This window comes from Chitinophaga rupis (assembly GCF_900109685.1).
GTDB lineage: Bacteria > Bacteroidota > Bacteroidia > Chitinophagales > Chitinophagaceae > Chitinophaga > Chitinophaga rupis.
The window spans coordinates 576,714-634,384 of record NZ_FOBB01000001.1 but is presented as its reverse complement, the minus strand read 5'-3'; the positions used below and the strand labels follow the sequence as shown (position 1 = coordinate 634,384).

40 protein-coding genes (2 of these 40 cut by a window edge) are annotated in these 57,671 nt (G+C 47.2%); 14 read left to right on the top strand and 26 right to left on the bottom strand.

What is annotated here, in order from left to right; genetic code table 11:
• From BMZ54_RS02450 to BMZ54_RS02440, 3 genes are all read left to right on the top strand, one after another.
• Positions 1-521, top strand: partial view of a tetratricopeptide repeat protein gene (locus BMZ54_RS02450; protein WP_089906556.1) — the end only. The gene continues 598 nt to the left of window position 1, outside the view; only the last 521 of its 1,119 coding nucleotides appear in the window; its start codon lies off the left edge, out of view; the stop codon is at positions 519-521.
• Between the two features lie 360 nt (positions 522-881).
• A complete protein-coding gene (locus BMZ54_RS02445) occupies positions 882-1,685 on the top strand; it encodes an SDR family NAD(P)-dependent oxidoreductase (RefSeq protein ID WP_089906555.1) in 804 nt (267 codons plus the stop codon).
• 64 nt (positions 1,686-1,749) lie between these two features.
• Entirely contained in the window at positions 1,750-2,586 is an 837-nt protein-coding gene (locus BMZ54_RS02440; protein WP_089906554.1) for an RNA polymerase sigma factor, read from the top strand.
• A 20-nt stretch (positions 2,587-2,606) separates the two neighbouring features.
• Here BMZ54_RS02440 and BMZ54_RS02435 read toward each other — a convergent pair whose 3' ends face one another.
• The 3 genes from BMZ54_RS02435 to BMZ54_RS02425 all read right to left on the bottom strand — a co-directional run bounded on the left by BMZ54_RS02435 (position 2,607) and on the right by BMZ54_RS02425 (position 5,910).
• Positions 2,607-3,320 (bottom strand): helix-turn-helix domain-containing protein, encoded by a 714-nt coding sequence (locus BMZ54_RS02435; RefSeq protein WP_238386465.1) that lies wholly within the window; start codon positions 3,318-3,320, stop codon positions 2,607-2,609.
• Positions 3,321-3,426: 106 nt separating this feature from the next.
• Positions 3,427-4,389 (bottom strand): SDR family oxidoreductase, encoded by a 963-nt coding sequence (locus BMZ54_RS02430; protein WP_089906552.1) that lies wholly within the window; start codon positions 4,387-4,389, stop codon positions 3,427-3,429.
• Between the two features lie 105 nt (positions 4,390-4,494).
• Complete coding sequence (locus tag BMZ54_RS02425) at positions 4,495-5,910, bottom strand: aminotransferase-like domain-containing protein (RefSeq protein ID WP_089906551.1); 1,416 nt, start codon at positions 5,908-5,910, stop codon at positions 4,495-4,497.
• A 95-nt stretch (positions 5,911-6,005) separates the two neighbouring features.
• Here BMZ54_RS02425 and BMZ54_RS02420 point away from each other — a divergent pair, with 95 nt between their 5' ends.
• The 4 genes from BMZ54_RS02420 (at position 6,006) to BMZ54_RS02405 (ending at position 8,299) form a co-directional block, all read left to right on the top strand.
• Positions 6,006-6,446, top strand: a complete 441-nt coding sequence (locus BMZ54_RS02420) for a GNAT family N-acetyltransferase (RefSeq protein ID WP_089906550.1) — start codon at positions 6,006-6,008, stop codon at positions 6,444-6,446.
• A gap of 76 nt (positions 6,447-6,522) precedes the next feature.
• A complete protein-coding gene (locus BMZ54_RS02415; protein ID WP_089906549.1) occupies positions 6,523-7,221 on the top strand; it encodes a helix-turn-helix transcriptional regulator in 699 nt (232 codons plus the stop codon).
• Between the two features lie 69 nt (positions 7,222-7,290).
• A complete protein-coding gene (locus BMZ54_RS02410) occupies positions 7,291-7,707 on the top strand; it encodes a DUF1761 domain-containing protein (RefSeq protein WP_089906548.1) in 417 nt (138 codons plus the stop codon).
• Positions 7,708-7,717: 10 nt separating this feature from the next.
• Positions 7,718-8,299 (top strand): YdeI/OmpD-associated family protein, encoded by a 582-nt coding sequence (locus tag BMZ54_RS02405; RefSeq protein WP_089906547.1) that lies wholly within the window; start codon positions 7,718-7,720, stop codon positions 8,297-8,299.
• A 183-nt stretch (positions 8,300-8,482) separates the two neighbouring features.
• On the opposite strand, the gene BMZ54_RS02400 is transcribed toward BMZ54_RS02405, so the two are convergent.
• The 5 genes from BMZ54_RS02400 to BMZ54_RS02380 form a co-directional block, all read right to left on the bottom strand.
• Positions 8,483-9,319, bottom strand: coding sequence for an oxidoreductase (locus BMZ54_RS02400; RefSeq protein ID WP_089906546.1), 837 nt, complete (start codon positions 9,317-9,319; stop codon positions 8,483-8,485).
• Between the two features lie 191 nt (positions 9,320-9,510).
• On the bottom strand, positions 9,511-9,861 hold the full coding sequence (locus BMZ54_RS02395; protein WP_089906545.1) for a hypothetical protein: 351 nt from the start codon (positions 9,859-9,861) through the stop codon (positions 9,511-9,513).
• A gap of 127 nt (positions 9,862-9,988) precedes the next feature.
• The gene (locus BMZ54_RS02390; RefSeq protein ID WP_089906544.1) at positions 9,989-10,450 is read right to left on the bottom strand and encodes a hypothetical protein; all 462 of its coding nucleotides are present in this window, start codon (positions 10,448-10,450) and stop codon (positions 9,989-9,991) included.
• Between the two features lie 25 nt (positions 10,451-10,475).
• On the bottom strand, positions 10,476-14,588 hold the full coding sequence (locus BMZ54_RS02385; RefSeq protein WP_089906543.1) for a DUF6531 domain-containing protein: 4,113 nt from the start codon (positions 14,586-14,588) through the stop codon (positions 10,476-10,478).
• Positions 14,589-14,719: 131 nt separating this feature from the next.
• Positions 14,720-15,454, bottom strand: a complete 735-nt coding sequence (locus BMZ54_RS02380) for a GNAT family N-acetyltransferase (protein WP_089906542.1) — start codon at positions 15,452-15,454, stop codon at positions 14,720-14,722.
• 335 nt (positions 15,455-15,789) lie between these two features.
• On the opposite strand from BMZ54_RS02380, the gene BMZ54_RS02375 reads away from it, so the two are divergent.
• Positions 15,790-16,233, top strand: coding sequence for a MauE/DoxX family redox-associated membrane protein (locus BMZ54_RS02375; protein WP_089906541.1), 444 nt, complete (start codon positions 15,790-15,792; stop codon positions 16,231-16,233).
• Positions 16,234-16,402: 169 nt separating this feature from the next.
• Here BMZ54_RS02375 and BMZ54_RS02370 read toward each other — a convergent pair whose 3' ends face one another.
• The 4 genes from BMZ54_RS02370 to BMZ54_RS02355 all read right to left on the bottom strand — a co-directional run bounded on the left by BMZ54_RS02370 (position 16,403) and on the right by BMZ54_RS02355 (position 18,750).
• Positions 16,403-17,008 carry a ClpP family protease gene (locus BMZ54_RS02370; RefSeq protein WP_089906540.1) on the bottom strand — a complete coding sequence of 202 codons (606 nt, stop codon included), beginning with the start codon at positions 17,006-17,008 and terminating at the stop codon, positions 16,403-16,405.
• 11 nt (positions 17,009-17,019) lie between these two features.
• The gene (locus BMZ54_RS02365) at positions 17,020-17,280 is read right to left on the bottom strand and encodes a hypothetical protein (RefSeq protein WP_143080882.1); all 261 of its coding nucleotides are present in this window, start codon (positions 17,278-17,280) and stop codon (positions 17,020-17,022) included.
• On the bottom strand, positions 17,261-17,791 hold the full coding sequence (locus BMZ54_RS02360; protein ID WP_089906538.1) for an RNA polymerase sigma factor: 531 nt from the start codon (positions 17,789-17,791) through the stop codon (positions 17,261-17,263). Before BMZ54_RS02360 ends, BMZ54_RS02365 begins: the two co-directional genes overlap by 20 nt.
• Positions 17,792-17,922: 131 nt before the next feature.
• A complete protein-coding gene (locus BMZ54_RS02355) occupies positions 17,923-18,750 on the bottom strand; it encodes a class I SAM-dependent methyltransferase (protein ID WP_089906537.1) in 828 nt (275 codons plus the stop codon).
• A gap of 768 nt (positions 18,751-19,518) precedes the next feature.
• Between BMZ54_RS02355 and BMZ54_RS02350 the strand changes: the two genes are divergently transcribed.
• The 4 genes from BMZ54_RS02350 (at position 19,519) to BMZ54_RS02335 (ending at position 29,010) form a co-directional block, all read left to right on the top strand.
• A complete protein-coding gene (locus BMZ54_RS02350; protein WP_238386464.1) occupies positions 19,519-22,653 on the top strand; it encodes a SusC/RagA family TonB-linked outer membrane protein in 3,135 nt (1,044 codons plus the stop codon).
• Positions 22,654-22,662: 9 nt separating this feature from the next.
• The gene (locus BMZ54_RS02345) at positions 22,663-24,279 is read left to right on the top strand and encodes a SusD/RagB family nutrient-binding outer membrane lipoprotein (RefSeq protein ID WP_089906535.1); all 1,617 of its coding nucleotides are present in this window, start codon (positions 22,663-22,665) and stop codon (positions 24,277-24,279) included.
• A gap of 130 nt (positions 24,280-24,409) precedes the next feature.
• Complete coding sequence (locus BMZ54_RS02340) at positions 24,410-27,685, top strand: VCBS repeat-containing protein (RefSeq protein WP_089906534.1); 3,276 nt, start codon at positions 24,410-24,412, stop codon at positions 27,683-27,685.
• 2 nt (positions 27,686-27,687) lie between these two features.
• Positions 27,688-29,010: a vanadium-dependent haloperoxidase gene (locus BMZ54_RS02335; RefSeq protein WP_089906533.1), complete on the top strand. Its 1,323-nt coding sequence runs from the start codon at positions 27,688-27,690 to the stop codon at positions 29,008-29,010.
• 112 nt (positions 29,011-29,122) lie between these two features.
• On the opposite strand, the gene preA is transcribed toward BMZ54_RS02335, so the two are convergent.
• The 12 genes from preA to BMZ54_RS02275 form a co-directional block, all read right to left on the bottom strand.
• On the bottom strand, positions 29,123-30,391 hold the full coding sequence (gene preA / locus BMZ54_RS02330) for an NAD-dependent dihydropyrimidine dehydrogenase subunit PreA (protein WP_089906532.1): 1,269 nt from the start codon (positions 30,389-30,391) through the stop codon (positions 29,123-29,125).
• Positions 30,392-30,483: 92 nt separating this feature from the next.
• Positions 30,484-31,857 (bottom strand): NAD(P)-dependent oxidoreductase, encoded by a 1,374-nt coding sequence (locus tag BMZ54_RS02325; RefSeq protein WP_089906531.1) that lies wholly within the window; start codon positions 31,855-31,857, stop codon positions 30,484-30,486.
• A 30-nt stretch (positions 31,858-31,887) separates the two neighbouring features.
• Positions 31,888-32,754 carry a nitrilase-related carbon-nitrogen hydrolase gene (locus BMZ54_RS02320; RefSeq protein WP_202909120.1) on the bottom strand — a complete coding sequence of 289 codons (867 nt, stop codon included), beginning with the start codon at positions 32,752-32,754 and terminating at the stop codon, positions 31,888-31,890.
• Between the two features lie 135 nt (positions 32,755-32,889).
• Positions 32,890-34,272: a dihydropyrimidinase gene (gene hydA / locus BMZ54_RS02315; protein ID WP_089906529.1), complete on the bottom strand. Its 1,383-nt coding sequence runs from the start codon at positions 34,270-34,272 to the stop codon at positions 32,890-32,892.
• Positions 34,256-35,743 (bottom strand): NCS1 family nucleobase:cation symporter-1, encoded by a 1,488-nt coding sequence (locus tag BMZ54_RS02310; RefSeq protein ID WP_089906528.1) that lies wholly within the window; start codon positions 35,741-35,743, stop codon positions 34,256-34,258. Before BMZ54_RS02310 ends, hydA begins: the two co-directional genes overlap by 17 nt.
• 46 nt (positions 35,744-35,789) lie before the next feature.
• The gene (locus BMZ54_RS02305; RefSeq protein WP_089908248.1) at positions 35,790-37,145 is read right to left on the bottom strand and encodes an aminotransferase class III-fold pyridoxal phosphate-dependent enzyme; all 1,356 of its coding nucleotides are present in this window, start codon (positions 37,143-37,145) and stop codon (positions 35,790-35,792) included.
• A gap of 234 nt (positions 37,146-37,379) precedes the next feature.
• Complete coding sequence (locus tag BMZ54_RS02300) at positions 37,380-38,822, bottom strand: CoA-acylating methylmalonate-semialdehyde dehydrogenase (RefSeq protein ID WP_238386463.1); 1,443 nt, start codon at positions 38,820-38,822, stop codon at positions 37,380-37,382.
• Positions 38,823-39,015: 193 nt separating this feature from the next.
• Complete coding sequence (locus BMZ54_RS02295) at positions 39,016-39,552, bottom strand: RNA polymerase sigma-70 factor (RefSeq protein WP_089906526.1); 537 nt, start codon at positions 39,550-39,552, stop codon at positions 39,016-39,018.
• Positions 39,553-39,695: 143 nt separating this feature from the next.
• On the bottom strand, positions 39,696-41,783 hold the full coding sequence (locus tag BMZ54_RS02290) for a T9SS type A sorting domain-containing protein (protein WP_162277451.1): 2,088 nt from the start codon (positions 41,781-41,783) through the stop codon (positions 39,696-39,698).
• Positions 41,784-41,802: 19 nt separating this feature from the next.
• A complete protein-coding gene (locus BMZ54_RS02285) occupies positions 41,803-42,963 on the bottom strand; it encodes a carbohydrate-binding protein (protein WP_089906524.1) in 1,161 nt (386 codons plus the stop codon).
• Between the two features lie 469 nt (positions 42,964-43,432).
• Entirely contained in the window at positions 43,433-47,545 is a 4,113-nt protein-coding gene (locus tag BMZ54_RS02280; RefSeq protein WP_089906523.1) for a glycosyl hydrolase family 18 protein, read from the bottom strand.
• Between the two features lie 485 nt (positions 47,546-48,030).
• The gene (locus tag BMZ54_RS02275) at positions 48,031-50,418 is read right to left on the bottom strand and encodes a glycoside hydrolase family 127 protein (protein ID WP_089906522.1); all 2,388 of its coding nucleotides are present in this window, start codon (positions 50,416-50,418) and stop codon (positions 48,031-48,033) included.
• Positions 50,419-51,796: 1,378 nt separating this feature from the next.
• Here BMZ54_RS02275 and BMZ54_RS02270 point away from each other — a divergent pair.
• The gene (locus BMZ54_RS02270; protein WP_089906521.1) at positions 51,797-52,705 is read left to right on the top strand and encodes a bestrophin family protein; all 909 of its coding nucleotides are present in this window, start codon (positions 51,797-51,799) and stop codon (positions 52,703-52,705) included.
• A 23-nt stretch (positions 52,706-52,728) separates the two neighbouring features.
• Entirely contained in the window at positions 52,729-55,335 is a 2,607-nt protein-coding gene (locus BMZ54_RS02265; RefSeq protein WP_089906520.1) for an MGH1-like glycoside hydrolase domain-containing protein, read from the top strand.
• Position 55,336: 1 nt separating this feature from the next.
• Here the strand turns inward: BMZ54_RS02265 and BMZ54_RS02260 are convergent, their stop codons facing one another.
• Together BMZ54_RS02260 and BMZ54_RS02250 are read right to left on the bottom strand one after the other, a co-directional pair.
• Complete coding sequence (locus tag BMZ54_RS02260; RefSeq protein ID WP_089906519.1) at positions 55,337-56,350, bottom strand: AraC family transcriptional regulator; 1,014 nt, start codon at positions 56,348-56,350, stop codon at positions 55,337-55,339.
• 713 nt (positions 56,351-57,063) lie between these two features.
• Positions 57,064-57,671, bottom strand: partial view of a helix-turn-helix domain-containing protein gene (locus BMZ54_RS02250; RefSeq protein ID WP_089906517.1) — the 3' portion only. Its footprint extends 370 nt past the window's final position; only the last 608 of its 978 coding nucleotides appear in the window; its start codon lies off the right edge, out of view — the gene reads right to left on this strand; it ends in the stop codon at positions 57,064-57,066.

The following is a 57,671-nucleotide window of genomic DNA, read 5'->3' as shown; positions in this document are numbered from 1 at the left end:
GCCAGGTTTTTGAAACACTTCCTGCTGTGCTGAAAGAACAGAAGCTCATTAAAATGATATATGTTCAAATTGCCAGTGGCCTGGGAAATGATAAATATCTCGCTGCATTAAACAAGTTTCAACAAGAGTACCCGGACGCACCTAATATGTACCTGCTCATGGTTGACGCTTATTTCCTGAAGAAAGACTTTCCAGCTGCCCTGAAATGCATTAACCGCCTGGATTCACTTATTAACAAGGATCCTTTTTTAGATTATTACCGTGCATTGATCTGCAAAGAAAGTGATGATAATGTCAACAAGCTGGTTTATCTGAAAAGGCTGCATCAAAATATGCCCGGTTTTGGATCCGGCACGCTGGAATTAATCAATACCTATGTGGATGACAAACAATGGGACCAGGCGGTGCCACTTACCCAACAATACAGGAAGAGCAAAAATGCCGACACCACAACGCTTAAAATGTTGTACCTGCTGAATCCTGACTTCAAAAAGAAAATGAAGGCGGCAGATTATAATTAATTATACAGGCTTATCGGCCTGCCCAACCTATTGAGGTGGGATAAAAATAATATCGGGTATGGTATTTGAGTTTTTAACCAGATAAAAGCGCTGATCTTTCAGCGCTTTTTGTTTAGAATGAGATCATGGATCTGAACTCATTTTCAGAACAGCACTTTATACAGTGTGACTAACTTCTTTTTGCTCAATTTCAGAACCAACCTGCACTTACTTGCCGTTTAGCGGTAATACACAAACGCATACTTCTAAAAAATGCCGGAAACTTATTTACAATCAATTCGTTATGGGGTAGTATTTATTTTTTGAAAAAATCCCGACTGTTTTGCGTGGCTGAATCGTCAAAAGATAAAACCAAACAAAATGCAAAATCTAAAAGACAAAGTAGCCGTTGTATTTGCCGCATCCGGCGATATTGCAGGAGCAGTTGCGCGGTCATTTTCCGAACATGGGGCAAAGGTGTACGTTACCGCCCGTAACTCCGATGCCGTAAATGTATTAGCCCGGGAGATCAAGGCCAATGGCGGACGTGCGGAAGCCGCCAAAGTAGATGCGTTGAATGAAACGGACATTGACAACTTTTTAAAAAAGGTTGTCGCGGAGAATGGTAAGCTAGATGTTGTATTCAATGGCATTGGGCTTGGCTATGACGAGATGGGTGGACGCCCGCCTACAACGGTGGCGACTTTCGAACAATTTATGACCCCGATGGAAAAGATCTGCGGGTCGCAATTCCTTACTTCAAGGGCAGCGGCAAAGTATATGATACAAACCCAATCCGAAGGAACTATCCTATTGCTCACAGCTGCATTATCCAGGTCTAAGCTTTCCAATCTGGCAGGCATCACGGCTGCCAGTGCGGCCATCGAAGGATTAACGCGGGTGATGGCTGCTGAATGGGGAAGAGATGGAATAAAGGTGATCTGTATTTGTGCCGGCGCTTTAATGGAGACGAAGAGGATCTCAGGATGGATCGATGCTGCTGCGCAACAATACGGAATACCTGCGGAACAGCTGGTTGCACAATACAAGGCATTCGACATATTAAAGACAGGCCCGACATTGAAGCAAGTAGGTGAAACGGCCGCCTTCCTTGCTTCTGAAACGGGTGTAGCTTTCAACAGTCACATTGTTGATGTGGATTGCGGTAAGCTAAACATTTTATAATACATTAGCGGTTGCGGCCCTCCGGCGGAAGACTGCAACCGCATTTTATTTATTAATGAATTGAATGGAAAGAGAAGAGCTCCTCAAATCGGCGATATCCGGCGATATCAATGCATTCCAAACACTATTTGCAGAATTTCAAAACCAATTGAAATCCTATCTGTATCGTTTGCTTACAGACCGGGATGAGGTTGATGACCTAACGCATGATACCTTTATCAAGGCATTTACTAAGATATCAACCTTCAGGCAGGATTCTTCTCTGAAAACCTGGGTGTTTAAGATAGGGACCAACCTTGCCTACGATCATTTACGGAAATTAAAAAGATGGCGCCCTGATGCCCAGGACCGGGCAGCAGACCTGGCCATAAGTTCAGAGGAGATCAGGCAGGTTTTTTGGATGGTTCACGATACGTCGCCTGCCGGGGCTTACGAAATGAAAGAACATATCGATTACTGTTTCACATGTATTTCAAAAACATTACCCATAGAAAACCAGGTGGCACTGATCTTAAAGAACATCTATGATTTTCAGGTAAAGGAAATTTGTCTTATCCTCGAAAAGACGGAAGGCGTGATCAAACACCTGCTGAATGATGCCAGGAATACAATGACAGATATTTTCGAGCACAGGTGCGCCTTGATCAACCAGAATGGCGTTTGCCATCAATGTAGTCATATAAATGAAATTTTCAATCCTAAACAGGATCAGCAGGAGGAGCTGATGAAGCTGGAATTGGTAAAAGCTTCAAAGAAATATAACAGAGAGCAGCTTTTTGCCCTGCGCACATTATTGGTAAAGGCTATTGATCCCCTTCATGCTGCAGGTACTGATTTTCATGAGGAGATCATGAAGTGTCTCAGAACGGCCATTGGCGAGAAAAACGATTTTTTTGAGTGAAGCGGAATGAGGTCAATCTATTATATCTCTGCCGCTACTTCCGACGGCGTTTTTCCAAATTCTTTTTTAAATACAAAAGAAAAATGTGAAAGGTCTTCAAAGCCTACTTCAAGGTATACATCGCTTGGTTTTTGATTTTGTTTGCTGATCTGAAAATAAGCTTCGTCAAGCCGTTTCTTTTTAAGCCAGTTCCCGGGTGTTGTGCCAAAGGTCTTTTGAAAATCACGCTTGAAAGATGACAGGCTTCTTCCCGTGAGAAATGCAAAACGTTCCAGACTGACATTGAAACGGAAATTCCTGTTCATATAATCTTCTAAATCGATCTTGCCGGGAATACCGAAGTTGAACAGGATATTGGATAGATCCGGTTCAGACTTTAGCAGGATCAATAGCAGCTCTTCACGTTTAATATCAGAAAAGGTTTCGTCAAGCTCCAGGTCGCCTGCATAGTAAGGTTCCAGTGATTTGATGTAGCTCCTGATCCATTTATTCTCTTTTACAAACACAAATGAATCTCCATAATCCGGGACCTTTACATTGTAAGGATGCCGTTCCAGGAACTTTTTTAAAAACGGTTCATCCAGTGTAATGATGATCTTTTCAAACTGGTCTTTTTCCTTAAACTTTGTGTAGCGGATCAGGTGGTTTTTCCGGGCGATAAAGTAATCGCCCGGACCCATCGTATATCTTTTGTTGCCATCATAAGCTTTCATGGAACCTTTCAGCAGACACATAAAGAAATGTTCAGGTATGAACTGCTCAGGCGAGATCTCCGGGCCTAAATGACAGGAATGTATATGATTAAGCTTCAATTTTATGCATGCTAATTAAGTTACTAATTTACTCATTTACGCGACTGTCCACACTTGCCAAAATTGCCTCCTCCTTACTTTTTGGATGCCAGTCTAAAATTTCTCTTGCTTTCCTGTTCGACATTTCAATGTAAAATTCTTTTGCAGTAGGCTTCATGTCATTAATTTTAGCAGCTTTTTCAGGACGTTCTTTTTTGATCAGCTGAGCCACATCATAAAAGCTAACCGCACCTTCTGCTGTTGCCAAAAAGCGTTGCCCTTTCGCTTCAGGATGTAACATTGCTTTGATGTGGATGTCTGCCACATCCCGCACATCCGCCACACCAAAGGTAAATGCAGGGCTTTCCGTAACAGTGCCGTTAATGATCGCTTTGACTACTCCCTCAAAAGAGGCCGGATAAATATCTCCTATGATGGGGCCAAAAATTCCAACGGGATTAATAATGGCCAGCTCCAGAGCACCACCCTCGTTCTTAATAAAATCCCAGGCTGCTTTCTCTGCTATGGTTTTGGATTTGATGTAAGGTTGAAGCGGTGCATTTTCATCCGTCCAGTCTTCTTCTGTAAAAATATGTCGTTTAACGCGATTACTATAACCGATTGCCGCAAACGAAGAAGTTAACACCACCCGCTTTACCCCTGCATTTCTGGCGGCTTTCAAAACTCTCAGAGAACCGTCACGGGCAGGAATAATAAGTTCGTTCTCGTCCTGTGGTTGAACCAGCGGAAAAGGGGAAGCTACATGCAATACATAATCACAATCCTGTACAGCTTCGTCCCAACCTGCGTCTGCTAACAGATCGGCTTCAATAAAATGCAGGCGCTGCAGATCCGTTAGCCCGCCGTCTTTCAGCGCATTAACAATGCTTTCCTTTTTGGATAAGGAACGAAGGGTGGTTTTAACGGTGTATCCCTGTTGCAATAACTGTAAAATAGTGTGAATGCCCACAAATCCGGTTCCTCCTGTTACTAATACTGTTTGATTATTCATGATCTTACACATTTAATTATTGCTGCAAAGTTCAGTATTAAGTTGGGGGAGAGCTTTGTTGTGGAGTCCAATTTTGTTTTGTTGTGAAGGTCGGGTTCACTTCACTCACAGCATCATCTTCGCCAGCCTGCCAATTTGTATGAGCTTACTCCGCAGCTCTTCCGACCAGGTTAAACCAATGCCAAGCCTCATACAGTTTTCATATTGGTTTTGTAGCGTAAACATTCTGCCGGGAGCAATGCTGATCTTATGCTTGATCGCAAGATTGTACAGCGCTGTTGTATCAATTTTTTTAGGTAGCTCAACCCATAAGGTAAGCCCGCCCTGTGGCCTGCTTGTTTTGGTGCCTTCAGGAAAATGTTGGGAGATCGTATGCGCGTAATGCTGGTAATTGCTATATAACGTCTTGCGTAATTTCCGGAGATGGTTCTCATACCGGCCGCTTTTCAGATAGTTGGCTACTGCTTCCTGTGTAAGGGTAGGTGAAGATATTGCATGCGCCAGCTTTAATTTCAGGATCTGCTCCTTGTACCTGCCCGGCGCCACCCAGCCTACGCGATAGCCCGGGGCTAAGGTTTTAGAAACGGAGCTGCATAAGAGCACTGTGCCGTTTTTATCAAATGACTTACAACATTTTGGCCGGTGGCTGCCAAAATAAAGATCGCCATACAGGTCATCTTCTATGAGTGGAATATTATGTTTTGCCAGCAATGCCACCACCTCCTTTTTATTTTCATCCGGCATACAGCTTCCCAAAGGGGTACTGAAGTTTGTAACTAAAAGACAAAGATCGATCTTATGGATTGCTTTTTTCAGCGCTTCAATTTTTATACCTGTACTGGGATGAGTGGGCAGTTCAAGCACCTTCAGGCCAATGCTTCCTGCCAGCTGTAAAATGCCGGGGTAAACAGGGCTTTCTATGGCGATGGTATCGCCCGGCTTTGCTACCGCCATCATACAGAATGCCAGCGCATTCATGCCTCCCGCAGTGGTAACCAGGTCGTTTTCGTGCAGGCTGCCTCCCCAGGAAATAGAACGGGCTGCAATGATCTTTCGCAGTTTTTCATTTCCCTGCAATGCTTCATACCCGGCACCACTGTCCCGGAGCTGCCGTGTAGCGTGCATGATCTCTTTATTCAAGCCTGCCAGGGGCAATAATTCATCTGAAGGAACGCCAATGGAAAACAGCGTAAGGTCTTTCCGGCCCATATTCAGATAGACTTTACTGATCATTTCATCCGGCTCTTTATTGCTGCTTATCTGTGAAGGTTTGCTTGTTTCCGGAAGCGGAAGTCTTTTATGCGGTAACTGGCTTACAAAATATCCGGACTGGGGTATTGATTCTATCAGTGACTGTCCTTCCAGTTCCAGGTAAACCTTTTTTGCTGTGTTCATGCTAATGTTATGCTCATGACACAACTTTCTGACAGAGGGTAAGCGGTCGCCGGCTTTTAATACTTCCTTTCTGATCAGCTGCGCAAGGTTGTTTGATATTTGCAGATATAGAAAATCCTGCTTCATGCGGTAAAGATAACTGTGTCCATTTTAATATTAAAAACTGTGGCTGTATTCATTTAGGGCGCTTGCATAGCTTTGTACAAAAATTATAAAGAAACATGTCAGCAGTAAGCATTAAAACAGGTATTGAAAATATGGATGTTAAGGTAATTCATCGTTTCCTGAACGAGGATTCTTACTGGGCTAAGAACATTTCTTTTGAGCTGGTGCAGCATTCGCTGGAGCATTCCTTTTGTGTAGGTGCTTTTATTGATGGGCAGCAGGTCGGATTTGGAAGAGTGATCACTGATTATTACACTTTCGGCTGGTTCGCTGATTTCTTTGTATTACCAGCACATCGTGGGAAAGGGATCTCTAAGAAGATGTTATCTTTTATATTTGAACAGCCATGGTCAAAACGCTTGAGAAGGATCATGCTGAACACAAGTGATGCGCACGGGCTATATCGTCAGTTTCAGTTTAAAGATCTTTCAGGTCCTACCAAGCTCCTGGAAATTTACAGACCAGATGTTCATCTACAGTATGCAGAATGGCTGTAACTTTCTGCTGTAAGGGTTTCCGGGTGCCATTTTGTAATGTTGTCAAAATATCCTTTCTTCATTCCAACATTGCATAATGGATAATACCGATACAAAAAGGCTTTCCCGGCTAACTGCAATCCTTACACAGCTGCAGACCAAGCGTATTTTGACCGCTCCTGAACTTGCTGCTAAATTTTCGGTAAGCATCCGGACAATTTACAGGGACATCCGGGCACTGGAACAGGCTGGGGTTCCAATTCTGACCGAAGAAGGCAAGGGATATTCGCTGATGGAACATTACAGACTTCCGCCCGTAACGTTTACCGAAAGCCAGGCCAATGCTTTAATTATTGCCGAACAATTGGTACTGAAAAACAAAGACGCATCCTTCATTAAAGATTACTCAGAAGCTATTGACAAAATTAAAGCAGTATTAAATCATAGTGTAAAGGATAAAGCCAATTTACTTTCAGAAAGAACGAGGTTCGATCAAAACCTTAACCGCGAAAGGAGCAGTAATAATTTATCTGAGCTGCAGTTTGCACTTACAAACTTTAACCTGGTTAAAATTGAATATACCAACGAAACCAAAAAAACAAGTTCCAGGTTCATTGAACCGTTTGCATTATTAAGCACCCAGGAAAACTGGTTGTTGGTGGCCTGGTGCCGATTGCGGAAAGAGTTCCGGTATTTTCGTCTTGACAGGATCAAAAGGCTGGAGCTGCTTTCTGAAAAATTCACCCCGCACAAAATGACATTACAGGAATATTTTGACAAATTTTATAGTTCCTGAAATACCCCTGACATAGGGCTGTCATCTGACCCATTTAGATTTGCATTCTAAACAGTAAAAGTCAATTTTATGATTAGTCAATTAGCAAATTTAAACTGGATCAGCGTTTCACTTGCATTTGTTGTGTATTTTTTGCTTGGTGCCTTATGGTTCACATTGCTTTTTAGTAAGCAGTATAAAATTTCGCTGGGTCGTGAAAACGAAACTCTCCAAAACAATGCGCCGATTTTTATTGTAGGTCCTGCGATTTGCTCACTGGTGATCACCATTGTGAGCGCAGTTTTAATTTATGCGCTGAACATTCATCATTTGGCAGATGCTTTGGAGTTTGCATTAGTTATTGGTATTGGGTACTTGTTTGCCAATACGGTTAATATTGCTATCAACCCTAATATTCCCCGCCCCATTCTTTACGGAATTATAACCGGTACCTATCATTTACTGGGCATATTGATCGTAAGCATCATTTTAATTACAATGAAATAATGTGAACGTAATGCAAAAAAAGCAGGTAGCAACTTTTTGCCCGGCAAGCCGGGAAGACTGGCGGCAATGGTTAAAAGAAAACCATCGTTCAAAGCAATCCGTGCTGCTTGTTTATTATAAGAAGAAGTCTAATATTCCATCAGTAATTTACAGTGAAGCTGTTGACGAAGCACTTTGCTTTGGCTGGATAGACAGCACACGAACGTCCCTGGGCGATGATAAGTTCATGCAGTTTTTCTGCAAACGTAAACCGAAAAGCGTTTGGTCAAAGATCAACAAGGAAAAGGTACAGCGGCTAATTGAAGAAGGGCTTATGACAGCGGCAGGTTACGAGTGTATTGAAGCTGCAAAGGAAAATGGTTCGTGGACAATTTTAGACGATGTTGAAAAATTGAAAATACCGAAAGATCTGGCTAACGGATTTAAAAGCAATCCAGGGTCAAAGGACTATTTTATGAGCTTAAGCAGATCTGTTAAAAAAAGCATTTTACAATGGCTGGTGCTTGCCAAACGGCCTGAAACGAGGCAAAAAAGGATCAATGAAATAGCGGAACTTGCAAGTCAGCGGCTGAAACCTAAACAATTCAGATGAAGGGAAACTATGTAAGGCAAGTAACGTTGAGACCATCGCCCGCATTTTACAACACCTGTGCAGATGTTGATGTATTTGTTTCAACGTTGTACCGCCTGGCGGCTAACAGACGGCGCGGATAATTAATAATTAATATGAGCAACCGGCATTTAAAACGGTTGCTCATATTATATGTTTGAGGGATTAAACGTTGGTGCTTAGTTTAGTATCAACAGCTACTGATTGCCAGGCTGCGAGATCTTGCAAAAGTTGTTCGCTATGCTTTTTAATTGCATTTACTGCATCTTCTCCCAGCTGTAATCTTAAAGGTGTTTTTTCTGCGGCCAGCGCTTTATCAATAGCAGCTGCAGCTTTTGCAGGATCGCCTTCCTGCGTGCCATTCATTCCCCTGGCAAAATTTCTTGTTGCTCCAACGGTTTCCTTGTAAGCATCCAGCTCTGGCATATGTTTCATTGCGGCGCCTGCTAATTCGGTCCTGAAATTACCTGGTTCTACGATCAGCACTTTTATTCCCAGGGGTGCCAACTCATCGGCTAAAGCCTCTGAATAGCCTTCCAGCGCACATTTTGAAGCGGAGTATGCGCTGAATCCTGCAAAAGAGAGCTGTCCGCCTAAGCTGCTGATGTTAACAATGGCTCCCGATCTTTGCTGTCTGAATATTGGGAGGAAAGCCTGTGTTACGCTTGCAGCGCCAAAAAAATTTGTGTCCATCAGGGCCCGTAACTCGCTTTCCGGCGTTTCTTCAACAGCGCCCACTATGCCATACCCGGCATTATTGATCAGCACATCAACCCGGCCAAAGCGATCGATGGCTTTTTTAACTGCATCGGAGATTTCAGCGTTGTTATTTACATCCATTTTTATGGCCTCTATCTGGTCAGGTGCAAGCGCTTTTATGCTTTCCAATTTATCCAGACGGCGTGCGGTAATTACTACTTTATAACCTTGTGTGATAGCATATTCGGCAAATGCCTTTCCAAAACCTGATGAGGCGCCGGTGATAAACCATACTTTTTCCATGACTACTTTTTTTTAGAATTATAAGGTTACTTGATAATTATATATGGGTTGTTTGTAACAATGATACAAAATTGACGAGAACAGCGCAAGGGTGCTATTTCCCTATCGAAGTAACCGGGACTCCTGCTGAATTTACATTTGAGATCAGATGTCCTGCAATTCGCGAGTTACTGAGCGTAGTAGAAACCAGTTCAATCATCATCATCCATAAACCGGAATGATTCACAATCGTTTAATAGCATACGAATGCGCAGAGAAATATCCTGGTTTTCAGTCGGTTCTTCATAGCCCGCATACTGATGTATCCTATCGAGGACTTCTACGGCAAATTGATCTGTTTCATCGGGGTTCTGCATTACAATTATCCGTAACCCTAAAAGATCATCGGTATAAACAGTAGGTACTTCATCCCGGATGTAGTTCTCAAATCCGCCAAAGCTATCATTTTTGGAAGTTAACCTTTCTGATATAATTTCGGCAACTGCTGTAAGGTCTCTTTTTTCGCAAGTGAAGAACACACTTCCGTATATACCAAAAGTCATATATAATGGAGCTTAAACTTTTATAGCAGTTATGCATTCAGAATAGCCTGCGAGAACCTTTCAAAATTCATGCTTGTACATTTGCACAACTGTTAATTCCATAAGGCTGCAAATTTTGAATACTATACTACCGGATATTGGAGATCTTTATATTCTCCGGGGAAAGCAGATTAATATCATAGTACCGCTCGTAAGTGGAATGGGCGCGGATGGTATCATTCATCAGATCTATTCCCACAAATGGATTAGACTGTGTGCTGAAAAAAGCCCATTTGAGATTGCCATTTTTATCTTCCAACGCCACAAATCCCTCATTGCCCATACCGCCTTCTCCACAGTAAATGGTGTCGCCGTTTTCTAGTTTTATGTGTTGGGGGTGTAGCTCTATTTCTGTCCATGGATCATCGTTGTATTTTTCAATACTTTCTACAGTGGTGTCACAAATAGCATTGATGAAATATGATTTTTCTGTGCCGTCAGTAACGGAGTAACCGCTCATAATAATAACTTCTCCACTACCCAGCAATATACTATCATAGCCAAGTAATTCTTTATTTTTCCAGTGTTCCTGAACAATCTGCTGAGACATACTCTACTCGTATTTTTATTGTTTGTTAATCACATTTCGCGGCTACGATCTGAGGACGTTCCTTTCTGCCTTCTGCAGGTAATGCAATTTTCGGCAGGTCCTTTCTATGCTTAGGTCTTGAATTTAATTTTTTCTTCAGGTTGCTGCCGTAAGTACCACCGCCTGGTCTTGCATCATCCAAATTAACAAGCTTTATCGGTACGCTTTCCACACCTGCTCTTTGCGCGGCTACCAATCTTCTGTTATCAAGGCTCACCCGTTGACCATTAACTTCTGCAACCTCTAGTGGACTTCTTTCCCATTCCCACTGGCCAGCTCTCATAGCTTCTTCATATTCAGCTACCGGTTCTGTTACATAGCCTTGGGAGAAGTTAAGTGTGTTCGGATCAACCCATTCCAAACCGGTTCCGCCGTTAAGGCCCATAATGTCTACAAGCACATTCGTATCCTTCACATAACCATACAACCTGCTCCCCCCATCCAATCTTATCGGATCCTGGCTAATATACCCTCCCTCATCCGGGCTATAATACCTGAACCTGTTATAATACAACCCTGTCTCCACATCCTCATACTGCCCCTGGTATCTGAAAGGCACCAGCTCCCGCTCACCTGCTAACTTACGCACCTGGCCATAAATATCCAATTCGCAGGCCCATACTTTTTCACCGGTAGCATCATAAGCCTCACAAGGGGTGCCGAGGTGATCGTTGATAATAGAATACTGCTGCCCGTTAATAATCTTAGCAGCCGGCGCAAAGGTGCCATCTTCAAACACCCAGGTAGCCAGGGTTTCAGCTGGTACCGGTTCAGGATGGTTCAAGGCTACGTTGCCCAGTTCATCTATAGTAGTAACAGGGCGTTCAGTGCTGGTATAATTCCATTCATGCAATGGCACATTGCCATCCCATACAAAACGGGTGATCGTTCCATTGAACTGTTTTTCTATACGCCGGCCTAAAGGATCATAGCGGAACTCAACCGGCCTGCCATCCGGGCGAACTACCTTTTTCAGCATGCCATTGCCATACCACTCGTATTCCCAGGTAGCGCCACCCACTGGTGCAGCGGTAACTATTTTTTTAACAAGGTTACCTTCATCGTCATAAATGAAACGGGCGTCATTGGTTTCCTGCAGCTTGCCACCGGGTCCATATTTGCGGTCCTTACGTTCAGGTGTTTTATATAAGTTACCGGTTTTGTCAGGCAGGCGGTAGTCATAAGTGCCGTCTTCATACTGGGCCCAGGCCAGGTTTTCAAGATCATCATGACCAAAAGTAACATGGGTGTTGCTAATGCCATTAATGATCTGTTTCAGCCGCTGGTTGGGATCCCAGCGATAGTGCCGGCGGCGGAAAGCACGTTGCTCGCTGCTTACGGTGTGGCTTTCGGGCATACCGGAACGGTCATAGGTCCAGCTGCTTTTAATGCCGCCGGGTAAGGTACGTTCTATTTCAAGACCTAAAAGATTACGTTCAATATGCGCGGTCCAGGGGCTCTGGTCACCGGCCGCTTGTGCAAGCATACCGGTTACATCACCGGCTGCATTGTGTTGTAATTGTATGAACGCACCTAAGCTGCTCTGCAGCTTATTACGCCGTCCGTTGTGGTTGTAAGAGCTGTTTACGGTGTAGCCATTCTGCCATTCCTGCGTTATGCGGCCCATTATATCGCGCTGGAATTTCACGGTGCTGTGCTCATTCATGGCTTCTATGAGATGACCGCTGCGGTTGTAGCTATAGGTTTCCCAGCTGCCATCGCTATACTCTGCACGGGTCAGGCGGCCATTATAGTCATATTCATACCCGGTCCAGCGTTCGCCGGGGCGCTGTACTTTAAGTACTTTGCCGGCAGCATCTCTTTCATAATTACGTTGCAGGCCATCAAAGCCGGTTTCCCGGATAATATCGCCACGGTCGTTACGGGAAAAATGATAAGTTTCTCCATGCTCATTCACCAAACCTGTCAGCTGTTCTTCCTTATTATATATGAAGTGCAGCTTTACGCCGTTCTCTTCCCGCATTTTCAGGCTGCCCAGGGGCGTGTAGGCAAAACGTACGTTATGGTATTTATCGCGGGCCTGCAGCACTTCGTCATATGCGTTGTATTGCAGCTGTACCTGGTTGCCATCTGCTAAATTAATTTCCGTAGCACGGCCCAGCGCATCATAACGGATATATTGTTCCTGCTGCAGCGGATTGCTTGATTTTATACAGCGTCCCCAGGCATCATAGGTCCAGGTGGAGTGGCCGCCATCCGGCAGCGTTAATGCAATGAGGTTATGATCGGCATCGTATTCCAGCAAGGATTGTTTGTCCTGCTCATCTTCTATTTTGCTCAGCAGGTTCTGGCTGTTATACCGGTAGATAGAAATGCGGCCGTCTGCTTCTGTAATGGTATGCAGCAGCCCTTTGCAGGATCCTTTTTTGTAATAAATGTAAGTGCGGCTGGCGCCCTGCGGATCACTCACTAATGTTAAGCGCTGCTCCTCATCATAATTAAACGTATAGGCGCTGCCATCCGGCTGGGTGACACGGGTAATGTTGCCCCATTCATCATAGCTATAGCCGGTTACATTGGCTTCTTCATCTATCTCACGGTAGATCTCAAAATCTTCTGTGTATTCAAGGAAGCGGGAATTACCCAATGGATCTTTGATCTGTGTAACTACAAAATCAGGTGTATAATAATAAGCCGTGCTTTTGCCCAATGAATTGGTGATAAGATTATAACCTTTTTCCGGATGATATTCCAGCCATCCTTCCAGGATCCCATCATCGCCCCAGGTATGTACGCAACGGCCCTTATGATCGTATTCCCAATAGAAACTCTGTCCGTTACGGTCTGTTTTGGCTACCATTAAATGGTTGCGGTATTGGATGCGGGTGGTTTGATCCAACGCATCTGTGATGGCTGCCAGGTCGCCGGCTTCATTGTAGCCGTAACGGATCATCACCTGTTCTGCACCGCGGTGCCGGGCAGTTACACTGGTCATGCGGCCTGCATCATCGTTGGTAATGTGCAGGTGCCGCCCGGCGCTGTCAATCACCCGTACCAGCTCTCCTTTGCTATTGTAGTGAAAGCTGATGAGGAAACCGGCTTCATTGCAGATGGAATATAAACGATACTGTTTATCCGTCGGGTGAACTTTGCGGAAGTTATAATACAACCGCTCACTATGATCCTGCAATTGAAATTCATCTATATCTGTGCGGGTAAGCGTTAGCTTTTCATGCCGGTTATAATCCATGTTGCCTGCATAAGGCAGGGCTTCAAATACTGCGCTGCGGCCATCGCCCAGCAATACAACGGTTGCATGGTCCTGCTCAAAAGATTGTACGCGCAGGTCATAGCTGAAATGTGTGCCATGGCCTAATACCCCATTATGCTTACTGTCACTGTTCCAGGAACGTTCCCAGCGCAGTGGAATAGGGCCGGCCAGCTCAAAATCCGTTCCATCATAGATCACAATGCCCTGCACCAGGTCTACTGGTTCAAAGCCTTTTTTACACAGGAACTTGCTAAGCTTATTACTGCCCAGCTTCCCTTTAAGTGCATGATTGAATTTAGTGAGCGCTTTTTTACCCAGCTTTCCAACACCTTTCATTAAAGCACCAAATCCAAAGCTCATGACCAGGTTCAGTAAAGCGCCCGCCCAATCCGGCACATAGGGGCCGCCTACCATTACCGGTTTGCCAAAAGAAAGTGGTATGGAAAAGGAAGTAGGCAGGTACATGCTGGGAATGGGCTTCATTTTTTTGCCGGGCTGCAAAGAAAGCGGAATGCCAATATCGTTACAGGTCATTAGCATATGACCGGAGGGGCTCATTAAGTTGCCTTCCACTTTAGTGGTCTGGCTGCCAAAGAAGTTCACAGAATCATGCCCTATCATAGGCGCCAGCAGAAAAGGCCCGCCCATGGGAATATGAAAGAGGATTATAAAAATACCGGAGGTATCGCTCTTACCGCGGGGTACATGATTAATTTTAGTAGTAGCGCCAATGAATGGAATATAATCCATCGGATCTACTACAAAACCGATGTATGGATGCGGCAGGGGAATAGGAAAGCCTAACAGGATCACGATATGGATGTCCAGGCCTATTACGGGTGTAAAATGTTTGTTGGTTAACAGCATTGTTTAAGTTTTAACTCACAATGACATTTCGTAGATATTGGGAACAAGACAAAGATATGGTTACTATACAATAAGCATATTCAGGGTTGCAATATAGGTTTTTTGTAAAAAACGTACGTATTAATAAAAAATCAGGAGAGGGACCCTTTTAATACAAAACCACAACACTTTAAACCGGCTTTCAGCAAGGTGGCTTTGGAGGCCTGGTTCTTAATGTTACAACGGGCAGCCGGTACCCGGCCCAGTAGGTAGGCTTCTTTTTTTAGCTCCTGTACAATTAAGCTGCCCAATCCTTTTTGCCGCATGCCTTCTTTCACGCTCATGTAAATGTCTGCATAAGGCAGGTTGTAGTTCAGCATTAGCCCGCCTTCGGCCACTTCTTCACCATCCATTTCTAAAGTATAATTGCCGACGTTGTACCTGTTAGGATCTTCAAGCCGTTTTTTGCCGAAGATCACCCCAGGTACCTGCAGGTGCGTGGTGTAATGTTCTTCAAATAAAATAGCTTCTGCATTAATGTTCTGCGCATACTCATAAAGCATGGCTGTTATCAGCGTATCATTACTCTGGCATTCAATAAAAGTAGCGCCGCAAGCGGCCCGGAGCTCCGGGAAAATATAATTGGCTTTTTCACGGAAAGGCGGCAGGATGTAAAATTCAAAAATGGCATCCCGGTCCTCTCTCCTGCTTTGGCCCCACACGGCGCCGTAACCTACCTTTTGCCCATTTACCAGGAACAGGTAAGTATCTGCCCAGTCATACAGGTGGCACTTATCATAAATAAACTGGAAGTTACTTTCATGCAAAAATAAGCTGCGCAGCGGCTGTATATCAGCCAGCGCAACCGGGATTACTTTTATGTCCATATGCCGCAGGCGTAAAATATGAATGGTTTAGATATTCCATCACGTAAAGTACAAAATGTGCAGGAAAGTGAGGGGGCGATGGTATAAATGGAAAAACCGGACAAGAAAATCCGGTTTTTGTCCGCGTGATGCGAAACATGCATATATAATTCCTCACTATAAATTTCGTGCTTTTAAAAACTTAGCAGGATAATGATTCGTTAATGCAATTGTTAATCCGATACTAACAGCAATGGGCGTACTCAGCTACAGTATTTAACGCCAGATTAACCAGAGAATAAATTATTATTTTTACATTTATTGGCTATAGCCAAAAGATTGTCAACAGATCCCCTATGAAAAGAAAAACAGTCGTAGATATTATTGCTTACCTGTTTATTGTGCTCTTCATTTATGCAAGTGTCAATAAACTCATAGACTATGAGAACTTCAGCGCGGAGCTGGGGAAATCGCCCCTGCTTACTGCTTTTGCCCGTTGGGTAGCCTGGGGTATCCCCGCAATTGAGCTGGTAGTAGTGGTGTTACTAACCGTTCCTAAATGGGCCCTGGTAGGGTTTTATGCGGCTTTCAGCCTCATGACCATGTTCACCGCGTATATTATTGCCATCCTGAAGTTCAGTGATTTTATTCCCTGCTCCTGCGGGGGCGTGCTGCAAAGCATGAACTGGGATCAGCACCTGGTGTTTAATATCTTTTTTATTGTGCTGGGCTTTATAGGCATCCTGCTATACGAGGCTGATGATCATAAAACGGTAAAAGTGCAGCCGGTAGCTGCATGATATCATATAACAAATGCAGGGCAAACCGAAACCTGTAAGTAAAAAGTAGGTATTGATCACGAAAACGTATGTTATGTGAACAATTGTCATTAACCAAGATCAATATTTTTCACCTTATAAGCCGGGGCCCCCTCCGGCTTATGTTTTTCCCTTAATGGCGGAAGGAGCATCAGGTAGCTGCCAGTTTAGCTGGTAGCTGCAGCTCAGCAGCATTGCCCAGCACTTCATCTACCAGCCCAAAATCTTTGGCTTCGATTGCATTCATAAACTTATCCCTTCTGAAAGTTTCTTCAATCTCATCCCGGGTATGACCGGAATGCTGTCCGATGATTTGGAACAAACGGTTCTGCAGGCGTTCCTGTTCCCGGTAGGCAATACTCACATCTTCCGTATAACCTTTAGCGCCTCCACTGGTGGGGTGCATATGAATAGTGGCATTGGGCAGGGCATAGCGCTGGCCCGCTGCGCCGGCAGTAAGTATTACGGTGCCCATGCTGCCGGTAAAACCTACTGCTACTGTGGAAACGGGCGATTTCATACTTTTCATGGTATCATAAATAGCCAGGCCGGCATACACGCTGCCACCGGGGCAGTGAACGTATAAGCGCACGGGATAATGGTTCTCACTATCCAGGAATAGCAGCTGCGCCACTACCAGGTTGGCTACCTGGTCATCAATGCCGGCGCCTAAAAAAATGATCCGTTCCTTTAAGAGCAGGCTATAGATATCATAGGCGCCACGGGTGGCGCTATCCAATACGGTTGGTATTAGCATGGCAATAAATTTTATTTAAAAATAGAGTTGAGTGCTGCCTGGAAGGCAGGATCTGTGGCGCACAGGTTATCGAAGATGGTTTGCAGCTGCTGCCGTTTTGCGGCCCGGCCCAGTGAGCGTATGAGCTGATGCGCCTGTGACTGCGCCTGCACATTTTCCTGCAAAGCGCTATTGGTAAGCATTTGCGCCTGAAACAGCAGTTTGTCTTCTGTGCTCATGGCCTGCAGCAGGTACTGGTCAATATACTGTGCTTCATCCAATAACTTCCTCATAAGCGGCGCTGCTTTTAATGTGATCGCGAACTTTTTCCAGGCACTTGTATTTCTGCACGGTGGCAGAGTGGATGGTTTTGTAATGGAACTTTTCTGCAATCTCCTGCATGGAGTGCTGCTCATAATAGAATGCCTGTAACAGCTGCATACATTTCCTGCCGGCTGTTTGCAGGTATTGCATCAGAGAGCGGCCTTTTTCCGGTACCGGCGTATAAAAATCTTCCGGTATGCTGTAGGCGTCTGTTATATGATCATCCAGCGGCTGCCGGCGGCTATCGGTTTTAAATTTGCGCAGCCATAATATTTTGGTGATGCCCACCAGGTAAGCTTTGGCAGATACCTGGATGTGCAGCTTTTGCTGCTGCTGTTTTTCCATGTAAATAACCAGGGCATCATGAAAGAGGTCTTTGGCGGTTTCCAGGTCGCCACCCAGCTGCTGTACAACGCGGGCTACCTGGGGAAAGGTGTCCCGGTAAAGATCTGTTAATGCTTGCGCTGCTTGTTCCTGCATAACTATTGGTTTTATATAATAGTGTCAGCAAAAGGGGAGATATCACCCTTAATTTAAGAAAAAATTTTTGCAGCATGCCGGGCTACTGGTGTCCGGCACAACCATGCTGTAGCTGCTGTCCGGCAGCAAGGCTACACCACTGCATGTACAATAGAGGCCCGCCGCGGTGGCTGCAAACCATCTGTACGGCCGGCAAAGTACTTAGCCGCCTGTTCCGGTGTAAAAAAGGATACCGTTGTAAATCCGTGCTGCCGCAGCTTCTGTTCCAGCGCTTCCGGCGTAAAATGCGTGATCCAGGGCTCGCCCAGGTCAGCGGCCCTTTGGCTAAGGTTAGAAAAATAATCAGCGTTTTTCTGCTGGGAAAAGGTAAGCACCAGCTCTGTACCTGTTGCCAAAGCGCCTATAAAGCTCAGCGTAGCATCAATAGCCTCCATGGTAAGATAAGTGAGCACACCCAGCCAGGCAATAAATACCGGTGCATTAAGATCGAACAATGTTTGTTGTAAAACGTTTTTAATAGAAGAGGTTTCAAAATCAACCGGTACAAAGCTAAGATTAGGAGGGAGGCTAATGCCGGTTTGTGCCAGCCTGTTGCGTTTTTGCGCCTGGCTATCAGGATGGTCTATTTCAAAAATATGCAGGTCCTTAGCCCATACCGGCTGCCGGTAAGCAAACGTATCAAATCCGGCACCTAATATTATATATTGCCGTATTCCTTTATCAAATGCCTGTTGCAGGACATCTTCCGTATAACGGCTGCGTAACACCACGTGTGTGCGCATCCTGGCGGCTTCCGGCATTTGATAAATGGCAGGGTTGTGCTGAATGTGCTGTATTACTGCCGGCTCCAGTAATTTTAATATTACCTCATCCTGCAGCAGTTTGGGAGTGCCGTCTAACAATTGGTGGGCGGCCCGCAGGGCAGCTGCGCCAATGGCGGTTGCGCTGGCTGTTTTCATAATCTTAAATTAACATAGTTAAATATAAAATTAACATAGTTGCATAAATACAATCAAAATGTTACAAACATTCCCAGCTTAATGTATGATCTTTAATAGAGTATAGAAAGTATGTCTTAATTTTTAGTTAAAATAATGTTTGCTTTTAAAAGAAATTAATACTAACTATGTGGCAGATCCGGTAGAGAGTACGCCGGACGCTAAGCACTAAGTGATACCTGAACAATGAAGCAGCAGCAATCTTAAGCACCACGATGAATTTTCCATGAATCCCCCGATGGGGACGTATGTAGACTAACTTGATTATTTCAACCAAATTAACGAAACATGTAAAGAACAATGGAACGATGATCGATGTATTGTTGTTATTCTATTAGAAAATCAATTTAGATTATTGTAGTGAACAATGAATTGACTTGACTTAAGAAAGGGTCAGTATTAACGAAACATGTAAAGAACAATGGAACGATGATCGATGTGTTGTTGTTATTCTATTAGAAAATCAATTTACATTATTGTAGTGAACAATTGAATTGACCTGACTTAAGGAAGGGTCAGTAGTTATAGATTTCTAAAGGAAATGCATGCCTCCCTCTGAGGTGTATCGGCATCTTTATCTCTAACCAAAATCGGTAAATATGTACAGAAGAACAATGAAGTTTAGCGATACATAAGCGTACAGGCAATACTATGTTTAATAATTGCATGCTGCAAAAATAGCATGTGGCTCTCTCTATGTCTAAATCAAACCAAAATTAAATCCAATAAATGATGAGACAACTACGTCTGCTGATTATGGCGCTGCTGCTTGGCTCGGCAGCATTTGCACAAACAAGGCAGTTGACAGGTTCTGTCAAGGATGCAACATCCGGGGCAGCGCTTCCGGCAATCACCGTGCAGGTAAAAGGAACGAACACTGCTACCGTAACCGGTGGCGATGGTACTTTCTCTTTAAAAGTGCCGCAGGGAGCTTTTACATTACAGCTGTCCCTGGTGGGCTATGGCACTAAAGCAATAGAAGTAACACCTGAACAAACACATCTTGACCTGGTCATGAGTGAAACATCCACTCAGCTGGGCGAGCTGGTAGTAACGGCATTGGGCATATCAAAAGATTCCAAGAAAGTAGGCTACTCCGTAACCAAAGTGGATGGCAGCCTGATGACGCAGGCGAGGGAAACCAACGTAGGCTTGTCATTGGGCGGCCGTGTGGCTGGTGTGAATGTACATGGTTCCAGCGGTGGTCCGGGTTCTTCTGCCCGTATCCTGTTAAGAGGTATGCCCAGCATGAATAGTAGTACTGGTGGTACTGGAACTGGCGCCGGCACAGGGTCCCCGCTGTTTGTAATAAACGGGGTACCTATTGATAATACACAACGCGGTGCTGCCGGCGAATGGGGTGGCTCTGACAATGGCGACGGTCTTTCCAATATTAACCCGGATGATATTGAAACCATGACGGTGCTGAAAGGCCAGTCTGCATCTGCATTATATGGTGCAAGGGCTGCCAACGGTGTTATTATCATTACCACCAAATCCGGTAAAAAAGGCGCTTTCACTGTGGAGTATAATATGAACTATTCCATGGATAAGGCCATTAACTTTACCGATTTTCAGTATGACTACGGCCAGGGCCGGCAGGGCAGCAAACCTAATAATGCTGCAGATGCGCAAGGTACTGCCAGGTTAGCCTGGGGCGCTAAAATGGATGGCTCACAGGTTATCCAGTATGATGGTAAGCAATATGCTTATTCTCCCTTCAAAGATAACATTGCCAACTTTTACAGAACAGGACCTTCCTTTACCAATACGGTAGCTGTTTCCGGTGGTGGAGAAAAAGGTACTTTCCGTTTGTCTATGTCTAACCTGGATAACAAGTCTATTGTTCGCAACAGTGGGTTAGACCGGAAAACCATTAGCCTGAACATGGACCAGAAGGTAGGTGACCGGCTGACTGTAAGAGTGCTGGCTAACTATATAGATGAACAGCAAAAGAACAAACCACAGATCAGTGACGGGCCTTCAAACCCCAATAACGGTATCTGGCTTGCCGGCAACATCAACGAAAACATACTGGCTCCCGGTTTAGATGCCAATGGAAAAGAAATAGTGTTCAGTGATGATAACTATGTAACCAATCCCTGGTTTGTAGTGAGCAAGTATGTAAACAATATAGGCAGAAAACGCCTGATCAGCGCTATTACCGCCCGTTACGAGCTTACCAGCTGGTTGTATGCTCAGGGCCGTATAGGATATGACCTGGAAAATGACCAGATCCTTAAGGTAACGGCATCCGGCACCAACTTTTCCATACAAACTGAAACCGGTTATTCCGGCAGGCTGGAAGAGCAGAGCCGCACCCAAACCTATCAGCTGAATGGGGATGCATTGTTGGGCCTCAGCAAAAAAATAACTTCCGACTTTAGTATAGACGCTGCAGTAGGCGCCAACTTACTGAAGAACGGTTTTGACTATCAGACCCTCAATGGTGGACCTTTCATCGTTGACAACCTGTACACCCCTCTTAACGTGGTGAACGCTGGCAAGGACTATAAATACTGGAAAAGAGAAGCGCATTCCGGTTATTATACTGCCGACTTCAACTATAAATCTTACCTCACACTAAGCACTACGGGCAGGTATGATGTATTCTCGACACTGGCAGGACCTGGTATACCCAAGAGCCAGATGAGGATCTTTACGCCTTCTGTATCCGGTAGCTTTATCTTCTCTGAGCTGGTAAAAGTACCGCACATGGATTATGGCAAGCTGCGTGCATCCTTTGCAAAAACCAGCGGGGAACCTTTCGAGGCATATAAAACAGCTGTGTACTATGCCGTGGAAGGCTCTGTTAACGGAATACCTACCGGCAGATTTAGCGACGGATTGCCCAGCGGTTTGTTAAAACCATACACCGTAACAGAGCTGGAATTTGGTACGGAGCTGAAATTCTTTGATAACCGTTTAGGATTTGATGTGTCGTACTTTACCCGCAAAACAAAGAATGAGATCATGCAGGCAGACCTTAGCCGGTCTACCGGTTATACAAAAGGATATGTACCTACCGGTTCTACCCAGAACAGGGGCCTGGAAGTATTGGTGACCGGTACACCTGTTAAGAGCAGGAATTTTAGCTGGAATGCTTCAGTGAACTTTACTTCTGTAAGCAATAAGATCCTGGAAACAGATGCTAACAGCAACCCGATTTATTTGGGTACCAACCGCTTCAACCATGGCAACGCCAATACCGTGTTCATAAAAGGAATGTCCGGCCCGCAGATACAGGTATATGATTACAAGTATGATGCAAAAGGAAATATAGTAGTAGATGCCTCCGGGTTACCGGAAGTAGGCAACCAGGTATACAGGGGTAGCGTATTGCCTACTATATACGGTGGTTTAAACAACGAGTTTAACTTCAAAGGTGTGAGCCTTGCCTTCCTGATAGATTACAATTATGGCAACAAGGTGCTTTCTTCTACCGCTGCTGAAAGCGTGTACCGCGGTTTGAATAAGTCCACACTGGCAGGTAGGGAAACCGGTATCACCGTTGGTGTGCGTGAAGATGGTACACAGAATACTGTTAAGGCTTCCGCACAGGACTATTACCAGGCACTGGCACAAAGGATCACCGCCATAAGTGTACTGGACGGTGACTACATTAAGCTGCGCCAGCTTACACTGGGTTACAGCCTTCCTGAGAAATTATTAGCCGGCGTGCCTTTGATACGCACCTTACAGGTTTCTTTAGTAGGCCGCAACCTCTGGACAATAATGAAACATAGCGATAATATTGATCCTGAATCAGGGTTTGCAACTATTGTAAGATACGCAGGTATTGAAGGTACCGGCTTACCTTCCACCAGGACATACGGTGTAAACGTTAATATCAAATTCAAATAAGCAAGGAACATGAAAAAACTACTGATATATATTGGTATCACTTCCGCACTGCTACAGGCGGGATGTACCAAGAATTTTGAGGAGATCAATACAGATCCCACACAAACGGACGCCGCTCACTATGATCCAAACTATCTTTTGACCAGCGCCCAGTACATGTTTTCTTCACAGGGGTATAATATTTCCCTGTTCACCAGCATGTGGGCACAAACCATGGCTTCTACCTCATCACTGAGCTCCAATTACCTCTCCAATGCCGATAAATATGTAGCATCCAGCGGTACGCCCGATTACCAGGGACGTCTCTGGAACAACAATTACGGCCAAAGCGACCAGTTCTGGACAGGAGCAGGCAGTATGGTATATGAAGCAGCCAGTTTAACGGCAGATGATGCTTCAAAGAGCAACCTGAACGCCATCTGTAAAATTATGAAAGTGCTGTTGCTGCAGGAATTAACAGATGTGTATGGCGATATCCCTTATAGCCAGGCATTACAGGGTAAGGCAGGTGTTACACAACCAGTGTATGATAAACAGCAGGATATTTACAACACCATGTTCAAGGAGCTGGAAGCTGCCATTGGCCAGCTGAGTACATCCGGGGGAGCTGTGAGCGGCGACCTGTATTACAAGGGAGATGTTGCCAAGTGGAAAAAATTCGGCTACTCATTAATGTTACGCCTGGCTATGCGCTTAACAAAAGTGGATGCTGCCACCGCCAAAACTTGGGCGGAGAAAGCGGCTGCTGGCGGTACCTTTGCCGGCGTTGCGGACGATGCTTTTATAGCTACCCAGAACAGCACCGGGCACGATAATGCCCAGGCAAGGGTATATAATACGGATATTTACCAGACCCGTTGGAGCAAAACATTCATTGATTATCTCAGGGCTAACAATGATCCCCGCCTGGGTGTAATTGCAGAAGTACCTGCTGATGGACTGGCGGCTAACCAAACTTCCAGCCCCGGCGTAACAACTGCTGCTGTGCAGTTAGGGATGCCCAATGGGTATGATCTGAACGGTGGCCCAACAGATATTACGCATGCACCGGGTTACCCCGGCGGTACCGGTACAGGCGCTAACGCTACGCCTATCGGAAAATATTCCCGTCCCCGTACTTCTATGTACGCTAACAGGAGCGGTAATATTTTTGTGCTCACCTACGCAGAAACAGAGCTGATGCTGGCAGAAGCTGCCGCAAGGGGATGGAGCGTAGGCGCTACCGCTGCGGCGCACTACCGCAATGGTGTATCTGCAGCCCTGCAGTCCCTGGCAGTACTGGGTGCAGATGGCGCCATCAGCGCAACTATTGCCGATGCATATGCACTGGCGCATCCGCTGAATATAACTTCCCTGGATGCATCCCTGAAACAGATCAACGAGCAATACTGGGCTACTACCGGCGCTTTCTTCCTGTACGTGGAAACATGGATCAACTGGAAAAGATCCGGTTATCCCGTGCTGACGCCCGTAAATTATCAGAGTAACTTCTCCAATGGTACCATACCCAGAAGGCAGCCTTATCCAACCATAGAAGCTAACCTGAACAAAGCTAACTACAACGATGCGGTAAGCAGGATAGGAACTGGTGATAACTGGACTTCACGCGTATGGTGGGATAAATAATAACATGTTTTAAATGTTGATGTAAGAGCAATAAATGTAGAGTAGATGCAGCGGTTATTATTCCGCTGCATCTGCTTTTGTAACCCGGACTGATTACTATGTGCAGTTGAAAAAATAACTGTTATACACCATGCAATATTCCACTCTCTTATTTTTTTTGCTTTGCCCGCTGTTTGTAAAAGCGCAACAGCCGCTTTTTGAACTATTACCGCCTAAAACCACCAACATCCGTTTCAGTAATGATATTAATGAAACGGAGCACCTGAACGTATTAGCCTACGAATATTTCTATAACGGCGGCGGCATAGCCGTAGGCGATATTAACAATGACGGCCTGGACGACCTGTTCTTCACGGCTAATATGGGGCCCAACAAGCTGTACCTGAACCAGGGCAACCTGAAATTTAAAGATATTACCAGGGATGCTGCCAAAGAGCTGGAAGGCCGCAGCGGCGCCTGGAAAACCGGCGTTACTATGGCCGATGTAAATGGAGATGGCCTGCTGGATATTTATGTTTGTTACTCCGGCAAAACTACTTTTGAGCAGCGCCGCAACCAGCTGTTCATTAACCAGGGCAACCTGAAATTTAAAGAAAGCGCTAAAGAATATGGATTGGATGATCCGGGGTACAGCACCACCGCCGTATTCTTTGATTATGATAATGATGGTGATCTGGATATGTTCCTGCTTAACCATAACGTGATCAAGATCGATAACATGGAGCTGGCCAAACGCCGTGGGGAAACGGACTCCCTGGCAGGCAACAAGCTTTATGAAAATAAGGACAATCACTTTACAGACGTTTCCAAAAAAGCCGGCATTATCCAGAACCCGCTGACTTTTGGCCTAGGCGTGGCCGTAGCTGATATTAACCAGGACGGCTGGCCCGATGTATATGTGACCAATGATTACAATGAACCGGATCACCTGTACATCAACAACCAGGATGGTACTTTCCGGGAAGATACGCAGAACTGTTTCCGGCATCTTTCCCAGTTCTCGATGGGCGTAGATATTGCCGATTATAACAACGATGGCCTGCCGGATGTAATGACGCTGGACATGCTGCCGGAAGATAATCGCCGTCAGAAATTATTACAGCTGCAGGAAAATTATGAATCCTTTGAGCTGATGCTATCGCAGGGACTGTACAAACAGTACATGCGCAATATGCTGCAGCTGAATAATGGCGATGGCACCTTTAGTGAGATAGGACAGCTGGCAGGCGTATCCAATACAGACTGGAGCTGGTGCCCGCTGCTGGCTGACCTGGATAATGACGGGTATAAAGACCTGTTCATTACCAACGGTTATTTAAGAGACTATACCAACAAAGATTTTTTACGTTACTGGGGCGATTATAAAGTAAAAAAAGCAGTGGACCGTGAACCGGTAATGCTTATGGACCTGGTAACAGCCATGCCTTCCACCACTTTAATGAACTACGTTTTCAGGAATGAGCATGACCTTACTTTTTCCAACAAACAAAAAGACTGGGGCTTTACCAAAACCGGTATTTCCAGCGCAGCCGTATATGCCGACCTGGATAATGATGGTGACCTGGACCTGGTGATCAATAATATTAACGAACCGGCAGCAGTGTATAAAAACCTGAGCCGCGAACAAAATAAAGGCAATTATCTGGGTATAAAGCTGCAGGCCAAAACCGGCAATACAGCGGCTATTGGCGCTAAGGTAACCGTGTATGCCAACGGCGGTCTGCAGTATGAAGAAGTGAATCCCAGCAGGGGATACCTTTCTGCCTTGCCTGCCAGCCTGCATTTTGGATTGGGCAGCGCACAGCAGGCAGATTCAGTACGCATTACCTGGCCGGACCACACCACGCAGCTGCTGACCAATGTTGCAGCCAACCAGCAGCTGGCAGTAGCCTATGCAGGTATAACCGCGCCGGTGCTGCAAAAAGACCCTTCAGCCAAAACGCTCTTCAGCAGAACAAAAGGCATTATTGGTTACAAACATGAAGATGACCAGGTGAATGACTTTAAGCGGCAGCCGCTGATGCTGTTCATGTATTCCAGCGCTGGGCCGGTGCTGGCTAAGGGAGATGTGAATAACGACGGCCGGGAGGACCTGTACATCAGCAGTGATAAGAACCAGCCGGGAAGGCTGTTTGTACAGCAGCCCGGCGGCGCATACAGCATCAGCACTGAATCAGTGCTGGATGCGGAAGATGGCCCGGTAACGGCTGATGCGCTGTTCTTTGATGCCAATGGCGACGGGTTTAATGACCTGTACCTGGCCAAAGGCGGTTACGCTTTATTTGATCCCCATACGCCTGCCCTGCAGGATGTGCTGTACCTGAATGATGGCAAGGGTAAGCTGGTGCTATCCAAAGATGCTTTGCCGGACGTGAGCGCCAACAGCAAATCGTGTGTACGTGCCTGTGATTTTGATAACGACGGTGATATGGACCTGTTCATAGGCGGGCGCGTAATACCCGGCCAGTACCCCGCGCCGCCTGCTTCCTGGCTGCTGGTGAATGATGGTAAAGGAAAATTTACTGCCGCTACCGCGCCTTTTGCCAACATTGGTATGGTAACGGATGCACAGTGGACTGATGTGAATAAAGATGGCCGTAAAGATCTGCTGCTCTGCGGGGAGTTTATGCCGGTAACCCTGTTCCTGAATACGGCCACGGGCTTTACAGATAAAACCAGCGATTATTTTGAGCAGATGCCCAAAGGCTGCTGGTTCAGCATGGCGTTGGCAGATGTGGATGGTGACGGACAGGAAGATATTATTGCCGGCAACCTGGGCCTGAACACACAGGTACATACTTCTGAAAAAGAGCCGGCAGAATTATACTATGCAGACTTTGACGGCAATGGTTCTATTGATCCTTTCTTTAACTGTTACATTAAAGGCGTGAGCTATCCTTTTGTGAGCCGTGATGAGCTGAATGACCAGATCTATCCCATGCGCCGCAAATTCAGCTCCTATAAGAATTATGCGGATGCTACCATGAAGGAGATTTTCAGCGCAGATGAATTATCTAAAGCAGGTAAGCTAACGTTAACGGATTGCCGTACACAATGTTTTCTGCGTAAGAACGGCAAATTTGCGGCTGCCCCATTGCCTTTACAGGCGCAGTTTTCCATAGTTACCAAAATTATGACCGGCGACTTTGATCACGATGGTAAAACAGACCTGCTGCTCTTAGGCAACCACAGTGATAACCGTTTAAAAATAGGAAGTATGGATGCCAGCTATGGCTGTTTGCTGCAGGGAGATGGCAAGGGGCAATTTAAATATATGCAGCCGGCTGTTTCCGGGTTATCCGTGGCCGGTGATGTAAAGTCTGCCACAGAAATAACCATCAAAGCGGATAAGTATATGGCGATAGGTGTAAATAATGTAGGCGTTTTATTATACAAAGAACAATAGTTATGGGAAAATGGATAATTGTTTGTTTATTTTTTTGTCAGCTGGGTTATGCCCAGCGGCCCGCACCTGACCTTAGCAACCAGGTACAACCCGCCGTTTGGAATATTACCATGGTAATGCTGCATGATGTGGTGAACCCGCCGGCAGCCGCCCGTTATTATGCTTACTGCACCGCAGCAGCATATGAAATAGTGGCGCAGCATAATAGCAGCATGCCCCAAACAGCCGGGTTTATCAAATCGTACCCTGTTATTACCATTAGCGGCGCAAAGGATGATTACAACTATGAGGCTGCTGCAGTATATGCCATACTGGAAGCGGGGCGGCTGATGCTGCCCTCAGGTTTTATGCTGGAAGCGCAGCAGGCAAAATTGCTGAACACTTTTAAAAAGGAAAAGCTTTCGCAAAAAATAATTGACCACTCGGTAGCTGTAGCTAAGGAAGTAGTGCCGCAGATCATTAACTGGTCTAAAAAGGACCACTACAACCAGCTGAGCGCACGCGTGCGTTATACGCCTAAAAAAGGAGATGAATACTGGTATCCTACGCCGCCGGCTTATATAGAAGCGGTGGAGCCGCACTGGAAAACCATCCGCCCCATGGTAATAGATACCTGCAATGCCTTTGCACCGGCGCCGCCTGTACCATTCAGTAAGGATAGTGGCAGCGCTTTTTATAACCTGAGCAAAGAAGTGTATGAAGCAGGTATTCATCCCAAGCAGGAGGAGCTGGTGATTGCCGCTTTCTGGGATTGTAACCCCTTTGCGGTATCTACTGCAGGGCATATGGCTGTTGGATTTAAAAAGATAACACCAGGCGGGCACTGGATGAATATTGCAGGCATTGCCGCTAAAAAGGCCAAGCTGGATTTTGATAGAACGCTGCTGCTGCATACCATTACAGCCGTTACGGAAATGGATGCCTTCATCAGCTGCTGGGATGAAAAATACCGCAGCAACCGCATACGGCCGGAAACGTATATTAACCGCTATATTGATGTGAACTGGAAACCGCTGCTGCAAACACCGCCCTTCCCGGAATATACCAGCGGGCATAGCGTAATGTCTACCGCCACTGCACAGGTGCTTACTTACCTGATGGGCGATCAGTTTTCTTTTACAGATAATTCAGAAGAAATGTTCGAGATCCGTGCACGCAGCTTTACCTCCTTTATGCAGGCTGCTGCGGAAGCAGCCATTTCACGCCTGTATGGCGGTATCCATTTCCGTGATTCCATTGAGAACGGAGCAACACAAGGGAAGAATATTGGCGATAATATTATAGAGAAATTAAAGGCAGCTGGTGTGCAACCCGTGCATTCATGATTATGGCACGGTATATGTGAGTTTATTTACAACTTTGTCACTTACTAACCCATTATAAACATCACTCCTCCACTTTAACCGGTGGCAGGAGTGATTGCTTTTTAGGACATGCTCAATGATCATTCAACGGCAGCCCTCTCCGCTGATACTCTGTCCAGTTAAGGTATTCCGGGCCTTTGCGATGTTCATCCATGGTAATGCAATCTTCTACCGGGCAAACCAGCTTGCATAAATTACAGCCTACACATTCCTCCGTTTTTACCGTGTAGGTATTATACGGTTTTCCATATTCCAGGTGTATGGATTGGTGCGAGGTATCCTCACAGGCGATGTAACACAAACCGCAATGCACGCATTTATCCTGGTGAATGTTGGCAATAATGTGATAGTTAATATCCAGCGCTTCCCATTTGGTGATGCGGTTTACAGACTGCCCGATAAAATCATTGAGGGTAGCAAAACCTTTTTCATCCATCCAGTTGCTGAGCCCTTCACACAGGTCCTCAATAATACGGAAGCCGTGTTTCATTACTGCAGTGCACACCTGCACATTGGAAGCACCCAGCAGCATAAACTCCACTGCATCTTTCCAGGTGCTTATTCCGCCTATGCCGGACACGGGTACACGGGAAGTAACGGCATCCTGGCTAATGGTGGTCAGCATTTTTAAGGCAATAGGTTTTACCGCCGGGCCGCAATACCCGCCAAAAGCAGACTGCCCGCCAACATTCGGGTTGGGGATCAGCGTATCCAGGTCAATACCGGTAACGGATTGAATGGTATTAATAAGTGACAGCGCATTCGTACCTGCTTCCACCACCGCTTTACCGGTAGGTACTACGGAATGCACGTTGGGAGTTAGCTTGGTAATAACCGGGATGGTGGCTTTTTCCATTACCCACTCCACTACCATGCGTGCAATTTCAGGGTCCTGGCCAACAGCTGAGCCCATTCCTCTTTCATTCATGCCATGGGGGCAGCCGAAGTTCAGCTCTATACCATGTGCGCCTGTATCTTCTACTTTAGCAATCATTTCATGCCAGCTGTTGCGGTCATTATCTGCCATCAGGGATACGATCATGGCGCGGTCCGGGAACAGCTTTACACATTCCCTGATCTCCTGCAGGTTCAGCTCCAGCGGCCGGTCGCTGATAAGCTCTATATTATTAAAGCCCATTACGCGGCTGCCATGATAGTCGACCGCAGAGTAACGGCTGGATACATTTTTTACCTGCGATCCCAGTGTTTTCCAGACAATACCACCCCAGCCGGCTTCCAGTGCGCGCAGCACATTATACTTTTTATCTGTAGGCGGCGCGCTGGCCAGCCAGAAGGGATTGGGAGATTTGATACCCAGGAAGTTTGCAGAGATATTGGCCATGTTTAAAGAATTGTAGTTCAAAAAATAGTTGGCAGTTGGCAGTGTGCAGTTAGCAGTCCGGAGGTCATTGTGCACATAATGATAAATAACTATTACTTATGCTGATGGTTACTGACTGCCAACTGCTCACTGCCAACTAAGTACTCCAGTATAGCAGCCGCGCCCTCCTTACCTGCCTGTACCGCGTCCACTACCTCTTTACCACCGTTCACACAATCGCCGCCGGCAAATACGCCGGGGATGTTGGTAGCGTTGTTTTTAATGATGATCTTTCCCTGCTGATGATGTATTTGCTCACTGGTAATAAGCGCTTCAAAAGGTACCTGTCCTGCTGCTTTAATGATCATGTCAACTTCCAGCGTAAAGGTTTGACCCGTGTCTACCGGTGCGCGGCGGCCGCTGGCATCAGGTGCACTTAGCTGCATAATGCTGCAGATAAGCTGCTGTACTTTTCCATCCTGCCCCTTCACTTCTTTCGGGGCTGCCAGCCATTGCAGCTTGCAGCCATCCAGCTTTGCAATTTCCAGCTCTGCTTCCGTGCAGGGCATTTCTTCCTGTGTTCTGCGGTATACAATCGTCACTTCTTTTGCGCCTAAACGTTTGGCCTGTGTTGCGGCATCTATGGCCGTCATACCCAAACCTATTACAGCTACCTTATCACCTACCGGTACGGCCGGGTAACCTTTGCTGCGGAGCTCATAAATAAATTGAATGGCATCTACCACACCGTCCAGCGTTTCGCCGGGTATGTCCAGCTGCCGCGCCACGCCTACGCCAATGCCCAGGTACACGGCATCGTAATCCCTTTGCAGCTCAGGCAGGCTAAGGTTTTTTCCCAGCTCTTTATTGTATTGAATGTGAATGCCGCCTAAGGAGGTAATGTAGTTCACCTCATCTTCGCAAAACTGCGGGGTTACTTTGTAAGCTGCAATGCCGTAGGTCATTAACCCGCCGCCTTTACTTTCCTTCTCAAAAATGGTGACTTCAATACCTTCCCGGGAAAGCACATGTGCGCAGCTTAAACCGGCAGGGCCTGCACCTACAATAGCTACTTTTTTACCGGTGGCAGGCTTGCGTTCAAACAGGCGCCATTGGCCACTGATGGCTTTTTCCGTTGAATGTCTTTGCAGTTTGGCAATAGCAATGGGCTTTTCGTGCATCAGGTTATATACGCAGGAACCTTCGCACAGCTTTTCTACGGGGCATACCTTACTGCAGCCACCGCCCATAATGTTGGCGCTGAAAATAGTGTGGGCCGATCCTTTGATGTTATCTGTGGCTATCTGCTTAATGAATTTGGGTATATTAATACTGGTGGGGCAGCTTTTAATACAGGGCGCATCATAACAGAACAGGCAGCGATTAGCCTCTACCAGCGCGGCTTCCCGGCTTTCGAAAGGAGGGTGTATATCGCTAAAGTTCTCGTTGTACTGTTCAGCGGTCAAGCGGTTGTTCACAATGGCCATAGCAATGTATTAATGTCAGGAATAACAGGTTTAAAGCTCTGTGAGCTTGCCGTACGTTTCCGGGCGCCGGTCGCGGAAGAACTGCCAAACACTTCTTACTTCCTCTATTTTATCCAGGTCAAACTCAGCTATCAGTAATTCATCTTTATCTTCCGATGCAGTGGCGAATATTTGTCCGCGTGGATCTACAAAGTAAGAGCTGCCATAAAACTTCCCCAGGTTCCAGGGTTGTTCTGTACCTACACGGTTAATACAACCCATAAAATACCCGTTGGCGGCAGCATGGGCAGGCTGCTCCAGCTTCCATAAATATTGGGAAAGGCCGGCTACTGTAGCGGATGGGTTGTACACTATTTCTGCACCGTTTAATCCCAGGCAGCGGGCGCCATCAGGAAAGTGCCGGTCGTAACAGATGTACACGCCTACTTTTGCATAACGGGTTTGAAACACCGGGTAGCCCAGGTTGCCGGGCTTAAAGAAAAACTTTTCCCAGAAACCGGATGTATGCGGAATATGATTTTTGCGGTATTTGCCCAGGTAAGTGCCATCGGCATCAATCACTGCAGCTGTATTGTACAATACGCCGGCCTGCTCTTTTTCATACACCGGCACAATGATCACCATGCTGTACTTTTTAGCATAAGCGGCCATGCGCTCTGTAGTAGGACCGGGCACTGTTTCTGCAGATGCATACCAGCGCGCATCCTGCCCGGGGCAGAAGTAAGGCGTGCTGAATATTTCCTGCAGGCATAGGATCTGCACTCCTTTTTGTCCTGCCTCCTCTATCAGCGGCAAATGTTTCTGGATCATGGCTTCCTTGATCTCCTCAATGGTACCTTCACCTTCTGTCTTAGGCAGGCTCATTTGAATAAGGCCGGATTTAATGATTCTTGGCATAATTTGAAAATTTGAGTCCATGGTCCATAGTCAATGGTCCATAGCCTTGAACATTATATTATGTATTTCGAGTAATGACATTAACGCACTACATTTCTTACGGGTTTATGCCATGGACCATGGACCATGGACTCTTCAAATCTTCCCACTCACTTTGCCGCGTTTTACAAACTGGCCGTAACCCTTATCCAGCAGGCATTCCCCGTTGTTAATAGCTACCTTGCCACGTAGCACCACTGTTTTTATTTTACCTGTCAGCTCCCAGCCTTCGTAGGCAGAATAGTCTACGTTCATATGATGCGCACCGGCAGTAATGGTATGTTTAGCCTGCGGGTCCAGGATCACAATGTCTGCATCGCTGTTTACGGCAATGGTGCCTTTGCGGGGGAACATGCCGAATATTTTGGCAGGATTGGTGCAGGCTACTTCCACATATTTATTAAGTGTGATCTTTCCTTTGTGCACTCCTTCGCTGTATAGCAGCTCCATGCGGTGCTCTATGGCGGGATGGCCGTTGGGGATCTTTGAAAAATCATCTTTGCCCATAAGCTTTTGTTCCCATTTAAACGGGCAATGGTCCGTTGCCACTACATTTACCAAACCCTGGTTAATACCGGCCCACAGCGTGGCCTGATCTTTCTTTTCACGCAGCGGCGGGCTCATGACCCATTTGGCGCCGTCGAAGTCCTGCTCATATAAGGCAGCATCCAGCAGCAGGTATTGAATGCAGGTTTCCACAAACACATGCTGGTTACGGCGGGTGGCCTGGCGTACTGCATTCAGCGCACCTTCGCAGGTAAGGTGTACAATATATCCCGGGCAGCCGGTGTAGTTGGAGATATCTGCAAAGCGGCCGCTGGCTTCTGCTTCTGTTACTTCCGGCTGGGAGAGGTAGTGATACAGCGGCGATAATTTTCCTTCAGCCCGGTGTTTGGCTACCAGGTAATCGATCATATCGCCATTGGTAGCGTGCACAGTTACCATGCCGCCATGTTTTTTTACTTCCTGCATCAGCGCCGTCATTTGCCGGTCGTCTATCATCAGCGCGCCTTTATAAGCCATAAAGGTTTTGAAAGAGGTAATGCCTTCGTGTTCTATAAAAGTTTTGATCTCCTGTTTTGTTGCATCATTAAAATCGGTTACCGCCATATGAAAGCTGTAATCGCTTACACAGTTGCCATTGGAACGGGAACGCCATTCATCCAGCGCCGCTTTTAAAGAGCTGCCCTGCTTTTGCAGAATGAAATCTATGACCATGGTAGTGCCGCCATGTAATGCAGCACGGGTACCGGTTTCATAGCTGTCGCTGGAAAAGGTGCCCATAAAAGGCATCTCTAAATGCACATGCGGATCAATGCCGCCGGGCATTACCAGCATGCCTTCCGCATCAATAGTTTCACCGGCCGGTATGGACAGGTTGTTGCCGATCACGGCTATCTTTTCCCCTTCAATAAAAATGTCTGCCACATAATCATCTGCGGCAGTAATGATCCTTCCGTTTTTAATCAAGAGCGACATAAGACGATGTTTCTTTAATAGTTTGAATACCGTGCCGGTAGGTTTGCATCAACAGCATATACGCAATGCCGCTTACCAGGAAGCCTACAAACCAGGCATAATTATAGAGCTGCGCAAGCCACGCCGGTACTGCATCCGGCGCAATGGCTTTAATAGTGACCAGGAAGCCCGGCACATTCGGTAAAATGCCAATGAGCAATGCTGCTACTGCGGGTATATTAAATCCCCTGCTAAAGCTGTAGCTGCCGGCAGGATTATACAGCTCCGGCACTACCAGGTATTGCTTGCGTATGAAATAATAATCTGTGATCATAATACCGCCCACAGGCCCCAGCAGGCTGGAATAGGCTATGAGCCAGGTAAAGATGTAACCGCTGGGATCTGCGATCAGCTTCCAGGGGAAAATAAGTATCCCCAGCACACCGGTAATGTAACCGCCTTTGCGGAAGTTGATGCGCGCCGGCCACAGGTTGGCAAAGTCATTGGCGGGGCTTACAATATTGGCTGCAATGTTGGTGGCTAATGTAGAAATAGCCACTGCTATCATGGCAAGGCTTACCAGCAGCTTACTATCAAATTTACCGGCCAGCACCAGCGGATCCCAGATGGTGGTGCCGTACACAATGGTGGTGGCAGAAGTAACCACGACGCCAATAAAAGAGAACAGGGTCATAGAGGGCGGCAGGCCAATGATCTGCCCTCTTACCTGCGCCTGCTGGCTAACAGCATACCGTGTAAAATCAGGAATGTTAAGGGAAAGCGTTGCCCAGAAACCTACCATGCCGGTAAGCGCCGGTAAAAAGAAATTTAAAAAGCCATTGGCTGAAGTAAACCTGGACGGTTGCTGCAAAATAGGCCCTAAGCCATGGCCCGCGCCAATGGCCCACCACAATAACGCCAACGCAGCTACGGGTAAAAAGATGGCCTTAAACACCAATAATTTCCGGATGCTTTCCACACCCAGGTATACCACATACATATTCAGGCACCAGAATAGCAGGAAGGTAATAGCTGGGCCTGTTTTTAAGCCGAAGGATTCAGGGAACACCGTAGGCAGGGTTTCCAGCCAGGGCATCCATAACCGCAGCATCTGGTACAGCGCAAAGCCGCCGATCCAGGTTTGAATACCAAACCAGCCACAGGCTACAATAGCACGCAGGATAGCAGGAATGTTAGCGCCCGTTACGCCAAAGCTGGCCCTGGCAAATACCGGGAAGGGAATGCCGTATTTAGCGCCGGCATGCCCGTTCAGGATCATGGGCACCAATACAATGCTGTTACCCAGGAAAATGGTGAAGATGGCCTGCCACCAGTTCATACCTCCTTCAATGAGCGAACTGGCAAGCATATACGTAGGAATGCACAGGCTCATGCTGATCCACAGCGCTGCATAGTTCCAGGTATTCCAGGTGCGGTTGGCCGGTGATACAGGCGCCAGGTCTTCACTGTAAAGAGAGGAGGTTTCGCTCATGGTGATGATCAGGAATTAGCTATAAGAATTTGGAAATGTGCTTACTTCAATTTTCATATGCATCGTCTGCAATGCGGATAGCCTCGCTGATGATGGCCAGCCCTTCATCTACCTGCGCTTTGGTGATACATAAGGGAGGCGCTATAAATACATAGTTCCAGCGTACAAAGGCATACATGCCCAGCTGTTTCAGCCTGGCGGCTACTTTATTCATCACCGTCATTTCACTGGCCGGCGCATTAAAGCGGGCCATAGGCGCTTTGGTAGCGCGGTTCTTCACCAGCTCTATACAACCCAGTAAGCCGGTATTCCTGAAATCGCCAATACTGGGATGCTGTTGCTGCAGCAGGGCTACCTGCTGCTCAATATAAGCGCCCATTACAGCAGCATTTTCTATCAGCTGCTCATCCTCATAGATCTGCAGCACCTCTACTGCGGCGGCGCAGCAAACCGGGTGGGCTGAGTAGGTAAGCCCTAACCATAATACCTTATCATCAAAGTAGCTGGCAATGGTATCGCTCACAATTAAAGCGCCGAGGGGCAGGTAACCGGCGGTAATACCTTTGGCGGTAGCTATCATGTCCGGCACTATGCCGTGCACGTCACAGGCAAACCATTTGCCCGTGCGGCCAAAACCGCTCATTACTTCATCCGCTATCAGCAGAATGTTGTATTTATCGCAGAGCGCGCGCACTTTTTGTAAATAATCCGGCGGGTATTTAATACAACCGGAAGATCCGCTTTCCCCTTCCATGAGGATGGCCGCCACATTTTCCGGGCCTTCAAATTCAATCACCCGCTCAATATGGCTTACACATTCTCGGGAGCAGGATGTAATTTCCTTACCCCAGGGGCAGCGGTAACAATAAGGATCTTCCACGTGCACTATGTTAGGCACCTGCTGCGCATCATGCGGCAGCTTGCGGGGATCGCCGCCGGCTGTCATAGCGCCATAGGAGGCGCCGTGGAAAGCACGGTAGCGGGCAATTATTTTAGAACGGCCGGTGTACAAGCGCGCCAGCTTAATAGCATTTTCAATGGCTTCTGCGCCGCCGGTGGTAAAAAGCGTTTTATTGAGGTTACCGGGGCTAATGGCGGCTAACTTTTTACCCAGCTCACCACGGGCCTGTGTAACGCAGCCGGGTGTAACATAGCTTACTTCCTGCATTTGCTGCATCACGGCCTGGGTTACACGCTGGTTGCCGTGGCCAATGTTCACGTTGATCAAACCGGAAGAAAAATCCAGGTAGCGGTTACCATCATAATCATAGAGGTAAACACCTTCTGCATGTTTTACGGCAATAGGGGCAATCCCTTTTTGCTTGCTCCAGGAAAAAAGGGTATAGTCCAGGTTGTCCTGTATAACCTGCTGGGTGGCAGACAGGGAGGAGGTTTCAGCCATAGCGTTTAAATTAATCCATGCTCCATCATTATGGCGCATGGCAGTTTGCTGTATATCAGTTGACCTTAGTTACTTCCTAATGTTGGTTGATCGCTTCCTGTTACTTGCAGTACCTGTCTTATGTTATATTCCATCGACCATCGACTATCTTCCGTGGTCTTTTCTACTTCTTTTACTTATAATACTACCTTACGTTCTATGCCATGGACCATAGACTATGGACCATGGACTCCATCAGCTCATCCAGTTAATCCCTGCTTCGGGATTCCATTTAGTAGTGGTTTTCTTTAGCTTACTCCAGAATTCTATGGAGCTTTTGCCGGTAATATCGCCTACGCCAAATTTACTTTCATTCCATCCACCAAAAGAAAAGGGCTCACGGGGCACGGGTACGCCTATATTAACGCCTATCATACCGGCATTGGCCTTTTCAATAATATAACGCGCCAGGCTGCCATTTTGTGTATATACTGCGGCTGCATTGCCGTAGGGGTTGGCATTTTCTATGGCCAGGGCTTCATCTACCGTATTGGTGCGCAGGATACTGATCACGGGGCCAAATATTTCTTCCCTGGCCACCGCCATATCCGGTTTCACATAGTCTATCACGGTAGGGCCTACGTAGCTGCCCTGTTCCTTGCCTTCTACTACGGTGTTGCGCCCGTCTATCAGGATGCGCGCGCCCTGCTGCTCTGCTTCGGTAATATAGCGTTCAATTTTTTCTTTGGATTCCCGGTTGATCACTGCGCCCAGGTTTTTGCCCGGTATCACCTTACCGGCTTCTGCGCAGATCTTGTCTATAATATGATCTACCTGGCCCACTGCTACCATGGCCGATGCCGCCATACAGCGCTGCCCTGCGCAACCGCTCATAGAGGCCACTACGTTCTGCGCAGTCATATCCGGTTTGGCATCCGGTAATACCAGCAAATGATTTTTAGCGCCGCCTAAGGCCAGGCAGCGTTTTAACTGCCCGGTAGCCCGCTGGTATACCAGCTTGGCCACTTTGGTGGAACCTACAAATGATACGGCTTCAATGCTGGGGTGGTCGCAGATGGCGTTCACTATTTCACTATCGCCGTTCACAATATTGAATACCCCGTCCGGCAGGCCGGCTTCCTTCAATAAAGCCGCAATGCGGGCCAGGCTAAGGGGGACTTTTTCAGAAGGTTTTATGATCATGCAGTTGCCCAGGGTAAGGGCATTGGGAATGGTCCAGTTAGGCACCATGCTGGGAAAGTTGAATGGCACGATAGAGGCTACTACACCCAGCGGTACATGTTCTGTTCTGCATTCCACGCCTTTGCTTACTTCCAGTATTTCGCCGGTTACCAGCTGTGGCAGCGAGGTGGCAAATTCCGTGAGCTCTATACATTTTTCTATTTCTGCAATGGCTTCGCCCAATGTTTTACCGTTTTCTTCACTCACCAGCTCTGCCAGCTCCTGCAGGTCTCTTTCCAATAAATATTTGTAGCGGAAAAATACCTGCACCCGTTCTTTGATAGGGGTTTGGCTCCAGGCGGGGAAAGCGGCTTTTGCAGCATTAACGGCGGCATCCAGGTCGGCAGCGGTGGAGCAGGGCATCAGCGCCAGCTCCCGGCCATCTGTAGGTGAGGTAATGGTTAGCAGACGGGTGGAATCAATATCTGTGAACCGGCCATTAATAAAGTTCTGCATGCGGGGGTATTTCATTGGGCTGCATTTGTTGTATAATATACTGATTTTTTTGCAATGTTAAGATTGCAAAGCAGTTCTTCAGTAGTGGCCGGAGATTATAGGGATGTGTGCCACACGTTTACTTATCACACAAAATACAGGCAGCCCACTCCCGGGCTGACCAGGAACTGGTAAAATACTTACTGGATGCGTTTCAGCAGCCGGACAGGGATAATACCTGTACGGCCTCACGCAGCTGTTTAATGGCGCGGGCAATATGATTCTCCACGGTTTTGGGTGAGATGGCTAACTCCGTGGCAATTTCTTTATAGGATAGTCCCCGCTGCCGGCGCATATTGAAAACGGTTTTGCGCATAGGCGGCATGGCGTTAATGGTACGTACCATGTGTTCCATACTATCGCGCAGCTCTAATTGTTTATTTTCTGTAACCGGCGCTGCGCTGCTGCTGGCCCAGCCGCTAATGTGGGTTCTTTTAACGGCTTCTTTGCGCAGCTCATCCACCAGAATAGTTTTGGCTATCTGGAAAAGCTGCGTGGAAAGCAACACTCCGTCTGATAAGGCATTCCTTTTTTCCCAGAGGCGGATGAAGGCCTGCTGTACTACTTCCTCTGCCAGGTAATGCGAGCTGGTTTTCTGATACACAAAGGCATATAACCTGTGCTGATATTGATGATATACTTCCCTGAAAACATTGCTGCTGCCCTGTTTGATACCGTATAATTCGGTCATTCCTTACCACAATTTGAGTACAAATATTTTCATTTCATTCTGGTTTTTTTTGCATGGTTGCCGTTATCAATTTATTAATTAATTGTAAAAAAAAGGGCCCCGGAATAACCGGGACCCCTACGTTGTCATAGGATGGGATATTATTACTGTTTGATCACTTTGCGGGTGATCACTTCTTTTCCTACGTAGATCTTGATCAGGTACATGCCGGTTGAAAGGCTGGACAGGTTCACGGGCTGGCCGTTAGAAATACGCTGTGCAGGCCTTACTTCCGTACCATTCATGTTATACACACGGATGTAATACTGATCCACCTTGCTCTTCACTTTCACAGATAAGTTCTGTGTAAAAGGGTTGGGCGACAGCACTACATCAAGGGTAGCATCATTATCATCAGCTGTTGTTGTGGAAGCAGCGGAGGATGATTTAACCGGTGTGGCAAGCGTGATGGCGTTGCTCATTACAGCAGCTTTTGCAGCCGTAGAAGGTTGTACCACTACGGAAGTTGCCCAGTCGTTCAGGTTCAGCGGCTGACCGTTTACAGAGAGGTTCACCAGGCAGGAGAAGTCGCCGCGGAATACGTAAGCGCTGCCACCGAAGTTAATATCCTGGTACAGGATAATTTCATAACCACTTTTCACTTTTAAAGCGGAGATGTCATCGTTCGGAATACCCAGGGCATTCAGCTGCGCCATATCATATCTGCCGGGCGCCAGGTTAATGGCATAGCCGCCGTAATTACAATCCTGGTATACGGTAACTGCACCGCTGCCGGTACCACCGGAAATAGTGCCGGTAATGGTATAAGCGCCCAGGGAAGCATAGTTGGAGTAACCATCCGTAGCCGGGTTACCCACGCCGGTACCGGTAACAGATACATAATAAGTACCAGCCGCCAGGTTGGCGTTAATAGCCGCAGATAAACCAGCGGGATCTGAAGTAGCTACTACAGCGCCACTGCTGTTAAGCAGGCGGGCCAGTATATCCAGGTTAGCATGGCGGGGAGCCGGGTTGAAGTTGATGGTAGCATTACCGCCGGATGTGCTGAAAGAGAATACATCCACATCAGCCGTGCGCTCAATAATGCCGCTGCTGTTGATGCTGCCGCCTGCGCCTACGCTCAGAACGCCTGCAGATGAAATGCTATTGCCATAATCATCGGCACGGTAGCCAACACCAAAAGTGGAGCTGGTCATTTTTGCCAGGTCATCTTCCAGGTTGTTGGCGCTGTTATATTCGCCTTTGCTCCATTGTACAATTGGTTTGTAGTAACCAACACCCATAATAGGCGCCCAGTTACCCTGGCCGGCGTAGTAACCTTCTGCAGGAGAATTTCTGCCGTCATGGCCTAAGCTTAAAGTATGACCTACTTCGTGTGAAGCAGCATCGCCGGCGCCTTTTACGCCACCGTTAAATACCCAGCAGGGGGTATCATCATTCCAGTTAAACGAGCTGATATAGGCTACGCCACCTGCGCCGGGAGCAGCGGTATTGGTAGGCGTGAAAATGCAGCGCATTCTCCTGTTCTTGGGATAAGTGTTAAACACCGCTTCGCTGGTAGTGATGTTCATATGGAAGGGCTTGTAATCTTCGCTTACCAGCTCCCATACTTCGCGCATTTCAGCTTCTGAGAGGGTGGCTGGTGCGGCGTTAATGGGATTACCATTATTCCAGGGAGTGCCGGAAACATACTGACCGTCAAAGTCCAGCAGTACGCAGCCATTGGCGCCGGGGTAGCTTTGCAGGTCCGCAGGTACAGCGGCTGCAGTTACACCCTGTGCTGTTACCTGGGAGGTAGCAGGGCCTTCTTCATAATTAATACACAGTACCTTGTTAATGTCTTCTTCTTTTACGAAAACATTACCGGTATTGTCTGAATAATATTTGTATGCTTTTTTGCTTTGCCGTAACACGATGTTACCTTCAACCTTGTTGCCCTCTATGCGAACAAAGAAGGAAGAACCCGGGGTATTGGCTATTTCGCCTGCCAGGAATTCTTCTGTGGCGCTACCGGTAGTACGGAAATTTACTTTAGCATTTAACGTGGTATTAGCACTTACTCTCAGCTGTGCGCCGCTTACAAATTGCTGTTGCCTGGCCGTTGCCTGCTGGCGGAATTCCTGCACCAGGGTGCGGGTGTTGCCTAAGCTATATTCTTTTTGCTGACCAAAGGCTGTAAAGGAGATAAGCAGGAATGCGAGGCCTGCTGAATATTTTAGAGCTTTTTTCATAAAGATACTGTTTAAGGGTTTAGAGTTTGGTAATGCGGAACCAGTTAATATTCCAGCCACCGGATGCTGCATAAATGCCAAAGTTGTAAGTACCGGCATTAATGTTCACGGTTTGGGAAATGGTGGTCCAGTTTTGCCAGCCACCGGTGTTGGGCACATCTACTGCACCCAGTACAATGGAACCGGCGTTCAGGTCCTGTGATAAACGGCCGCCGCCATTCAGGCTGGCTACACGGTATTCGATCTTGTAGCTGCCGGATGTAGGTATAGTGATGCTGTTGTAAGCCATCCAGTCGCCGGTTTCAATATAACCTACGTTCTGGCCACCGCCGGCATCAGTAGTGGTTTCCGTTTGTACGCCCAGCATGCTGCTATAGCTTTCTGCCTGTACGGTCTGACTCCAGGTGGGGGGAGGATTGGTGCCGCCGCCCTGGTATACGTGTACCCAGTCTACATACATTTTTGCAGGGAACGCATTGTTATCAATGTTGAAGCCGGGCCAGTTGCCACCAATGGCAAAATTCAGCAGGATGAAAAAGTTCCGGTGAAATTCTTCAGTGCTGTTAATGTTGTTGGCAATATTGGCTTCATTGTACTGTACACCATCTACAAACCATTTGATGGAAGATGGGTTCCATTCAATAGTGTAGGTATGGTAACCGGTAACATTCACCGGGGTGCTGGAACCATAGGAGGCATGACCGCCATCAGGTCCCTGCCAGTGAATGGTTCCTACGGCATTGGGATCATTGTTCACATGCTCCATGATGTCAATTTCACCACAGGCAGGCCAGTTCACGGTGCTGATGTTATCGCCCAGCATCCAGAAGGCAGGCCATGCGCCGGAGAATGCCGGTATAGCAATACGGGCTTCTATCTTACCATATGTCCAGGATTTTCTGCCCTGGGTTTTCATCCTGGTAGAGGTGTAGTTATAACCGCCGAAACTTTCGCGTTTGGCAGTAATTACCAGCTGGTTGTTTTCGATGGTAGCGTTTTCACGGCGGTAATATTCCAGCTCATTATTACCCCAGCCGCCACCGCCGGTTTCAAATACCCAGTCGGGGCCAATGCTGCCGTTAAACTCGTCGGCCCATACGAGCTGCCAGGTTTGTGAGAATGCCATCTGCTGTACGCCGGTAAAGGCCATAAGCAGCAATAGAAATTTTACTGGTTTCATGTGTAAAGGTTTTTAGTGTTTCTGATCAGATGAAACCTTACGGACACGTGGTTTCACAGCTCAAATGTGGATGTGTTAATGGTTTTCAGGATTGCAAATGTTTGCTGCAGTAATGATAGTTGCCCCGTTAGTATGGGCCGGGTAATAAGCCGGTATGCCTAACGGGGCAGCGGCTAATTGAAAAGGAAATGGTCTTTGCATATGGTTAAGGTTTAAGGGTGAGCGGGAGAATATTTTGTTCAATAACGACCAGCATGTATAAGAAGCGGAGTATAGCTATGGGCCATACATGCCGGGTGCGCAGCGCGGTTGGCTATAATATTTTATAGGGCTGATAAGTTGGGGATTTGCGGCGGATGTAAAGAAATGGTGTAAATTTTTTTGCATACAACGGTTAAATAGGATGTTAGTTAGAAAAGGGAATGGTCCCGGATGAACCGGGACCATTTTCATTTTTCATTTTTAACTATTACTGTAGCCTTATCACTTTAGCAGTGGCTACTCGATGGGTGCTCCTGTTTTCTACTTTCAGGATCCAGGTACCGGCAGGTAGCTGGCCTGTTTGCAGTTTAATGAACTGGGTGCCTTTGCCGGCAGCCGTTTGTTGTGTTGTTAATACAGGCGCATTGCCTTTCATATCCAGCAGGGAGATCTGTAACCTGTCGCCGGGCTGTGCATCCACCCGTACCTGCAGTTCACTGCCGGTTACCGGGTTCGGATATACTAACAGGTTAGCATTGCTCACCTCCTGTGTTACAGCAGGTGCGCTGGTGCTAACGCTGGTACGTGCCAGGGCGGCGCCGCAGGCCCCCAGTGGTTTCCACCACCAGTCTGCAGTACCGGGTGTTACGTTGTACAGCGCATCTGACTGGCTTTCATAAAGAATGCCGTTATACACTACGCGGTCGCCTTTGCTGTAAATTTTCGGGTACGGCTGGTATGTGGCTACACCTGCGCAGTTGCCGGTATTGCCACCGCTGGTTACTACTACTGTTACAGCAGCAGAAGCGGATGCTCCTGAGTTGTCAGTTGCTTTAGCAGTGATGGAGTAAGTACCTGCTGCTACGTTAGACCAGGTATAGCTGTAAGGAGAAGAAGTGCTCTCGCCTAATTTGCTGCCGCCATTGAAGAATTCCACTTTTGCTACAGAGCCGTCGCTGTCGGTGGCAGTAGCCTGTATGGAGATGCTGGCAGGTGCTGCAAAAGATGCGTTGTTAGCAGGTGAAGTGATGCTGATGCTGGGAGCGCCATTATTGCCGCTACCGTTACAATCACTTACATACTGCCAAACTTTGGAATCGCCACTGTTGATGTCAGGCTGCTCATTCTGTGTCCACCATTTGGCTTTGTACACTTTGCTGTTGTAAACAACCTGCATATCAGCTGTGTAAACGGAGGTTGCGCTCCATGCGGCAATACCGTTACAACCGTTGTTATTACCGGTGCCTACCACAATGGTAACTGCTGCTGATGTGGTTACTGCGCCTTTGTTGTCAGTAGCTTTGGCAGTAAGCGTATAGGTGCCGGCAGCTACATTCGCCCAGCTATAGCTGTAAGGCGCTGCAGTGCTTTCACCCAGCTTGGTACCGCCATTGAAGAACTCTACTTTGGATACAGTGCCGTCATTATCGCTTGCGCTGGCCTGTATGCTTACAGTGGCAGGCGGCGTAAAGGTGGCATTGTTTGCCGGAGATGTGATGCTTACAGCAGGAGGATTATTTCCCGGGTTTGTAGTACCAAAGAAGTACTCATAATAGTTGTTCGCAAATTCATCGGCAGTGGATTTATCCCAGTTAATGGACCATGTCATGATACCACGCAGACCGGGATATCCGCCTGCTTTCCTTAACGTATAAACGCCACCGTAAGACTGGCCTTTGGTCAGATAATCCAGGGCTTTCTTAACATTGGCAGGTGTAGTATAACCGCTGCCTGCTGCAGAAGTATTAGCCGGTAAGCCAAATGCTACCTGGTCTTCACGCAGGGCAGGGAAAGTGAGGTTGGTGCCGCTTACGGGGAAACCAGCCAGCAGCATTTCCGTCATAGCTACAATGAAATCGGAGGTGGAGGAGCTGTACACTTTATTATCCAACCCGGTTACAGAGCCGGTGTTATACAGCTGCGGGTGAATGAAGGTCAGCTCATCTTTCACACCGTAGATCACCGGCAGATAAGCGCCTACCAGCGGGGAATACGCAGCGCCATAGGCTGTTTGTACATAATAGGTTTCAGGCGCCATCGTGAGCCAGCATTCTTTACCCTGGCCTTTACGATAGTTCACTACTTCCTTGATGGCAGAAACCAGGTTCTGGATCTTGGGTGTAGTCGGGTGTGTGAAGTCTTTATCGCCATTATCCAGGATCAGGGTGTTACCACCTTCCAGGTCAATGTCAAAACCATCAAAGTTATAAGTGTCGAGTATAGATTTCAGTGAGCTTACAAAAGCAGCTTTTTGAGTGGCAGAACCTAAAATAACAATACCATCCTGACCACCGATAGAGATCAGCACTTTCCTGCCTTGTGATTGCAATAGCGCAATATCGGATTTGAAATCAGCCACGGTAGTGTTTTCCGGTGTAAAGCTCAGGGTAGCCTGGTCAGAACCGGCCAGTGCAAATGCAACCTCTATTACATTGTACTTGGAGTTAACATCACGTAAACGGATATACTGCGGTGCAGTAGAACCGCCCCAGTTATGCCAGTAACCAACCACCACCTTGCCGGTGCCGGGGTTATTAGTGCCGCCGGAGGTTACTGCTACTGTAGCAGCAGTAGAGGTAGTTACAGCGCCTTTGTCGTCAGTAGCTTTGGCTGTAATAACATAAGTGCCAACGCCTACGTTGCTCCATGTGTAAGTATAGGGAGCTGTAGTTTTTTCACCCAGCTTGGTAGCGCCGTTGTAGAACTCAACTTTGGCAACAGAGCCATCGCTGTCAGCTGCAGTAGCCGTAATAGTTATGCTGGCAGGTGCAGTGAAGGAGGCATTGTTAGCCGGTGAAGAAATGCTTACAGTGGGAGGCACATTGGGATTGTTGGTGCTGCCACCTGCAAATACTTCATTCAGCTTATTTACCAGCTTGGATTTGGTATTGGGGCAATAGATCAGCTTTCCTTTGGGAGTGGTGCTGCTGGTCATGTCGGTCATATCACCGAATACCTGCCATACAATTACGCCGCCCAGGCCATTATCATTGATATATTTTGCCTTTTCGCCAATAGAGCGTTCGTTATCATAGCTCAGGAAATAATTGCCTTTTGTTTTGTAAGGTACTTTAGCCACATCATCCCAATACTCTGTCCAGCCGGAACCGGAGCCGGTGTTCTGCAGTATGTAGCTATAGCTGGGAGTACCATCCCACAGGTCTTTTGCCCAGTTGGTATAATCTGCGCAGGTCTGGATAGGGCCATCCGGCTGCACAGTTTCTGCACGTTTGGTGGTAGCACCATTCAGCGTGGCAGCGCCGTTGGTTATTACACCACGGCCATAAAAAGGCGCTCCCAGGTTCACTTTGCTCATATTAACGCCCAGTGTGCGTAAAGCCTTTACACAAGCGTCTACAGAGAAGTTGCTGTATTCTGCACCGGGGTAATCATACAACGGTGCGTTGTGGCCTGCTTTGTTTGACCAGCCACCGTTGAAGTCATAGGTCATCATGTTATAATAATTCATGGAATTATTTAACCGTGACCAGGGGAATCCCTGCAGCTTAGCGGGCGAAGCGGAGAAAGCAGCGGTGATCAGCTTATTGGCGCCGATGGCAGCACGTACCTGCTCGATCAGTACTGCAAAGTTGGTATAATCAACCTGACCGTAATGTTCAATGTTCATACCCGGATCATTAGGGTATTCCCAGTCAAAGTCAATACCGTCAAAGCCCATAGCCATCAGCTTTTGACAATCTGCCACAAACTTAGCGCGTTTGGTAGCATCTGCAGCCATTTCAGGGTAGTGCTTACACATGCTCCAGCCACCGATAGAGGCCATTACCTTTACACCCTTTTGGTGGGCCAGGTCTATTACGCCCGGTGCGCCGCCCTGCTTGGGAACAGACAGCGGAAATGCGCCGGTAGCGCCGGTGTTCACATTTTTCCAGCCGCTGCCTTCATTGCGGTAACCCAGCGTGTAGGCATAGCTGCCGTCGGAGATATAATACAGCGGAGCATCCAGCTCACCATACAGCAGGAACATATCCCAGCTGCTGTAAATGTCTTCATTCACCAGCGCTGCAGGTTCCTGTACGGCGCCTACCTGGTAAATGTTCTTGTTCCGGAAGTCACCACTGTGCAGTGAGCCGTCTTTTGCTACACCAAAAAAGGAAAAGTTCAGGATGGTGTACTGGGAGTAATCTACGTTCAGGTGATTATAACCGCCTTTCGGTACAATACCTGCTACGTCTTTCCAGGCATCCCATTGGGTGATATAACCTATCACCTGTTTGCTGTGCTGTTTGGTGGTAGCCGGCACGGTTGGACTAACCTGTGCCTGTGCGCTGCCCTGCCATAGCAATAGGGATAAACAGCATGCTTGCTTGAACCGGCGTAGCCAGCCGCCGGGAGGAGTAGTAACTCTCAAGGTTCTCATGTTAGGATAATTTGGTTTGTTTAATGACACGTGAAAGTGCCTGCAGGGTTATGCCTTGCAGAGATCTACAGGTGCCGGTTTTGTCAACTGATTATAGGTTTTAATGAATAATGCCATAGGTTCAATAACTCAAGATATAGTACGTGCTAAATCGATTTGGCCAAAGGGTATTAGATCAGCTCATGCATAGGTGTCGTTTGTACAATCAAGAAGTACTACTACGCTCCGGTTTTTTTACAATAAATCTGTTGACTACAGTATATGGAAGCAAAGATATTGGGTGAGGGAGTGATAAAAAACGCAGGTAAACAGGGATTAGGTGCAGCAAAACACGCATATACATATGCGTAAATAACGGAACATAGTGTTACTTGTACATTAAGTCCACGCAGGGTTTCAGGGGATGGCGATAATGTATATATGCAACTGTGCCACACCGTTATGGTGTGGCACAGCTATATAAAGTGTGGCGCTTCTCCACATTTTTATTCTACTTTCCATTCAACGATGCCGGCTGCATGTTCTTTAGGCAGCTGTACCTCCATCCGGAGCGCGCTGGTTTCTACCGTATCAAATTTTACGCTGTTGAAAGTATCTTTTTCTGTCGTGTAGGCATTGCTGTTCTTAACAGGTAACCATTCTCCGCTAGGATCTTTATACAGTAGTTTCCAGGAAGCTGGTAAGCGGCAGCCGCCCCAGGGGCTGTCATCATACCAATAAACCTGTGCGCTGGAAATTTTTGCCGGTGCTGCAAAATCATACTGCACCCATTGTAAGGTATCTTTTAAAGGCCACCAGTGGTAGTACGGTACACTGCCATCATGTGAGCTGGAAGGTTCCAGCTGATCATTCAATGTTCTTAAAGCTTTTGTTTTGTGCGAACCGCTCACGGTGCTTTTAGATGCTATGGTAGCAGGTTTCAGCGGTACAACAGCAGTGGCTTTATCTGCTACCCATACCGTCATATCACCTGCGCCGCGGTTGGCCCAGGCATAATAGGGAATGGCGGTAACCCTGGCCGGTTCCTGCACCACCTTATTATCTTCAGTAATAGTTTGTGTGAGCGCGGTGGTATGTATTACCTCCACACCGTTCAGCAGGTTGGGCTCAAAGGTAGTGCTGACATCATTTTGCTCATTCACCAGCAAATGACGTACAGAGGCTTTGTTATTATCCGGCCATTCAAAACAATATACCAGCGGGCCGCGTTGCAAAGCGGTTTTATCATCATCTGCCTTCACGGGTGCGGATGCTTTTACATAGCGTACATCCATCGGAAAATTCACTTTAATAACATCGCCTTTTTTCCAGCTGCGGTGAATAACAGCATAGCCGTTTTCAATGGAATCCTCAGCCGGCGCACCATTTACTGTGATGGTATATTTTTTTGTTTCCGGTGTAGCATAGGTATATAAACCACCGGGCATAGGCGCTTTATCTAACCAGGCGGGCAAACGGATGGCCATATCAAAGGTTTGATTGCCTGCAGGGTTCACCGTGAAAGTAATATCGCCATCCCAGGGATAATTGGTTTGCTGATCTACCTCCACTGTTTTTTTCTTTAAGGGGATAGCAGCTTTGCTTTGTATGAACAGGTTTACATAAATACGGTCTTTACCTGTAGCATATACATAACCTGGTACAGATGGAATAAAGCGGCACACATTACTGGGGCAGCAGGCGCAGCCAAACCACTCGCTTCTTTCATGCTGGCCCATTGATTCCAGCGGGTTAGGATAAAAGAAACGATCGCCGTTAATAGCTACGCCGGAGATCATACCGTTGTAGAGGATCTGTTCCAGCACGTCGTAATACTTGGCTTCTCCATGCAGCAGGAACAGGCGATAGTTCCAGTAAATGTTGCCAATGGAGGCGCAGGTTTCATTATATGCGCTCATATTGGGCAGGGCATAATCCGGTCCAAAACCTTCATGACCTGCTTCTGCACCAATGCCGCCGGTGATATAGATCTTATGGTCCACCACATCATGCCAGATGGCATCTATCGCCTGCACATAACCTTTATCGCCGGTAAGCGCTGCCACATCTGCCATGCCGCTGTACATATAGGTGGCGCGCACAGCATGACCTACAGCGCGGGTTTGCTCCGTAACGGGCGCCTGCGCCTGGTTGTATTCTGTACCATTCTTGCGGATATCCAGGAAATATTTAGCTAGCTCCAGGTAACGTTTATCATGGGTTACACGGTACATTTTTACCAGTCCCATTTCTACGATCTGGTGGCCGGGATAATATTTTAAACCGCCTTCCACAAAATCATGATATACCAGGTTGGCATTTTTAATAGCAATATTCAGCAGGTTTTTTTTACCGGTGGCCAGGTAATGCGCGGCAGCAGCTTCATACAGATGGCCGCAGTTATACAGCTCATGGCTCAGGTCCGGATCTTTTTCCCAGCGTTTTTCTCCGGCCCAGGGATGCAGCTTTCCACTGTCTTTGGCAATGGTGCGGTTCGTGTATAAATAACCATCCGGCTCCTGTGCTTTGCCAATGTAATAGATCAGCGTATCCAGCTGTGCTTCCAGCTTTGGATCCGGGTAGGTTTGCAGCGAATAGCTGGCGCCTTCAATGATCTTATAAATGTCGGTATCATCAAACGGGTATTCTGTATTGAACTTTCCTTTTTTGAGCTTACCGGCTATCAGGAAATTATCAACCCGCCCCGTTTTGTAACACTGTTCCAGCGCAATGGGAATGGTTACCTTGTAATTACTAAGGATGCGTGGCGCCCAGAAATGGTCCGTTACTTTTACCGCGGTAAAAGGTACCGGCTGTATGGGATAGTCTTGCGCAAACAGCCTTGCTCCGTGGAATGCGAGCATTATAACTGTCAGATATACAATTTTTTTCATGTCAGCAATTTAAACCTGAGTATAATGGAATTATTGTAAATATAGGAGTATCTAAGTTTGTTAAGTGGCAATATTTTAACCGGAGATCAACGGGAATTGCGAATTGTCAATTACGAATTACGAATGGGGCAGAGGGATTCAATTACGAATTAATTAATTACGAATTACGAATTGGGTATTGCGAAAAGGAAAGTGTACGCGGAAATTATTGTTGTTGAGGTGATTATTGCTGGGTTTAACGATCAGAAACCGGGACAACAGTCTTGGAGTGCCTGCAACAGTTATTGCGGGACCGTCTAAGAGGAGGCATGTAAGGGGGCATGTTGGTGATGGTAAAAGGATGGCAAGGGGGAATAAAAGAAGAGCAAAAAAGGTAAAGGAAGGGTCAACTTAAAATTCCGCACCGGAAAAATAGGTAAGCCCCAGCTCCACATTGCTGCGGCAAGCCGTTGTAGCTCCTGTTTAGAGATAAGGTTCTTAACAAGCGAAACGGGGAGCGCCCTTACATTACAGCTTCAACACAGTTAAGCATGCCATTGCAGGCATTGTATTACGTAGATGGGTATAAAGATATGAAGGTGGTAGAGTACAAAGGCATAAAGGTATTAAGGTATTAAGATGTTAGGATGTTAAAATTGTATTAAGTATAGCATTTCAACCGGCAAACCAGACAAGTCTCCCAACCCCCGCAGTGCGTCCGCAGGTCCGGATGACGGCCCTTTGGCCGGCGTGACACGTCCGGTGCTGCTCAGACATCTCCAACGTCCATCCGCTTGATGTCGCCCGATAGCCGCACACACAGGCGGGTACAGGCCGGAACCGGACCTGCAAAGCACGCCAGATCACACACTAATCAGGCAAGCTACCAACTCCGCAGTGCGTCCGCAGGTTCGTATGAAGGCCCTTTGGCCGGCGTGACACGTCTGGTGCTGCTCATGCACCTCCAACGCCCATCCGCTTGATGCCGCCCGATAGCCGCATGCACAGGCGGGTACAGGCCGGAACCGGACCTGCAACGCACACCAGATCAAACACTAACTGTGCAAGCTACCAACCCCGCAGTGCGTCCGCAGGTTCCGGATGACGGCCCTTTGGCCGGCGTGACACGCCCGGCACTGCCCATGCACCTCCAACGCCCATTCGCTTGATGCCGCCTGATAGCCGCACGCACAGGCGGGTACAGGCCGGAACCGGACCTGCAAAGCACGCCAGACCACACCCTAACAAGACCAGCAAGCACAAGCAGCCAACAACCCGCAATTGAGTTGCGGATGTGTGCTTTTCAGGTGATTTTGCAGAACAGGAAGTTGGTAAGCGCTTCCCACCTAATTTGCTCATCTCCCCCTTATAGAGTAACTTTTAGGTATAATCGGAATTTATGCTGTTGAACGACCGGCTTTCGCTAACCCAGGTTTTCAGGCTTACCTGGCGGGTGGACTTAATGATCCTGGCATGCTGCACCATTGCATACCTGATAGATAATTACTGGCTGGACACGCAGATCTCCATACCAATCAGCATATCAACTGTGCTGGGTACAGCTATTGCCTTTTTCATCGGGTTTAACAACAACCAGGCCTACGACCGCTGGTGGGAGGCCCGCAAGGTCTGGGGGGAGCTGGTGAACGATTCCCGGTCATGGGCCCGTTGCCTGCTGTATAACTGCGCTACAGAGGATAATGAAGAAGCCCCGCACATTACCCGCCGTATGATATACCGGCAGCTGGCTTTCCTGTACGCGCTGAAATCATCCCTGAGAAAAACACCGGAAGATGTATACTACGCCGGTTACCTCAGCGAAGCAGAGGAGGAACGCGTAAAAATGCAAAGCAACATTCCCAATGCTATTTTAAACCTGCAGGCAGAAGATCTGCAGCTGCTCACCCGCCAGGGCGTAATAGACGGCTTCCGCTTCCGCGAGCTGAACGCTTTGCTGATCAGGCATTGTGATAGCATGGGAAAATCAGAAAGAATAAAAAATACTGTATTCCCGCCCAGCTATTTATTTTTTACGCGTGTGTTTATCTGGTTCTATGTGGTGCTGAATACACTGATGATGAGTGAAAGCATAGGCGCATGGTCTATATTATTCGGTTGGGCATTCGGATTTGTATTTCATGTAACACACCAGAACGGCATCAGCATTATGAACCCTTTTGGCGCCACAATGATGGCTGTTCCGCTGGATAGCATAAGCCGCACCATTGAAATTAATTTACTGGAAATGCTGGGCCATGATAATATACCATCTCCCATACAACCAACAGATCAACAAATACTTTTGTAACGGATCTATAAACAACAGATGAAATGAACAAAGAACAAGCAAGGTTGCGACAGAAAGAATGGAAAAAATGGGGACCGTATGTAACAGACCGGCAGTGGGGAACCGTGCGGGAAGATTACAGCGCCGATGGTAATGCCTGGAATTATACCACGCACGATATGGCGCGCAGCAAGGCCTACCGCTGGGGAGAAGAAGGTATTGCCGGCATCTGCGATGACCAGCAGCTGCTTTGCTTTGCCATTGCGCTGTGGAACAAAAAAGACCCCATCATTAAAGAAAGATATTTTGGATTGAACGGGCATGAAGGTAACCATGCGGAGGATGTAAAGGAGCTGTATTACTACCTGGATAATACACCTACGCATGCTTACATGAAAATGCTGTACAAATACCCGCAGCAGGCATTTCCGTATACACAGCTGCTGGAGGAGAACCGCCGCCGCGGCAAGCAGGATCCTGAGTATGAAATAATTGATACCGGCATTTTTGATAACGATGAATACTTTGATGTATTTGTGGAATACGCCAAAGCAGCGCCGGAAGACCTGCTTATAAAGATCACCGTACATAACCGCGCAAAAAATGCGGCACACCTGCACATCTTACCCACCCTGTGGTTCCGCAATACCTGGGACTGGGCGCCGGATAAAAGCCAGCCGCTGCTGTCAGGTAATGGTGCAGATGTTATAGACATTTCCCATAAAGACCTGGGCTATTACCAGCTGTATTGCGAAGGCGCCCCGGAAGTATTATTCACCGATAATGAAACCAATTTTCCGCGCCTGTATAACTACCAGGATGGGAAACGTTTTTATAAAGACGGGATCAATGATTACCTGGTGCATGGCCATACGGCTGCGGTAAATGATACGCAGCAGGGCACTAAAGCTGCCGCCAATTACGAGGTGACCATTGAAGGCGGTGGCGCGGTCAGCATCCGTTTGCGCTTAATGAAAGGTACGGAGTCTCATCCTTTTGCGGATTTTGATGCCGTGTTCAGCACCCGCCTGCAGGAAGCCGATGAATTTTACGGAACCCTGCAAAAAAAGCTCAGTACGGATGATGAAAAAATGGTGCAGCGCCAGGCCTTTGCCGGTATGTTGTGGAATAAACAATTCTACTATTACTATGTAGCCCAATGGCTCAAAGGCGATCCCACACAACCTACGCCGCCTGCAGAGCGGCTGAACGGCCGTAATAAAGAGTGGCAGCACCTGAATAATGAAGATATTATTTCCATGCCGGATAAATGGGAGTACCCCTGGTATGCCGCCTGGGACCTGGCTTTCCATTGCATTCCCCTGGCTATGATAGATAGCGGGTTTGCCAAGGAGCAACTCAGCCTGCTTACCCGCGAATGGTATATGCATCCCAGCGGGGAGCTGCCTGCCTATGAATGGGCTTTTGGAGATGTGAACCCGCCGGTGCATGCCTGGGCCGCCTACCGGGTGTTTCAGCTGGACCGGGAATATAACGATGGTAAAGAGGACATCTCTTTCCTGGAATCAATTTTCCATAAGCTGCTGCTCAATTTTACCTGGTGGGTAAACCGTAAGGATGCTAATGACAACAATATTTTTGAAGGCGGCTTTTTAGGCCTGGATAATATTGGCGTGTTTGACCGTACCGCGCCACTGCCCACCGGTGGTTATATTGAGCAGGCAGATGGCACCAGCTGGATGGCCATGTACTGTTTAAACATGCTGCGCATATCCCTGGAGCTGGCCAAGCACAATAAGGTGTATGCGGATATGGCTACCAAGTTCTTTGAGCACTTCCTGTACATAGCCGGCGCTATTAGCCGTATTGGAGAAGAAGCCAGCGGGGAAGGCCTGTGGGATGAAGAAGATGGATTTTATTACGACCAGATACGTTTTACCAACGACGGGGTTCAAAAAATGAAGGTGCGCAGCATGGTGGGCCTTATACCCCTGTTTGCCGTGGCCGTGCTGGATGAGGAGGTCTTTGCCACGCAGCCGGAGTTTACGGAACGGTTAAAGTGGTTCCTGAGCTTCCGGCCGGACCTGGCCGGGCTGGTAAGCCGCTGGTATGAGAAAGGCAGCGGGGAAAAGCATTTACTGAGCCTGCTGCGGGGGCACCGTATGAAACGCATCTTGCGCCGTATGCTGGATGAAACGGAGTTCCTGAGCGATTATGGCATACGGTCCCTCAGCAAGTACCATGAACAGCACCCCTACGAGTTCTGGCTGGATGGCAACCAGTTTACCGTAGCCTATGCCCCGGGAGAAAGCACTACCGGCATGTTTGGCGGTAACAGCAACTGGCGCGGACCGGTATGGATGCCGGTGAATTTCCTGATCATTGAAAGCCTGAAACATTTTCACCATTATTACGGGGATGATTTCCGGGTGGAGTACCCTACCCACAGCGGCAATTATTTATGCCTGAAGGAAATAGCAGCGGAGCTAAGCAAGCGCCTGGTGCGGCTGTTCCTGCGTGATGAACATGGCCGCCGCCCGGCTATGGGAGCTAATAACAAAATGCAGTTTGATCCTCATTTCCGGGATTACCTGCTCTTTTACGAATATTTTCATGGGGATAACGGGCGTGGGGCAGGCGCTGAACACCAGACCGGGTGGACCGGCCTGGTGGTAAAGCTGTTATCTTAAACTATTGCGCATTACGGATGGCAATAGGATCATATCCATAATACTTTTCAAATTCCACTGTAAGCGCCAGCCGGTTACGGTAACCGGTGCGGTAAGCTATGCTATTCAGGCTTGACCGGGTTTGCAGCAGCAGGTCATAGGCCGTCATCATTCTTTGCTGCAGAATAAAGTCATCTGCCGGCGTGGCAAACACCTGCTCAAAGGCTGTACGCAGCAATGCCTCCGGGATATTGAACCGCACCGCCAGCTCTTTGCTGGTGAACCTTTCCGGTATATGCGTTTTAATATATTCCAGCACGCGGTACATGAGCGCTATCTGCGAATCCGGCAGGTGCGCGGGCTCCTGTAAGGATTGCGCATACTGTATGGCAAAGTTCTGGTAAAGATCCACACAGCAGCGGTACAGGTAACATTCCGCCTGCATGCCTACATACCGGCAGGATAACAGCTTGCTGAGTAATAAAGAGCCTACGAAATTGATCTGGTACGGCTGCTTGTTCAAAGGCCCGTTTAAGTGTTCCGTGGATTCTAAGGTAAGTGGTTGCAGGGCAGGGAACTTGGCTACCAGCGCAGGCAGCATAGCCGGTTTTACATTAATGTGAAAGCTGGTGATCCGCTGGCCAACATCCAGTGCAGCAGTATGAAAATCCGCATGCAGGCTAAAGAGGTTCACCTCCTTTTCGCTCAGCCGGAAAGGTCCCATGTGGTCGATCATGGCGTGGATGGTATCATCGTGCATGTAGTGCAGTGCCAGGATATGCTGGCTGGTATAAGGCCGCAGGATAAAGTACTGGCGGGCAAAGATATCATGACCGAATATAGAGAACTCGCCTACCTTAATGTGTTGGGTTAACATATCACAATCTTCATCGCGATAAAAATAAGCACCGGCATAAGGCATGATCAGCTGCAGGTATTCATCGGGAATATTTTCTGCGGCGGTGTAATTGTGTGTGTCTTCGCGCTCAATGAGCAGCCATTTTTCAGCGGGTTTGTTGAATGCATGTTTTTCCATGGAAAAAAGGTGTTTAAACAATTAATTTGATGTTGTAACACGGAACCATTTCTGCCTGCAGGTTTAAGCTAAAGCCAGGAAATAGGAATGATAGCCTTTGCACCGGCTGTTCTGAGGAGTTGGCGCTAAGGTTATCAGATGCTATTTAGCTGTTTCACATGGGGACAAACAATCAATCAGACGCTATTATTCTGTTAATATACGTAGCATACCGAAAAGGAGATTTTAAAGATCCTATTCCTGACAAAAAAAATATACAACCTGCCGTATCCGGTTTTGGACACGGACAGGAGGGAGGGAAAAGCATGGTGATGGAAAATGTTGTGTTACAAGGGAAAGCGTTCCACCTGGAAAGGTAGAACATGCTATATGTTCAAATAACCATAAAGACACCATATAGGTAGTGAACCTAGTTGAGTGTGATAGAAAGTTTGTTAAACGTATCTTATCTCAAAACTTTTACCGGAGCAGTACCCATCCCTTCAGCGTGATGGGCGTCTGCCACCGGTGGGAACAACGGAACCAGGCGTGAGTCGCCTTATATATATAACGAAAGCTAATGGTTCTCTCTGCGCTGCGTTACTGGCATTGATATGAAAAATGGTGCATATGATGCCGTGCTTCGGTTATAAAATTCCTTAGAAATGAAGAATTATTGCTTATCCGGGTTGTACTTTCTTCGCATCATTTCCGGACAATCTCACTGGATAATTTTATCGCATATTTCGTAGTGCCTGCGGGGGAATGCCATGGTGTTTTTTAAATGCACGGTTAAAATTGCTGATCTCTGTATAGCCAAGATCATAAGCAATATCCGACAGGTTTTGCTCTGTTGTGGTGATCAGGTGATATGCCCGCGCCATGCATTGCTTATGCACAAAAGCCGGCAAGCTTATTTTAAACAGGCGCTGAAAATGGCGGCTTAATGTTTTTTCATGCATATGGTTCATACGCGCCAGCCTGGCCAGTGTATGGTGAATATGCGGATTGGCTTTTACCATTTCCCATATTTTTACCAGCAGCTCCTTATTAGGTATATCCGGTAAGCCATCCAGCTGATCCTGTTCCTTCAGCACTTTGCCATACTGGGTAAGTATTTTAAGAATGCCGGTTTTAAATTCCATGAGCAGGATGCCACCGGTTTCCTGGCTATGGCGCATAGCGTGTAAGGTTTCATGCACGTTATAGTCTATGAGCGCAGGCTGCATCAGCTTGCCTTCATTACTAACCGTCATTACACGGTTCATAAGCTCTGCTATCTCCTCATTGCTTTCTGCCATTTCTTCCAGCCAGGTATATTCCAGCTCCATGTGTAAAGATT

Excerpts from the sequence above, each read along its gene's own strand:
- BMZ54_RS02320 (WP_202909120.1), bottom strand. The coding sequence starts at position 32,754 with ATGCCAAGAATCATTAAATCCGGCCTTATTCAAATGAGCCTGCCTAAG.
- BMZ54_RS02410 (WP_089906548.1), top strand. The coding sequence starts at position 7,291 with ATGATTAGTCAATTAGCAAATTTAAACTGGATCAGCGTTTCACTTGCA.
- BMZ54_RS02420 (WP_089906550.1), top strand. The coding sequence starts at position 6,006 with ATGTCAGCAGTAAGCATTAAAACAGGTATTGAAAATATGGATGTTAAG.
- BMZ54_RS02360 (WP_089906538.1), bottom strand. The coding sequence starts at position 17,791 with ATGCAGGAACAAGCAGCGCAAGCATTAACAGATCTTTACCGGGACACC.
- BMZ54_RS02400 (WP_089906546.1), bottom strand. The coding sequence starts at position 9,319 with ATGGAAAAAGTATGGTTTATCACCGGCGCCTCATCAGGTTTTGGAAAG.
- BMZ54_RS02380 (WP_089906542.1), bottom strand. The coding sequence starts at position 15,454 with ATGGACATAAAAGTAATCCCGGTTGCGCTGGCTGATATACAGCCGCTG.
- BMZ54_RS02350 (WP_238386464.1), top strand. The coding sequence starts at position 19,519 with ATGATGAGACAACTACGTCTGCTGATTATGGCGCTGCTGCTTGGCTCG.
- BMZ54_RS02340 (WP_089906534.1), top strand. The coding sequence starts at position 24,410 with ATGCAATATTCCACTCTCTTATTTTTTTTGCTTTGCCCGCTGTTTGTA.
- BMZ54_RS02425 (WP_089906551.1), bottom strand. The coding sequence starts at position 5,910 with ATGAAGCAGGATTTTCTATATCTGCAAATATCAAACAACCTTGCGCAG.
- BMZ54_RS02325 (WP_089906531.1), bottom strand. The coding sequence starts at position 31,857 with ATGGCCATTGTGAACAACCGCTTGACCGCTGAACAGTACAACGAGAAC.
- BMZ54_RS02290 (WP_162277451.1), bottom strand. The coding sequence starts at position 41,783 with ATGAAAAAAGCTCTAAAATATTCAGCAGGCCTCGCATTCCTGCTTATC.
- BMZ54_RS02370 (WP_089906540.1), bottom strand. The coding sequence starts at position 17,008 with ATGCTAATACCAACCGTATTGGATAGCGCCACCCGTGGCGCCTATGAT.
- BMZ54_RS02375 (WP_089906541.1), top strand. The coding sequence starts at position 15,790 with ATGAAAAGAAAAACAGTCGTAGATATTATTGCTTACCTGTTTATTGTG.
- BMZ54_RS02430 (WP_089906552.1), bottom strand. The coding sequence starts at position 4,389 with ATGAATAATCAAACAGTATTAGTAACAGGAGGAACCGGATTTGTGGGC.
- BMZ54_RS02345 (WP_089906535.1), top strand. The coding sequence starts at position 22,663 with ATGAAAAAACTACTGATATATATTGGTATCACTTCCGCACTGCTACAG.
- BMZ54_RS02265 (WP_089906520.1), top strand. The coding sequence starts at position 52,729 with ATGAACAAAGAACAAGCAAGGTTGCGACAGAAAGAATGGAAAAAATGG.
- preA (WP_089906532.1), bottom strand. The coding sequence starts at position 30,391 with ATGGCCAATATCTCTGCAAACTTCCTGGGTATCAAATCTCCCAATCCC.
- BMZ54_RS02300 (WP_238386463.1), bottom strand. The coding sequence starts at position 38,822 with ATGCAGAACTTTATTAATGGCCGGTTCACAGATATTGATTCCACCCGT.
- BMZ54_RS02385 (WP_089906543.1), bottom strand. The coding sequence starts at position 14,588 with ATGCTGTTAACCAACAAACATTTTACACCCGTAATAGGCCTGGACATC.
- hydA (WP_089906529.1), bottom strand. The coding sequence starts at position 34,272 with ATGTCGCTCTTGATTAAAAACGGAAGGATCATTACTGCCGCAGATGAT.
- BMZ54_RS02405 (WP_089906547.1), top strand. The coding sequence starts at position 7,718 with ATGCAAAAAAAGCAGGTAGCAACTTTTTGCCCGGCAAGCCGGGAAGAC.
- BMZ54_RS02275 (WP_089906522.1), bottom strand. The coding sequence starts at position 50,418 with ATGAAAAAAATTGTATATCTGACAGTTATAATGCTCGCATTCCACGGA.
- BMZ54_RS02445 (WP_089906555.1), top strand. The coding sequence starts at position 882 with ATGCAAAATCTAAAAGACAAAGTAGCCGTTGTATTTGCCGCATCCGGC.
- BMZ54_RS02395 (WP_089906545.1), bottom strand. The coding sequence starts at position 9,861 with ATGACTTTTGGTATATACGGAAGTGTGTTCTTCACTTGCGAAAAAAGA.
- BMZ54_RS02435 (WP_238386465.1), bottom strand. The coding sequence starts at position 3,320 with ATGTGTCTGCTGAAAGGTTCCATGAAAGCTTATGATGGCAACAAAAGA.
- BMZ54_RS02335 (WP_089906533.1), top strand. The coding sequence starts at position 27,688 with ATGGGAAAATGGATAATTGTTTGTTTATTTTTTTGTCAGCTGGGTTAT.
- BMZ54_RS02355 (WP_089906537.1), bottom strand. The coding sequence starts at position 18,750 with ATGAAAACAGCCAGCGCAACCGCCATTGGCGCAGCTGCCCTGCGGGCC.
- BMZ54_RS02440 (WP_089906554.1), top strand. The coding sequence starts at position 1,750 with ATGGAAAGAGAAGAGCTCCTCAAATCGGCGATATCCGGCGATATCAAT.
- BMZ54_RS02260 (WP_089906519.1), bottom strand. The coding sequence starts at position 56,350 with ATGGAAAAACATGCATTCAACAAACCCGCTGAAAAATGGCTGCTCATT.
- BMZ54_RS02310 (WP_089906528.1), bottom strand. The coding sequence starts at position 35,743 with ATGAGCGAAACCTCCTCTCTTTACAGTGAAGACCTGGCGCCTGTATCA.
- BMZ54_RS02270 (WP_089906521.1), top strand. The coding sequence starts at position 51,797 with ATGCTGTTGAACGACCGGCTTTCGCTAACCCAGGTTTTCAGGCTTACC.
- BMZ54_RS02415 (WP_089906549.1), top strand. The coding sequence starts at position 6,523 with ATGGATAATACCGATACAAAAAGGCTTTCCCGGCTAACTGCAATCCTT.
- BMZ54_RS02280 (WP_089906523.1), bottom strand. The coding sequence starts at position 47,545 with ATGAGAACCTTGAGAGTTACTACTCCTCCCGGCGGCTGGCTACGCCGG.
- BMZ54_RS02365 (WP_143080882.1), bottom strand. The coding sequence starts at position 17,280 with ATGAGGAAGTTATTGGATGAAGCACAGTATATTGACCAGTACCTGCTG.
- BMZ54_RS02305 (WP_089908248.1), bottom strand. The coding sequence starts at position 37,145 with ATGGCTGAAACCTCCTCCCTGTCTGCCACCCAGCAGGTTATACAGGAC.
- BMZ54_RS02285 (WP_089906524.1), bottom strand. The coding sequence starts at position 42,963 with ATGAAACCAGTAAAATTTCTATTGCTGCTTATGGCCTTTACCGGCGTA.
- BMZ54_RS02295 (WP_089906526.1), bottom strand. The coding sequence starts at position 39,552 with ATGACCGAATTATACGGTATCAAACAGGGCAGCAGCAATGTTTTCAGG.
- BMZ54_RS02390 (WP_089906544.1), bottom strand. The coding sequence starts at position 10,450 with ATGTCTCAGCAGATTGTTCAGGAACACTGGAAAAATAAAGAATTACTT.